The 46951-nt window shown below is 67.6% G+C and carries 46 protein-coding genes and 1 pseudogene (1 of these 47 running past the window's edge); 22 read left to right on the top strand and 25 right to left on the bottom strand.

From position 1 onward, the window contains the following. Nucleotides 1–191: 191 nt before the first annotated feature. Nucleotides 192–1676 carry an aldehyde dehydrogenase family protein gene (locus tag ACT3T9_RS14890; RefSeq protein WP_444606912.1) on the bottom strand — a complete coding sequence of 495 codons (1485 nt, stop codon included), beginning with the start codon at nucleotides 1674–1676 and terminating at the stop codon, nucleotides 192–194. Continuing rightward, nucleotides 1669–3912 (bottom strand): choline BCCT transporter BetT, encoded by a 2244-nt coding sequence (gene betT, locus ACT3T9_RS14885; RefSeq protein ID WP_444606911.1) that lies wholly within the window; start codon nucleotides 3910–3912, stop codon nucleotides 1669–1671. Before betT ends, ACT3T9_RS14890 begins: the two co-directional genes overlap by 8 nt. Before the next feature lie 344 nt (nucleotides 3913–4256). Between betT and ACT3T9_RS14880 the strand changes: the two genes are divergently transcribed. Continuing rightward, nucleotides 4257–4733, top strand: a complete 477-nt coding sequence (locus ACT3T9_RS14880) for a type I restriction enzyme endonuclease domain-containing protein (RefSeq protein ID WP_444606910.1) — start codon at nucleotides 4257–4259, stop codon at nucleotides 4731–4733. Between the two features lie 21 nt (nucleotides 4734–4754). On the opposite strand, the gene ACT3T9_RS14875 is transcribed toward ACT3T9_RS14880, so the two are convergent. Beyond that, the gene (locus ACT3T9_RS14875) at nucleotides 4755–5537 is read right to left on the bottom strand and encodes an IclR family transcriptional regulator (protein ID WP_444606909.1); all 783 of its coding nucleotides are present in this window, start codon (nucleotides 5535–5537) and stop codon (nucleotides 4755–4757) included. Nucleotides 5538–5621: 84 nt separating this feature from the next. Here ACT3T9_RS14875 and ACT3T9_RS14870 point away from each other — a divergent pair, with 84 nt between their 5' ends. The 10 genes from ACT3T9_RS14870 (at nucleotide 5622) to ACT3T9_RS14825 (ending at nucleotide 14988) form a co-directional block, all read left to right on the top strand. After that, a complete protein-coding gene (locus ACT3T9_RS14870) occupies nucleotides 5622–6428 on the top strand; it encodes a 2-keto-4-pentenoate hydratase (RefSeq protein ID WP_444606908.1) in 807 nt (268 codons plus the stop codon). Further along, entirely contained in the window at nucleotides 6425–7321 is an 897-nt protein-coding gene (locus tag ACT3T9_RS14865) for an acetaldehyde dehydrogenase (acetylating) (protein ID WP_444606907.1), read from the top strand. Before ACT3T9_RS14870 ends, ACT3T9_RS14865 begins: the two co-directional genes overlap by 4 nt. Next, nucleotides 7318–8340, top strand: a complete 1023-nt coding sequence (dmpG, locus tag ACT3T9_RS14860; protein WP_444606906.1) for a 4-hydroxy-2-oxovalerate aldolase — start codon at nucleotides 7318–7320, stop codon at nucleotides 8338–8340. Before ACT3T9_RS14865 ends, dmpG begins: the two co-directional genes overlap by 4 nt. Continuing rightward, nucleotides 8337–9149: a 2-keto-4-pentenoate hydratase gene (locus tag ACT3T9_RS14855; RefSeq protein ID WP_444606905.1), complete on the top strand. Its 813-nt coding sequence runs from the start codon at nucleotides 8337–8339 to the stop codon at nucleotides 9147–9149. The genes dmpG and ACT3T9_RS14855 overlap by 4 nt, the downstream gene beginning before the upstream one ends. After that, entirely contained in the window at nucleotides 9146–9967 is an 822-nt protein-coding gene (locus ACT3T9_RS14850; protein WP_444606904.1) for an ABC transporter permease, read from the top strand. The genes ACT3T9_RS14855 and ACT3T9_RS14850 overlap by 4 nt, the downstream gene beginning before the upstream one ends. Before the next feature lie 140 nt (nucleotides 9968–10107). Beyond that, nucleotides 10108–10821, top strand: coding sequence for an ABC transporter permease (locus ACT3T9_RS14845; RefSeq protein ID WP_444606915.1), 714 nt, complete (start codon nucleotides 10108–10110; stop codon nucleotides 10819–10821). Nucleotides 10822–10840: 19 nt separating this feature from the next. Next, nucleotides 10841–11647, top strand: coding sequence for an ABC transporter ATP-binding protein (locus ACT3T9_RS14840; protein WP_444606903.1), 807 nt, complete (start codon nucleotides 10841–10843; stop codon nucleotides 11645–11647). Continuing rightward, nucleotides 11644–12441, top strand: coding sequence for an SDR family NAD(P)-dependent oxidoreductase (locus tag ACT3T9_RS14835; RefSeq protein ID WP_444606902.1), 798 nt, complete (start codon nucleotides 11644–11646; stop codon nucleotides 12439–12441). The genes ACT3T9_RS14840 and ACT3T9_RS14835 overlap by 4 nt, the downstream gene beginning before the upstream one ends. A 43-nt stretch (nucleotides 12442–12484) precedes the next feature. After that, nucleotides 12485–13486: an ABC transporter substrate-binding protein gene (locus tag ACT3T9_RS14830; protein WP_444606901.1), complete on the top strand. Its 1002-nt coding sequence runs from the start codon at nucleotides 12485–12487 to the stop codon at nucleotides 13484–13486. Nucleotides 13487–13545: 59 nt separating this feature from the next. Further along, entirely contained in the window at nucleotides 13546–14988 is a 1443-nt protein-coding gene (locus ACT3T9_RS14825) for an aldehyde dehydrogenase (RefSeq protein WP_444606900.1), read from the top strand. Nucleotides 14989–15100: 112 nt separating this feature from the next. Here ACT3T9_RS14825 and ACT3T9_RS14820 read toward each other — a convergent pair whose 3' ends face one another. The 3 genes from ACT3T9_RS14820 to ACT3T9_RS14810 are packed head-to-tail and all read right to left on the bottom strand — an operon-like array spanning nucleotide 15101 to nucleotide 16916. Continuing rightward, nucleotides 15101–15304, bottom strand: coding sequence for a tautomerase family protein (locus ACT3T9_RS14820; protein WP_444606899.1), 204 nt, complete (start codon nucleotides 15302–15304; stop codon nucleotides 15101–15103). Between the two features lies 1 nt (nucleotide 15305). Then, on the bottom strand, nucleotides 15306–16235 hold the full coding sequence (locus ACT3T9_RS14815) for a VOC family protein (protein WP_444606898.1): 930 nt from the start codon (nucleotides 16233–16235) through the stop codon (nucleotides 15306–15308). A 30-nt stretch (nucleotides 16236–16265) separates the two neighbouring features. Next, nucleotides 16266–16916, bottom strand: coding sequence for a class II aldolase/adducin family protein (locus ACT3T9_RS14810; protein ID WP_444606897.1), 651 nt, complete (start codon nucleotides 16914–16916; stop codon nucleotides 16266–16268). Between the two features lie 92 nt (nucleotides 16917–17008). On the opposite strand from ACT3T9_RS14810, the gene ACT3T9_RS14805 reads away from it, so the two are divergent. Continuing rightward, nucleotides 17009–17578, top strand: coding sequence for a PadR family transcriptional regulator (locus ACT3T9_RS14805; RefSeq protein ID WP_444606896.1), 570 nt, complete (start codon nucleotides 17009–17011; stop codon nucleotides 17576–17578). Between the two features lie 173 nt (nucleotides 17579–17751). On the opposite strand, the pseudogene ACT3T9_RS14800 reads toward ACT3T9_RS14805, so the two are convergent. The 4 genes and pseudogenes from ACT3T9_RS14800 to ACT3T9_RS14785 all read right to left on the bottom strand — a co-directional run. Continuing rightward, nucleotides 17752–17997 (bottom strand): annotated as a pseudogene (locus tag ACT3T9_RS14800) (VOC family protein); the annotation flags it as partial. A gap of 152 nt (nucleotides 17998–18149) precedes the next feature. Continuing rightward, a complete protein-coding gene (locus ACT3T9_RS14795) occupies nucleotides 18150–18392 on the bottom strand; it encodes a VOC family protein (RefSeq protein WP_444606895.1) in 243 nt (80 codons plus the stop codon). A 39-nt stretch (nucleotides 18393–18431) separates the two neighbouring features. After that, nucleotides 18432–18524, bottom strand: coding sequence for a VOC family protein (locus ACT3T9_RS14790; RefSeq protein WP_444606894.1), 93 nt, complete (start codon nucleotides 18522–18524; stop codon nucleotides 18432–18434). A 205-nt stretch (nucleotides 18525–18729) separates the two neighbouring features. Beyond that, nucleotides 18730–20184, bottom strand: a complete 1455-nt coding sequence (locus tag ACT3T9_RS14785; RefSeq protein ID WP_444606893.1) for an MDR family MFS transporter — start codon at nucleotides 20182–20184, stop codon at nucleotides 18730–18732. A 186-nt stretch (nucleotides 20185–20370) separates the two neighbouring features. On the opposite strand from ACT3T9_RS14785, the gene ACT3T9_RS14780 reads away from it, so the two are divergent. From ACT3T9_RS14780 to ACT3T9_RS14770, 3 genes are all read left to right on the top strand, one after another. Next, nucleotides 20371–21435 carry a tellurite resistance/C4-dicarboxylate transporter family protein gene (locus ACT3T9_RS14780; protein ID WP_444606892.1) on the top strand — a complete coding sequence of 355 codons (1065 nt, stop codon included), beginning with the start codon at nucleotides 20371–20373 and terminating at the stop codon, nucleotides 21433–21435. A 203-nt stretch (nucleotides 21436–21638) separates the two neighbouring features. Then, on the top strand, nucleotides 21639–22343 hold the full coding sequence (locus ACT3T9_RS14775) for a dihydrofolate reductase family protein (RefSeq protein WP_444606891.1): 705 nt from the start codon (nucleotides 21639–21641) through the stop codon (nucleotides 22341–22343). Further along, nucleotides 22343–23113 (top strand): DUF899 family protein, encoded by a 771-nt coding sequence (locus tag ACT3T9_RS14770; RefSeq protein ID WP_444606890.1) that lies wholly within the window; start codon nucleotides 22343–22345, stop codon nucleotides 23111–23113. Before ACT3T9_RS14775 ends, ACT3T9_RS14770 begins: the two co-directional genes overlap by 1 nt. A gap of 45 nt (nucleotides 23114–23158) precedes the next feature. Here the strand turns inward: ACT3T9_RS14770 and ACT3T9_RS14765 are convergent, their stop codons facing one another. Both ACT3T9_RS14765 and ACT3T9_RS14760 read right to left on the bottom strand, forming a co-directional pair. Continuing rightward, the gene (locus ACT3T9_RS14765) at nucleotides 23159–23401 is read right to left on the bottom strand and encodes a DUF2249 domain-containing protein (protein WP_444606889.1); all 243 of its coding nucleotides are present in this window, start codon (nucleotides 23399–23401) and stop codon (nucleotides 23159–23161) included. Between the two features lie 16 nt (nucleotides 23402–23417). Next, on the bottom strand, nucleotides 23418–23738 hold the full coding sequence (locus ACT3T9_RS14760) for a putative quinol monooxygenase (RefSeq protein WP_345077463.1): 321 nt from the start codon (nucleotides 23736–23738) through the stop codon (nucleotides 23418–23420). 154 nt (nucleotides 23739–23892) lie between these two features. On the opposite strand from ACT3T9_RS14760, the gene ACT3T9_RS14755 reads away from it, so the two are divergent. From ACT3T9_RS14755 to ACT3T9_RS14745, 3 genes are all read left to right on the top strand, one after another. Continuing rightward, entirely contained in the window at nucleotides 23893–24684 is a 792-nt protein-coding gene (locus tag ACT3T9_RS14755; RefSeq protein ID WP_444606888.1) for an IclR family transcriptional regulator, read from the top strand. A gap of 180 nt (nucleotides 24685–24864) precedes the next feature. Continuing rightward, nucleotides 24865–25497 (top strand): hypothetical protein, encoded by a 633-nt coding sequence (locus ACT3T9_RS14750; protein WP_444606887.1) that lies wholly within the window; start codon nucleotides 24865–24867, stop codon nucleotides 25495–25497. After that, complete coding sequence (locus ACT3T9_RS14745) at nucleotides 25494–27059, top strand: GMC family oxidoreductase (protein ID WP_444606886.1); 1566 nt, start codon at nucleotides 25494–25496, stop codon at nucleotides 27057–27059. Before ACT3T9_RS14750 ends, ACT3T9_RS14745 begins: the two co-directional genes overlap by 4 nt. A 74-nt stretch (nucleotides 27060–27133) precedes the next feature. Here the strand turns inward: ACT3T9_RS14745 and ACT3T9_RS14740 are convergent, their stop codons facing one another. After that, nucleotides 27134–27949 carry a SurA N-terminal domain-containing protein gene (locus ACT3T9_RS14740; RefSeq protein ID WP_441445908.1) on the bottom strand — a complete coding sequence of 272 codons (816 nt, stop codon included), beginning with the start codon at nucleotides 27947–27949 and terminating at the stop codon, nucleotides 27134–27136. A 301-nt stretch (nucleotides 27950–28250) separates the two neighbouring features. Here ACT3T9_RS14740 and ACT3T9_RS14735 point away from each other — a divergent pair, with 301 nt between their 5' ends. Beyond that, nucleotides 28251–28604 carry a hypothetical protein gene (locus ACT3T9_RS14735; RefSeq protein WP_442332321.1) on the top strand — a complete coding sequence of 118 codons (354 nt, stop codon included), beginning with the start codon at nucleotides 28251–28253 and terminating at the stop codon, nucleotides 28602–28604. Nucleotides 28605–28742: 138 nt separating this feature from the next. On the opposite strand, the gene ACT3T9_RS14730 is transcribed toward ACT3T9_RS14735, so the two are convergent. From ACT3T9_RS14730 to ACT3T9_RS14710, 5 genes are all read right to left on the bottom strand, one after another. Further along, entirely contained in the window at nucleotides 28743–29591 is an 849-nt protein-coding gene (locus tag ACT3T9_RS14730; RefSeq protein WP_441445910.1) for a sugar phosphate isomerase/epimerase family protein, read from the bottom strand. Nucleotides 29592–29738: 147 nt separating this feature from the next. Further along, nucleotides 29739–30911, bottom strand: coding sequence for a Gfo/Idh/MocA family protein (locus ACT3T9_RS14725; RefSeq protein ID WP_441445911.1), 1173 nt, complete (start codon nucleotides 30909–30911; stop codon nucleotides 29739–29741). Nucleotides 30912–31089: 178 nt separating this feature from the next. Then, a complete protein-coding gene (locus ACT3T9_RS14720; RefSeq protein ID WP_441445912.1) occupies nucleotides 31090–32565 on the bottom strand; it encodes an MFS transporter in 1476 nt (491 codons plus the stop codon). Nucleotides 32566–33060: 495 nt separating this feature from the next. Beyond that, a complete protein-coding gene (locus ACT3T9_RS14715) occupies nucleotides 33061–34068 on the bottom strand; it encodes a transglycosylase family protein (RefSeq protein ID WP_441444282.1) in 1008 nt (335 codons plus the stop codon). A gap of 311 nt (nucleotides 34069–34379) precedes the next feature. Beyond that, entirely contained in the window at nucleotides 34380–35300 is a 921-nt protein-coding gene (locus ACT3T9_RS14710) for a macrolide 2'-phosphotransferase (protein ID WP_441444283.1), read from the bottom strand. Nucleotides 35301–35416: 116 nt separating this feature from the next. On the opposite strand from ACT3T9_RS14710, the gene ACT3T9_RS14705 reads away from it, so the two are divergent. Continuing rightward, nucleotides 35417–36076, top strand: a complete 660-nt coding sequence (locus tag ACT3T9_RS14705) for a lysoplasmalogenase family protein (protein WP_441444284.1) — start codon at nucleotides 35417–35419, stop codon at nucleotides 36074–36076. A gap of 59 nt (nucleotides 36077–36135) precedes the next feature. Here ACT3T9_RS14705 and ACT3T9_RS14700 read toward each other — a convergent pair whose 3' ends face one another. The 5 genes from ACT3T9_RS14700 to ACT3T9_RS14680 form a co-directional block, all read right to left on the bottom strand. Then, the gene (locus ACT3T9_RS14700) at nucleotides 36136–37527 is read right to left on the bottom strand and encodes a TerC family protein (RefSeq protein WP_444606885.1); all 1392 of its coding nucleotides are present in this window, start codon (nucleotides 37525–37527) and stop codon (nucleotides 36136–36138) included. A gap of 250 nt (nucleotides 37528–37777) precedes the next feature. Further along, a complete protein-coding gene (locus tag ACT3T9_RS14695) occupies nucleotides 37778–38104 on the bottom strand; it encodes a plasmid stabilization protein (protein ID WP_441444286.1) in 327 nt (108 codons plus the stop codon). A 197-nt stretch (nucleotides 38105–38301) separates the two neighbouring features. After that, complete coding sequence (locus ACT3T9_RS14690) at nucleotides 38302–39408, bottom strand: baeRF2 domain-containing protein (RefSeq protein WP_441444287.1); 1107 nt, start codon at nucleotides 39406–39408, stop codon at nucleotides 38302–38304. Between the two features lie 141 nt (nucleotides 39409–39549). Beyond that, on the bottom strand, nucleotides 39550–40908 hold the full coding sequence (locus ACT3T9_RS14685; protein WP_441444288.1) for an NtaA/DmoA family FMN-dependent monooxygenase: 1359 nt from the start codon (nucleotides 40906–40908) through the stop codon (nucleotides 39550–39552). 206 nt (nucleotides 40909–41114) lie between these two features. Next, the gene (locus tag ACT3T9_RS14680) at nucleotides 41115–41765 is read right to left on the bottom strand and encodes a mismatch-specific DNA-glycosylase (protein WP_441444289.1); all 651 of its coding nucleotides are present in this window, start codon (nucleotides 41763–41765) and stop codon (nucleotides 41115–41117) included. Nucleotides 41766–41854: 89 nt separating this feature from the next. Here ACT3T9_RS14680 and ACT3T9_RS14675 point away from each other — a divergent pair, with 89 nt between their 5' ends. Beyond that, nucleotides 41855–42463 carry a thymidine kinase gene (locus ACT3T9_RS14675; protein ID WP_441444290.1) on the top strand — a complete coding sequence of 203 codons (609 nt, stop codon included), beginning with the start codon at nucleotides 41855–41857 and terminating at the stop codon, nucleotides 42461–42463. A gap of 50 nt (nucleotides 42464–42513) precedes the next feature. On the opposite strand, the gene ACT3T9_RS14670 is transcribed toward ACT3T9_RS14675, so the two are convergent. Continuing rightward, a complete protein-coding gene (locus tag ACT3T9_RS14670; protein ID WP_441444291.1) occupies nucleotides 42514–43014 on the bottom strand; it encodes a hypothetical protein in 501 nt (166 codons plus the stop codon). A gap of 132 nt (nucleotides 43015–43146) precedes the next feature. Between ACT3T9_RS14670 and ACT3T9_RS14665 the strand changes: the two genes are divergently transcribed. Further along, nucleotides 43147–46386 (top strand): GH92 family glycosyl hydrolase, encoded by a 3240-nt coding sequence (locus ACT3T9_RS14665; RefSeq protein ID WP_441444292.1) that lies wholly within the window; start codon nucleotides 43147–43149, stop codon nucleotides 46384–46386. Here the strand turns inward: ACT3T9_RS14665 and ACT3T9_RS14660 are convergent. Further along, nucleotides 46320–46951, bottom strand: the 3' portion of a protein-coding gene (locus ACT3T9_RS14660; RefSeq protein ID WP_441444293.1) for a YwaF family protein. The gene runs 223 nt beyond the window's last position; the window shows 632 of its 855 coding nt (coding positions 224–855); its start codon lies beyond the right edge, outside the window; the stop codon is at nucleotides 46320–46322. The two genes, ACT3T9_RS14665 and ACT3T9_RS14660, sit on opposite strands and share 67 nt — an antisense overlap.

Genomic DNA, 46951 nt, shown 5'->3' with positions numbered 1-46951 from the left:
TGAGGCGCGCGGCGAGGGCGGCCCCGGCGGATCCGCCGCCCACGATGACGTAGTCGAACTCGGAGACGGGGTTCTCTGACGGGAGGTCCTGTGCGGGCATGTCTGCTGCTTCCTGTCGATGGAGGGAGTCGGAGGAGGAGGGGGACCGCCTCGACGCGATGCGCGGCGGGGTGGTCCGGGAGTGCGCGGGGTCAGCCCTTGCGGGGGAACCAGCCAGTGACGGCTGGTTCGGTGTTCTCGTAGATGTGCTTGGCCTCGGTGTACTCCTCGAGCCCGGTCGGACCCAGCTCGCGGCCGACGCCCGACATCTTGAACCCGCCCCACTCCGCCTGCGGGAGGTAGGGGTGGTAGTCGTTGATCCAGATGGTGCCGTGGCGCAGCCGCCGCGAGACCCGGTTCGCGACCCCGGAGTTGGAGGTCCACACCGCGCCGGCCAGGCCGTACTCGGTGTCGTTGGCGATCGCGATCGCCTCCTCCTCGGTGGAGAAGGTCTCCACGGTGATCACGGGGCCGAAGCCCTCCTCGACCACTGCGGGGTTGTCGGAGGTGCACTGGTCCAGGATGGTCGGGGCGTAGAAGAAGCCCTGCTCGTGCTCGGGGCCGCCCCAGTGCCCGCCGGTGCGCAGGCGGGCTCCGGCCTCGATCCCACGCTTGACGTAGTCGGTGACCTTGTCGCGATGCTCCTTCGAGACCAGCGGGCCGGTCTCCGCGGCCTCGTCCAGCGGGCCGCCCATGACGATGCCCTCGGCGCGCTCGACGAGATCGTCGACGAACTTCTCGGCGAGGGTGTCCTGCAGGATCAGGCGAGTACCGGCCGAGCACAGCAGACCGGAGTCCATGAAGGCGGCGTTGAGCGCGTTGTCCAGCGCCGCCTCGTAGTCGGCGTCGGCGAACACCACGTTGGGGTTCTTCCCGCCCAGCTCGAGGGCGACCTTCTTGATGCCGTGCGCGGCGGAGGCGGCGATCTTCCGCCCGGTGACCAGGCCACCGGTGAAGGAGACCAGGTCGATCTCCGGGTGGGAGGACAGCGGTGCGCCGACCACGCCGCCGTCACCCAGCACGAGGTTCGCGACCCCGGCGGGCAGGCCGAGCTTGTCCAGCACGTCCACGATCAGGATGGTGGTGTGGGGGGTGAGCTCGGCAGGCTTGATGATGAAGGAGTTGCCGGAGGCGAGGGCGGGGGCGATCTTCCACGAGGCCTGCAGCAGTGGGAAGTTCCAGGGCGTGATCATGCCGCATACCCCGATCGGCTCGTGGACCACGCGAGAGATCACGCTGGCGTCCCCGGCATCGATCAGGCGGCCCGGGTTCTGGCCCGCGATCTTGCCGAAGTAGCGGAAGCAGGCGGTGATGTCGTCCATGTCGCCCTCGGCCTCGACCAGGCGCTTGCCGGTGTCGAAGGCCTCGGCGCGAGCGAACTCGTCCTTGCGCTCCTGGAGGGCATCGGCAACCTGCAGCAGGAAGTCGCCGCGCTCGGTGGCAGGCTTGTCCGCCCACACGCGGGATTCGAAGGCCCGACGGGCTGCGAGGATCGCGCGGTCGACGTCCTCGGCGGTGGCCTCGGAGACGACGCCGACCTCGGTCTGATCGGCGGGGCAGATGACGGTGCGGGTCGCCCCGGAGGACGAGGGGACCCACTGCCCGTCGATGAACAGGGTGGCAGAGGCGTCAGTCATTGTTCTCCTTCTTCCCGATCTCGTCGGAGACGACGGCGGGGTCGATGGCGTGATTGTCGATCTGGTCGGTATCGGCCCAGGTGTCCGGTGCGGTGACGGGGATCGTGCCCGTGGCCGTGCCGATCTCCGTGCTCATGGTCAGGTACATGATGTGTGCATCGTAGGAGTCCAGGACGTCGGCGATGACCTGGTCCTTGGAGTACCCCATGATGTCGCGGCCGCGGGAGCCGAGGGAGGAGAAGATCTCGACCCGGTAGTAGGTCTCGCGCACGGCGGCGAGGTTTGCCGCGAAGCTGGGCGTCGAGTACGCGACCGGGTAGGTCTGGTACTTGAAGTCCTCAGCCTCGGGGAAGGAGACGACGAGGTCCACGAAGGGGAGCCCGCTGTCCGGGTGCGTACCGCGGTGGCAGGCGAGGTTCGCGCCGAGCTTCTTCAGCTCTGCCGCGACCTCCTCGACCGCAGGGGTGGCCACGGTGTCGATGAAGCTCCTCGCCTGCTCGGCGTTGGCGTAGCTCATGCGGTGCTGGAGCCGCTTGCGCCAGGAGCCGCGCTCGGCACCGTCTGCCTCGCGGACCCGGCTGGTCAGCAGGGCCGGCAGGGCGGCCTGGCGGGATTCGAGGTTCATGTGCTCGGTGCGCAGCACCTTCCAGAGGCTGAACACCACCAGATAGACGAGGACCGACAGCGGCAGCCCGACGATCACGGTCGCGGCCTGCAGCGTGTAGACCCCGTCGATGAACAGCATCACCAGCGTCAGGGCACCGGTGATCACGGCCCACACGATGCGCAGCCACGGCGGGCCGTCGGAGTCGGTGGTGGTGGGCTTGGAGGTCATGTTCGCCATCACCAGCGATCCGGAGTCCGCGGAGGTGACGTAGAAGAACAGTCCGGTGATCAGCGCGAGCGAGACGGTGAAGATCGCACCGGGATACTGCTCGAGCAGGTTGAAGAATCCGGATTCGGGCTGGTTGACGGCGAGATCCAGGAACTCCGCGTCCCCGAAGAAGCTCATCGCCGCGTTGCCGAAGATCGAGACCCACAGCAGGATGAAGGCGAAGGGGATCAGCAGCACGCCGACGACGAACTGGCGCAGGGTGCGGCCCCGGGAGATGCGCGCCAGGAACAGGCTCACGAAAGGCGCCCAGGCGATCCACCAGGCCCAGAAGAACAGCGTCCAGTCGGCCATCCACTGATCGGCGGGATAGTCCGCCGCGCCCTCGTTGTAGGCGAAGGTGTTCATCATCATCGAGGGGAAGCGCGAGAAGAAGTCGCCGATGTTCTGGACCAGGGCGTTGAGCAGCTGATGGGTGTTCCCGGAGACCAGCACCCACACCATGAGGACGAGTGCGAGGGCGACGTTGAGCTCGGAGAGCCGGCGGATGCCCTTGTCCACGCCGGAGACCGTGGAGAGAACGGTGATGAACACGGCCAGCGCCATCAGGGCGATCTGCACTGCGAGGGAGTTGGGGATGCCGAACAGCGTCGAGAGCCCGAAGTTCAGGAAGACGACGCCGATGCCGAGAGACACCGAGATGCCGAAGATGGTGCCGATGGTCGCGCCGATCTCAGCGACATGACCCACGGCGCCGTGGATCCGCTTGCCGAAGATCGGTGCGAGCGCGGAGCGGATCGAGAGCGGCAGGTGATAGCGATAGGCGAAGAGGCCGAAGGCCATGCCCATCAGGGCGTACATCGCCCAGCCAGGGATTCCGTAATGGAAGATCGTCCAGAGCGGGGCCATGCGGGCCGCTTCTTCAGACCCGGCCGCGACATCCGGCGGAGTCAGGAAGTTCGTGGCGGGCCCGGAGATTCCGAAGAACATCAGATCCACGCCGATGCCGGCGGCGAACAGCATCGCCGCCCAGGTGAACAGGTTGTACTTGGGCAGCGAATGGTCCGGGCCCATCTTCGTCCCGCCGACCTTGGAGAACGCGACGATCAGCACGAACACCACCACGATCGTGGCGGTCAGGACGTAGTACCAGCCGAAGTGCGTCGCCACCCAGCTCATCGAGCCGAAGATGACCGTCTCCGCCGTGCCCGGCCAGATCGCGGCGAACAGCACGAAGGCGACGATGATCACGGCGGTGCCGATGAACACCGGCCAGTTCACGGGAGAGCTGGAGCGGGGGGGCGCCGCACTGACGGTCGAAGCACGCCACCTGCCATCACCGCCGGGGTCCCTCCCGGTGCTGGAGGAGTCTGCAGGATGAGGAGACGGGGTGGCCTCAGCCATCACGGTCCTTTCGATCGACGTACGAGCGGTGCAGACCTGCTCTCACGGGCGAACGGGCCCAGCGGTGGGAAGGGTGCCTGCGACCGAGAGTGCGTTTGCTGGTCACAGGCCTTTCGACCCTAGGAGCCTTTAGGATGCGAGACCAATGCGGCGCAGGGTAAGTGACCAAGCAGTCACCGAGGGGATCCGGGAGGGACGAGATCGTCGTGTCCCGCGAGGGTGCGTTCAGTGTGACGTGCGCCGCACCGGGTGTCCAGGTGGGGGACGCGGAGGAGGGTGCCGATGTGCAGGGAGGTCACCCGGCTGCACGTCGGCCCCCAGGTGGGCGAGGGCCCGGTGAGTTCATGGAGATCGTCGGCGTTGACCTGCAGGCCCAGCGAGCCGTCCGGCAGCAGGGTGGTCCCCTCGTAGGTGCCGATGTCGTTGAGGATCAGGTCCGGGTAGCTCTCTCCCCAGGTCCAGATCGCGAAGTTGCTCTCGCCGTCATGGGAGAGGGGGACCGGGATGAGGCCGTCGGCGACCTCGTCGACGATCACGATCGCATCGCCGGCAGCCTCGAACGGCGCCTCGCCGTCCCAGCGGGGTGCCTCGCTGACGTGGACAAGGTGCGATCGTCGATCAAGCGGCTGCTGCGCAAGTACAAGTATCCGCCGGACCAGCGGCTTCGGGCGATCGTGAGCGTCATGCCTCAGATGGAGGCGCTCGTGGACGAAATTCGCTCTCATCAAGCGTCAAGCCCTGCTCGACCACCGTCCGAAGGCTGCCGAACCCACGAGATGGGCTTCCGAATCGTCCCACTGTCCGGAACACCTCTATGGTGAGAGGTCTGCGGGGGTGCGACCCTACGGGCGCAACCCGGGTCGTCGTGCTGCTTCGCGGCTGACGGCAAGGGCGGCGGTCTGCACCGCTGGACCGATCCGACGGACGTCGAGGTCGGACTCCCACCCAGCGGCTGAGATGGCGGCAACCGGTTCGCCGGCCGCTCCTCGCACGCATGCCGCGGCGCACGCGATTCCCGGCCCGCTCTCCTCTCGCTCGTAGGAGATGCCGCTTGCCCGGATGCGCCCCAGCTCGCGTTGCAGGCGCCCGGTCTCGGTGATCGTCTTCGGTCCGACTCTCCGGAGGCCGGCGGCGATCAGGTCGTCGACGATGAGCGGGTCGGAGTACGCGAGCAGCGCCTTGCCGACACCGGTGGCGTGTGCCGGCATCCGGCCCCCGACGCGACTCGGCAGGCGGGGAGTGCCGCGCGCCGGCAAGATCTCGATATAGACGACCTCGCCACGCTCGAGGACTGCCAGGTGCACCGTCAGGTTCACGGCGTTCCTGAGGTCCGACATGTAGGCGAGTGCCAGTTTGCGCAGGTCGCGGGGGCGGGTCGCGGCCTCACCCAGCTCGAACACCTTCAGGCCGAGGCGCACGCCGGTCCCGCTGCGTTCGAGGAACTGGTTCTCGACGAGCTCCTGGACGATCCGCGAGGTCGTCGACTTCGCCAGCCCTGTGCGTCGCCCGATCTCGGAGACACCCAGGACAGGTTCATGGGGTGTGAAAACGCTGAGCACCGCTGTCACCCGGCCCACCATCGATGCCGATGGCTCTGCCAGATTGTTCCGCTCAGTGGATCGCATACTTGGAGTATGCCGGTGGGTGCGCGCAGTATTCAACCAACCCCACAGAACGCGGGACCTGAACCGGACGACGATGGAGTCGAGATGGATGAAATGCAGTACGCGGCGCTCGGCGATGCGCTTCTCGACGCTGCAGAGCACCGTGCCCCGATCGCCCCGCTGACGACGGCGCACCCCCGGATGACGGTCGAGGATGCCTACCACGTGCAGCTCCACCAGGCCGCAGCCTGGAAGAGGGCAGGGCGAAAGGTCGTCGGCTTCAAGGTCGGGCTCACGAGCAAGGCGATGCAGCGCGCCCTCGGCGTCGATTCCCCGGACTTCGGGCACCTCTACGACGACATGGTGCTCGACCCGGCCCAGCCGATCGACACCACCAGGTTCGTCGCGCCGCGGGTCGAGCCCGAGATCTCCTTCGTGCTGAAGGAGGAGCTGAGCGGTCCCGGCCTCACGGCCGTGGATGCGATCCGTGCCATCGACTACGCCATCGCCTCCCTCGAGATCATCGACTCGCGCATCGCCGACTGGAAGATCGGCCTCGCCGACACTATCGCCGACAACGCATCGTCCGGGGCACTGCTGCTCGGCACCCGTCCTGTGACACTCGAGCAGTTCGACCTCGGGCTGCTCGGGTGCAACCTGACCAAGAACGGCGAGCTCGCCTCGACGGGCGCCGGTGCGGCCGTCCTAGGCCATCCGCTCAACGGAGTGCTCTGGCTCGCGAACACACTCGGCACCCTCGGCAAAACGCTGCCGGCCGGTTCGCTCGTGATGGCGGGCGCACTCTCCGCCGCTGTTCCCGTCGCACCCGGAGACAGCATCTCAGCGCGTTTCGCCCGACTGGGCTCGGTGCACGCACGCTTCTCTCGCACCACCGACAAGGAGAACTCATGACCCCCTCCGCCGCGATCGTCGGCTCAGGCAACATCGGCACCGACCTGCTCATGAAGCTCATGCGCAGCGACTCCATCGAGGTGCACTCCTTCGTGGGGATCGACGCCGCTTCGCCCGGTCTGTCCCGGGCTGATGCCCTCGGAGTACGCACCAGCGCGGGAGGCGTCGACTGGCTTCTGGCTCAATCCGACAAGCCGGACTTCGTGTTCGAAGCGACCAGCGCCAAGGCGCATCAGGCCAATGCGCCGCGCTATGCAGCGGCCGGCATCGCCGCGATCGACCTGACGCCCGCCGCGGTCGGCCCGTTCGTCTGCCCGGCCGTCAACCTGCACGAGCACTCCTCGGCCCCTAACCTCAACATGATCACCTGCGGTGGTCAGGCCACCGTCCCGATCGTGCAAGCGGTGTCGAGCGTGACCCGTGTGCCGTACGCGGAGATCATCGCCTCGATCTCCTCGCGTTCCGCAGGGCCCGGCACCCGCGCGAACATCGATGAATTCACCGAGACCACGTCACGTGCGCTCGAGACAGTCGGCGGCGCCGAGCGAGGAAAGGCAATCATCATCCTCAATCCCGTGAAGCCGGACATGATGATGCGGGACACGGTCTTCTGCTCGCTCGAGCCGGGGGCCGACCAGGAGGCGATCGCCGCCGCAATCCATCGCCGAGTCGCCGAGGTGCAGCAGTACGTGCCGGGCTACCGGATGCGGAGTGAACCGCAGTTCGACGAACCGAACGAACTCTGGGGCGGAATGGGCCGCGTCGCTGTCTTCCTCGAGGTCACCGGCAATGGCGACTATCTGCCGCCCTGGGCGGGGAATCTCGACATCATGACCGCCGCTGCAGTGCGCGTCGGTGAACTGCTCGCGACGTCTAGGAAGGCACTGGCATGAACGACCAGATCAAGGATCTCGTGCGCATCACGGACACCACGCTTCGCGACGGTTCCCACGCAGTGCGACACCAGTTCACCGAACAGCAGGTGCGTGATGTCGCGGGTGCCCTCGATAAGGCGGGTGTCGAGGTCATCGAAGTCACTCATGGCGATGGCCTCAATGGCTCCTCCTTCAACTACGGCTTCAGCAAGGTGCGCGATATCGATCTCGTCGCCGCCGCAGTCGACGAGGTCGATCGTGCACGCATCGCGGTGCTGATGCTCCCGGGCCTCGGCACCGTTGCAGACCTCCGCGAGGCACGGAGCGCCGGTGCCGACGTCGCTCGAGTGGCGACGCACTGCATAGAAGCGGACGTGTCCATACAGCACTTCCAGGCCGCTCGTGATCTCGGCATGGAGACGGTGGGGTTCCTGATGCTCGCTCATCGGGCCGACCCCGACGATCTCGCCGCGCAAGCGCGAATCATGGCCGACGCCGGATGCCAGTGCGTCTACGTCGTCGACTCCGCCGGCGCTTTGATGCCGCACTCGGCTGCCGCCCGGGTCTCGGCACTCGTGCAGGAGCTGGGCGCGGATGCACAGGTCGGCTTCCACGGCCACCAGAACCTTTCGCTCGGCATCGCGAATTCGATCGCCGCCTACGAAGCCGGCGCCCGCCAGATCGACGGCACCCTCTGCGCACTCGGCGCCGGTGCAGGGAATTCACCGAGCGAGATTCTGACCACCGTGTTCGGCGCCCTCGGAATCCCGACAGGGATCAACGAGGAGCGGATGCTGGCGGCTGCCGAGGAGGTTCTCAAGCCGATCATCACCCGGATGCCTGTTGCCGACCGCGCCTCGATCGTCCAAGGACGCTACGGGGTGTACAACTCCTTCCTCCTGCATGCCGAACGTGCAGCTGAGCGCTACGACGTACCCGCCTACCAGATCCTCAGGAGAGTGGGCGAGGCCGGTTACGTCGGAGGACAGGAAGACATGATCATCGACGTCGCGATCGAACTGGCAGGTGCCCGATGAACACTCCCACCGACTCCACCGTCATCGATGCTGTTGTGACCGAACTGCTCGCTCGGGAGAACGAGCGTCGTGATGGCGGCAAGTTGACCGACCAGTACCCTGAGCTCGATATTCCCACGGCCTACGAAGCCCAGCGGGAGCTGATCGCACGCAAGGTCTCCGCGGGCGAGCGGGTGGTCGGTGTGAAGCTGGGCCTGACCTCACGCGCCAAGCAGCAGAGGATGGGGATCACCTCGCCTCTGACCGCAGTGATCACCGATGCCATGCTCGTCGAGGTCGGCGTACCGCTGGTGACCGGTGAGCTCATCCACCCCCGGGTCGAACCCGAGATCGTCTTCGTCATGGGCGAGCGGCTCGCCGGGCCAGGGGTCACCGCCGCCGGCGCCATGGCCGCCGTGCGCAGTGTGCATGCCGGTCTCGAGGTCATCGACAGCCGTTACACCGACTTCAAGTTCGCTCTGCCGGACGTCGTCGCCGACAACGCGTCGAGCTCACGCTTCGTCGTCAGCTCGATGGGAGTAGACCCGACTGGTCTGGACCTCGCACTCGAAGCCGCGGTCCTCAGCGTCGACGGCGACGTCGTGGACACCGCCACCGGGGCAGCGGTGCAGGGGCACCCCGCCGAGGCCCTGGCCCTCGCGGCGAATGCTCTCGCTGAGCGCGGCGAAGCGATCGAGGCGGGAATGGTCGTCCTCACCGGAGGCCTCACCGACGCTGTGTTCGTCAACCCGGGCGGAGACGTCCAGGTCGAGTTCACGACGCTCGGGTCCGTCACGTTGCCGATCGCGCCGGTCGAGGAGCCCCGATGACCGCCATCGCGGACTCACCACCAAGCCTTCGAGCACCCCAGCTGGGAAAGTCCGGCACTCGGATACTGCGAGGCGTGATCGGCGCGGTGGCACTGCTCGTCATCATGGAAGCGGTCTCCTTGCTGGGCATCGTCCCGGAGAGTCTGCTGCCCTCGGCGTCGCAGGTGATCGCCGCCACCGCATCACTGCTCGTGGATCCGGTGTTCCTCAGCGATGTGGGCGCCACGATCTGGGCATGGGCAGCCGGCTTGAGCATTGCGGCGGCGGTCGGGATCGGCCTCGGCCTCGTCCTCGGGTCCTTCCACATCGCCAACGAAGCAGCTTCTGCCGCCATCGAGTTTCTGCGGCCGGTGCCGTCGGTCGCCCTGATCCCCCTCGCGATCCTGGTTCTCGGACAGGGTGCCGAGATGAAGATCGCCCTCACCGTCTATGCGGCGCTCTGGCCGATCCTCTTCAACACGATCTACGGCGTCCGTGACGTCGACCCGATCGCCAAGGAGACCGCACGAACGTTCCGTCTGAGCCAATTGGGGATCCTCACCCGCGTCAGCCTGCCGTCGGCAGCGCCTTTCGCCGCCACCGGAATCCGCATCTCGGCCTCCATCGCTCTGATCGTCACGATCAGTGCTGAGCTCCTCGCCGGTTCGGCGCAGGGGATCGGTGCCTACATCCTGCGCACCAGCTCGGGCGGTGGTGACACCGCACTCGTGTTCGGCGGCACCGTCATCGCGGGCCTGCTGGGCGTACTGGTCAACATGCTGCTGGTCGGCGCGGAACGACTTGTCTTCCGTTGGAAGACGGACGGAGTCCCCTTATGACCGATGCAGTTCGCATTCGACCCACGATCACTTCGAGGACCATGCCGACCAAGCGCCCGATCGTCGCCCGTCCAGGTTTCCGGATGGCGTCTCGCTGGATCGTTCTCATCGCCCTGCTGCTCCTCTGGCAGGTGGCGACGATGCTCGCGGCGTCTCCGTTCTTCCCTCAACCCCTTCTCATCTTCGAGCGGGCCGCGGCCCTGTGGTTCCCGAACGAGACCGGACTGCTCAACGAGAACGTCCGCGCTGACGTCATCCCCAGCATCGGCCGCATGCTGAGCGGCTATGCCATCTCGGTGGTCGCCGGAGTCATCCTCGGCGTCTCCATTGGTCTGAGCCGGCGGCTCGCGGACTACATCGATCCGATCGTGCAGTTCATGCGCGCCGTACCGCCCCCGGCACTCATCCCGGTGTTCCTCGTGCTGTTCGGCACCGGAGATTCGATGCGGATCCTGCTGATCACCTTCGGGACCGCATGGCCGATCCTTCTGAACACGATCGAGGGAGTCCGTGGGATCGATCGCCTCAAATACGACACGGCCACCGTCTTCCGTATCGGTGTCACCGATCGGCTCGCACGCATCGTTCTTCCAGGTGCTGCGCCGAAGATCCTGGCCGGCGTGCGCACGAGCCTCGCGATCGCTCTGATCCTGATGGTGATCAGCGAGATGGTCGCCTCGTCCAACGGAATCGGCTTCTCTATCGTGCAGGCGCAACGAGGATTCGGCTACCTCGATATGTGGGCAGGAATCGTTCTTCTCGGAATCATCGGATACCTCTTCAACCTTGTACTCACTCTCATCGAACGTCGCATTCTGCACTGGCAACGTGTCGGCGGCCGTGAGACGGCGTGAAACAGAAAGGGACCAGAACATGACTATGCTCACTGTGGAGCAGCTCGCTCATACGTATGGAACCGGACCGAAGGCGGTGACGGCGCTCAAGGACATCACCTTCAGCGTCAATCCCGGGGAGCTGGTCTCGATCGTCGGTCCGTCCGGGTGCGGCAAGACCACCCTGCTGCGGGCGATGGCGGGCCTGATGGAGCCCACGGGCGGCACCGTCGCACTCGAAGGAGATCGGATCACCGAGGCTCCGGAGGGCTTGGCGATGGTGTTCCAGGACTATCGCGGTTCGCTGTTCCCATGGCTGACCGTCGAGAAGAACGTGCGCTTCCCCCTCAAGGGTCACGGCCTGCCGAAGGACGAGATCGATTCGCGAGTCGCCGATTCACTGGTTGCCGTGGGGCTGAAGGGCTTCGAGGAGAGCTTCCCATCGCAGCTCTCCGGTGGCATGCAGCAGCGTGTCGCGATCGCTCGAGCTCTCGCGTACCGCCCGAAGATCCTGCTGATGGATGAGCCCTTCGCCTCCGTCGATGCCCAGACCCGTGAAGAGCTCGAGGACCTGGTGCTCGTCGTCAAGCAGCGATTCGACATGACCATCCTGTTCGTCACCCATGACATCGATGAGAGCGTGTATCTCGCGGATCGGGTGGTCGTCCTCTCCAAGCGGCCAACCTTCGTCCAGACGGTTCTCGAGGTCCACCTGCCGGCCGAGCGGGACCAGATCACGACCAAGGAAGATCCTGAGTTCATACGACTTCGCGGCGAGGCTGCCCGGCTCATCCGGTCCGCTCCGAGCGGTTCGGACGCCGCGATCACCGATCGTCACGCTGCATGAAGCTTGGCATCGCGGGTCGCGTCGCCCTCCTCACCGGGGCAGCCGGTGGAATCGGTGAGGCGACACTTCTCCAGTTCCGAGAGGAGGGAGCTCTCGTGGTCGCGGTGGAGAGATCGGCCGAGAAATGCGCGCGCCTGCGAGCGTTCGATGACGACGGAATCGCCGTTCTCCAACGGGACGTCACCGATCCGGAGGCTGCTGATTCGGCTGTGGCCCTCGCCGTCGACGCGTTCGGAGCGCTCGACATCCTCATCAACAATGCGGGAGCCGCACCTGTACGAGAAGGTTTCCTCGAGACCGACATGGACGACTGGCGCGCAACGCTCGATCTGAACCTGCTCGCTCCAGCGAGCTTCTGCAAGGCTGCGCTCCCCGCTCTGCAGTCCTCCGGAGGGGTCATCGTCAACGTCGCATCGACCTCGGGCCGTCACCCGGAGCCGATGCTCGTCGACTACGCCGCCTCCAAGGCGGCACTCCTCTCACTCACCGGAGCACTCGCCACGGAGTTCGGTCCTCTTGGCGTCCGAGTTCTGGCGGTGGCGCCCGGACCGACCCGGACACCGATGTGGGACGCCGAAGGTGGGTTCATCGACGGCATCTCCGAACGGTACGGCCGAGAACGGGAGGACGCCGTTCTCCACCACATCCGTGATGTCCGTGGAATCGCGCTAGGGCGGCCCGGAACCGCTGAAGAGGTGGCGCGCACGATCGTCTTCGCCGCCTCGGAGGCGTCGTCCCATACCTCTGGCACCACGATCGCCGTCCACGGTGCGATGACAACGCATCTCATGTGACCCCCCGACCTGAACCATCCATCTGCACGTTCAAGGAGGAACTATGCACAATCACTTCACCACCACCACCCGCCGGCGCTGGCTGGCCGGAGCCGCCGCACTCGGGGTCGGCTCCACTCTGGGACTCTCGGCCTGCTCCAGCGGGGACAGTGCGACAGGAGCCGCCGACGGCGACCTAGAGACGATCGAGCTGCTCGTCGGGATCGTCCCGGTCATCGACCATGCTGCGGTGTTCCTGGCCATCGAGGACGGCTTCTTCGCAGAAGAGGGTCTCGAAGTCTCGGCCCAGCCCGCACAGGGAGGCGCCGCGGCCGTCCCCGCCATGATCGCCGGTGAGATGCAGGCCGCCTTCGCGACCTATCCGTCGTTCCTCCTCGCCGAGGCCAGCGGAGTCGGGATCAGCATCGTCTCCCTCGGCATCGACGGCACCGAGGAGACTGCCGGCGTCTACGTCGCAGAGGGCTCGGACATCGCCACGATCGAGGACCTCGAAGGCGTGACTATCGCCGTCAACACCCTGAACAACACCGGTGATCTGACCATCAAGACGCACCTCAAGGATGCCGGGATCGATCCGAACTCGGTCGAGTTCATCGAGCTGGCCTTTCCCGACATGGGCCCCACACTCGCGTCGGGCGGCGTCGATGCCGTCTGGGTGGTGGAACCCTTCCTCACCGGGCTCGAAGGCTCCGGCGCTCAGAAGATCTTCGCGACCTACGCCGGGCCGACAGCCGAGATCCCCGTCTCGGGAGTCGGTATGACGAGGGAGTTCACCGACGCCAACCCGAACACGGTCGAAGCCTTCCAGCGTGCCCTCGAGCGTGCGAACTCTGAGCTTGCGGCAAATCCTGATCGTGCGCGCGAGCTGGTCACGACGTACAGCGAGACGTCTCCGGAGGTCGCTGCTGAACTGAACGCGCCGACGTGGGTGGAAGGCCCGGTCACTGCGGACGCGCTCTCGATCTGGAACGACCTCATGGTTGATCTCGAATCATTGTCCGATCCGGTCGACCTCGAGTCGATGATCATCGATTCGTCCCAGTGAACAATGTCGCGAGCGCTACCCCAGCGCCACTGATCGACACCTCGCAGGAAAGGAACAGCATGGAGACCTTCGGTCACATCATCGGCGGTGAGGAAGTGCAATCCGAGGGCGGGCGCGTCTTCCCGAGTATCGATCCCTTCACCCGGGAACCGTGGGCGGAGATCGCGCTCGGCACCCACGTGGAGGCGGATCGAGCGGTGCAGGCTGCACGCCGCGCGTTCGATGAGGGGCCCTGGCCGCGGATGAGCGCAGGTGAACGGCGCAAGCTCATCCATCGGTTCGCGGACCTCATCGAGGAGCACGGCGATGAGCTCGCGATGGCCGATACCCGCGACATGGGCAAGCCGATCACTCAGAGTCGCGGTAACGATGTCCCGCGCACCGCGATGAACTTCCGATTCTTCGCAGATCACGCAGCGCTCTCACCGGGGGAGGTGTTGCCGATGGACTCGGGGCACCACACCTACACGCGGTACGACGCTGCCGGTGTCGTCGTCGCGATCGCTCCCTGGAACTTCCCGATGATGCTGGAGAGCTGGAAGGTCGCTCCCGCGCTCGCATGGGGGAACACGGTGGTGCTCAAACCCGCCGAGGACTCACCGGCCTCCGCCACGATCATGGCTCGGCTGGCCCTTCAAGCGGGCATCCCGCCCGGCGTCTTCAATGTGGTGCACGGATACGGTCCGGATTCGGTCGGTTCGGCACTGACCGAGAATCCTGACGTTGATCGGATCACCTTCACAGGTGAGTCGAGCACAGGAAAGGTGATCGCCCGGGCAGCCGCCGCGAATCTGGTCCCGGTGAGTCTCGAACTGGGCGGCAAGGGTGCCAACGTGGTGTTCGCCGATGCTGATCTGGACAATGCCGTCGAGTGGTCGATCAAGGCGATCTTCACGAACGCGGGCCAGGTCTGCCTCGCCGGCAGCCGGATCTATGTCGAGCGGTCCATCATGGATGAGTTCGTCGAACGCTTCTCGGAAGCGGCGAATGCGATGGTGGTCGGTGACCCGAAGGAGTCAACGACACAGGTGGGACCGTTGGCGAGCGGGGTCCACTACACCAAGGTGCGCGGCTACTTCGATACGATCCCTCAATCGAACGGCACGCAGATCTCGGGTGGGCTCGGCGACGGCTGGTTCATCAGACCGACGATCATCGTGGAACCAGATCGGGAGTCGACGCATCAGCGTGAGGAGATCTTCGGCCCGATTGTGACCATCACGCCATTCGACTCGGAAGAGGAAGTCGTCGGGGAGGTCAATGACAGCCCCTACGGCCTGAATGCCATGGTGTTCACCGAGAATTTGGTCAAGGCACATCGAGTCTCCGCCGCACTCGTCGTGGGGACGGTCTGGGTCAACTGCTTCTTCATCCGCGACCTCCGGGCCCCCTTCGGCGGTGCGAAGCAATCCGGGGTCGGACGTGAGGGCGGGACCTTCAGCCGCGAGTTCTTCACGGAGCCCAAGGCAGTCGTGATGCAGATGGAACGCTCCAGCCACTAGTCAGGCCGTGAAGCCGGGGTACGAGCAGCAGCTCGTACCCCGGCTTCGTCGTACCAGCTCGCCAAATGCAGGAGCGCCGCACATCCACTGATGCGCGGCGCTCCCGGGTTAGTCACCGATTGGAGGACGCAGCCTTCTCGGCAAGGGTGGCTCCGCCCGACAGCCAGTGGTCCCCGGGGACCTCGTTGACGAGGACGCGGACGCTTGCGGGCGGCGCATCGACAGCACGGACGATCGCGTCGTGCACTTCTGCCATCAGGGATCGGAGCTGCTCGGGGCTGCGCCCCTCGGCGATCGAGATCTGGACCAGGGGCATGTCAGGCTCCCTGCTTGTGGTGCTCGGCATCCGACGCGTCCGCGACGTCACCGAGGGGCCGACGGACCTGATACTGGGTCTGGGCGCGCTGGGTCTGCCCGCCCCACATGTCGATCGACATCGGGTGCTGTGGGTCGAAGTAGCGCGGAGTCCACTCCTCGTCGTCCTCGATGCGGCGGACACCGTAGGAGTATTCGTAGGTGAGCCCCTCCGGTCCCTTGAAGTAGATGAAGATCGCTGTCGACTGCGGGTGGCGCCCGGGCCCCTGTTCGATCTCGACCCCCCGTTCCTTCAGGAAGTTCCAGCTGCGCATGATGTCGTCGAGGCTCTCCACCTGGAAGTTGATATGGCAGAGACCGGGCTTGTCGCCTTTGAAGACGGCCAGCTTGTGATGGACCGGGTCGAAGCGCATCAATGCAGCGGAGTCGCCGATCCAGTCGCTGATCTTGATATTGAAGTGCGTGTTCCACCACTTGTAAGCGGCTCGGACGTCCGGTGCGTCGACGCAGAGGTGGCCGAACTCCGTGATGCCGGCGTGGCGGTTGAACTGCACCTTGTTGGCATCCTGGAACTGGTCGACGACCAGATCGAATCGATTGCCCCAGGGGTCATCGAAACTGATGTATTCGCGAACCCGCCGCGAGCGTGCCTCATCGTCGGAGCCGCGGATCGTGGGGATGCCGGCGAGGTTCAGTTCGACCTCCGCCTGTGCAAGCGCAGCGCTGTCGGCCACGATGAGCCCGGAGCTGAGCACCCCGGATTGTCCCTCGACGTACGCGAGGCAGTGGTGCCGACCATCGGCGCGAAGATAGTGCACACCGTCGTCCTCGCCCTGGTACTCCATGCCGACGATCTCGGTCGCGAACCGCACGGCCTCCCGGGCATCACTGGTGCCGGACCGCACGTAGGCAATATCTGTGAGTTCGATCATCGTTGATCCTTTCTCTCTTTCTATTTCTTGTCAGTCCTCGTGCGACCGCGCGAGAAAATCAAACATTCGGGGGAGCAGCTCATCGCCGCGCTCGCGCCACCATTCCTGTTCATCAGTAGGCAAGCTCGGCGCATCGGGCGATGCTGCCAGGGCGAGTTCGGCGCTGCGTTCGAGCAGCCACATACGTGCGACGGCGCTAGCGAGATCCGGTCCGCGGGTGACGGCTCCGTTGCCCCGCAGGACGACAGCCGGCGCATCACCGAGCGTGTGAGCGACTGCCATGCCGGCGTCGACGTCGCGAACAAGTCGGGAATCGTCGTAGATGGGGACCACGGGGCCGAGGAGCGCTCCGTGCCCGTCGAGCGCTCGGATCGGCTTCCCTGCGGCGATCGCCTTGGCGACCGCTCGCGGTTGGGCACGGCAGATCGCACCGGTGGAGTGATCCCCACGTGCGATCGCGATATGAATCCAGGCTTCTTTCGGGGTGCCGGGCGGGAGCTCGGTGGTATCCAACGGCAGGACTGATGAATCCTCGGGACGTTGGAAGGCAAGGGGGAGCGGGGCGGTGACCAGCAGTGACTGTGCGTCACGAAGAGTGATGTGGCCGAATGCATCGGTCAGCCCCGCGTTCGCCACGGTGCGTGCCGCATGGGCCAAGCGGGATCGGGCGTCTTCGCTCATCAGATTCCTCCGTCGATGGAGTTGCTTCTTCGGAGCATACCTGTATGAATAGAAATGTCAACGCATGGATGTTGATGGCTATGATCGCCGGCATGTCCCTGCCCCATGCAATTCTCGGTGTGCTCGAGGCTCGACCGATGTCGGGCTACGAGCTCACAAGATTTTTCGACTCCACTGCTCGCTGGGTATGGACGGCTCCACAGAGCCAGATCTACCCGCTCCTGCGCAAGCTCGAGGCGGATGGATGGATCGTAGGCGAAGAGCAGGTTCGCGGGGAACGTCTCCGCCGCACGAGCTACTCACTGACCTCAGCCGGCTTGGACGAGCTCGGCCGCTGGCTGACCGAGACCTACGCCGAGCCGAACGTGCGCGACGGGTTGCTCCTCAAGGCCCTGTTCTTCGATCTGGCGGATGCTGAGGGGGCCAGCTCGGTGCTGGCTGAACACGTGCTGGAACTCGAGGAACGGGTATCGCAGTGGTCCGCGCACCGCGTTGCGCTGGTGGCGCGCGATACGCCGCTGCTGCGAGAGCGACTCGACCATCGCCCCGAGTCGGAGCATGAACGAATCGCTCTCCTGAAAGCCCACGTCTTCGAGTACCTGATCGACCAGGCTGAACTTCGGATTCGCTGGTGCCGAGACACGATGACGATGCTCGGCTGATCAGCTGGCAGCTCCTCTCGTCGGAACCCGCAGATCCGCACTTGCTGGATCCCTACGATCTTGCGATCTCCAAGCTCGGAACGGCGAGGGCGAAGGATCTCGACTTCGTGGACGCACTCATCACGGCTCGCCTGCTCGGCACGAGGACGCACAGCATGTTTGAAGGCTGCTGATCACCCCTCCGGAACGGACTCGCTCATCGCGCTGATCTGGAAGGTGGCGCCGTCGGGATCCTCGATCGTCGCGATCCGCCCGAAGGGGGAGTCGACCGGACCGTCGAGGACCTTCCCGCCGAGCTCGAGGACCTTCGCGAGCGCACTGTCGCTCGAGTCGACGCCGAAGTAGATCCGCCAGCCGGCGCGCCCAGGCCCCAGCTGGCGATCTCGCTCGGGCCGTTGGTGGCGTAGCGGAACGAATCGTCCTCCATCGGTTCGGTCATCGCCACGAGCTGGGCGTCGAACACTGCGGTGTAGAACGCGGCGGCGTCGTCATAGCGGTGGGTCGTCAGTTCGAACCACACCGGGGAGCCGGGGGCGCCGGTGAACTCGTATCCCTCGAACTCCTTGGCCTGTCACATCTCGATGGAGGCGCCGGTGGGGTCCTGCGGCATCACGTTCCGGCCGTCGGTGCCGATATCCATGATCGGGGTGAGGGCGGTGGCTCCCTTCGCGAGAGCGGTGGCGAGGCGGGCCTTCGCATCGTCGACGGTGAGGTAGACATCCCAGCCGGTGGGCAGCGCTGTCCCGTCGGGCCCCGTCATCCCCGCGACCGACAGGGCGCCGCCCACGGAGGCGCCATCGCTGTTGGAGATCATCGCGTAGTGGCCGAACTCCTCGCCGAGATCGCGGAAGGTTCAGCCGAAGAGCCTCGAATAGAAGGTCTTGGCGGCATCGAGGTCCTGGACGGACAGGTCGGTCCAGGTACTGGTTCCGGTAGTCCTGCTCATGATCTCTCCTCAGACGAGCGGCGCGGAGGCTGCGTGGAGGCCGAACGCCGCGGGGACCGCAGCACTGTGAGCGCAGTCACATCGACGAGTCTACGAAGCCTGCCGCCACGCACAAGGGGTGCGGGGCGCCGCGCAGAGCGAGACGGCAGGATTCAGGGGGAGCGCCGGGCTGCGCTCGGGGCATGCCGGGCGGCGTCCCGAAGGCTCAGCGCTCGTCCGGCACCTCGCCCGGGACCTCGCGGGTCGGCTTCGAGCCACGCAGGAAGCACGCGCCGATCAGCCCGACCGCCGAGATCCCACCGGCCACGAGGAAGGCCACGTTCACGCCGTGGATGGGACCGGCCATGCCGTACTCCAGCGGGTCCCGTGCGGCGGTCGTCATCACCGTCACCAGCACGCCGCTGCCGATCGACGCTGCGACCTGACGCATGGTGTTGTTCACCGCGGCGCCGTGCGGGATGAGCCGCTGCGGGAGCTGGTTCAACGCCGCCGTGGTCACCGGCATCATCACCATCGCGGTGCCGAACATCCGCACCGCATTGACGATCGCGATGTACGCGAAGGTGGTGTCGACGGTCAGCCGGGCCAGCAGGACGCTGGTGACCGTGAGGATCGCGAAGCCGGTGATCGCAAGGGCGGAGGCACCGAAGCGATCGAAGACCCGCCCGGTCACGGGGGACATGACACCCATGATCACCGCTCCGGGCAGCAGCACCATCCCGGATTCCATCGCGCTGAAGTCGCTCATGTTCTGCATATACAGCGGGATCATCAGCATCCCGCCGATCATCGCCATGAACACCAGCATCCCCAGCACCGTGCCGAGCGTGAACATGCGGTTGCTCAGCACCCGCAGCTCGAGCAGCGGCTCTTCCAGCCGCAGCTGACGGCGCACGAACCACACCAGCGTGAGGGCGCCGACGATCAGCGGGATGAGCACCCCCAGGCTCAGCCAGCCGGCAGTGCCCGCATTGCTGAAGCCGAACAGCAACCCGCCGAAGGCGAAGGAGGACAGGATCAGCGAGAGCACATCCAGATGAGGATCGGTCTGTTCGGTGACGTTCTTCAGGGTGAAGCGCGCGAAGATCAGCGCCCCGAGCGCGATCGGCAGCATCATCACGAACAGCCACCGCCAGGACCAGTGGTCCACGATGAATCCCGAGAGGGTGGGCCCGATCGCGGGGGCGAAGGAGATCACCAACCCGAAGGTGCCCATGGCGGTGCCGCGCTTGTGGATCGGGAAGAGCGCGAACAGGATCGTCTGCATCAGCGGCATGATCATTCCGCCGCTGGCGGCCTGCACCACCCGTCCCAGCAGCAACACCGGGTACACCGGGGCGATGGCGCAGATGATCGTCCCCATGATGAAGATGGCCATCGCGGCGGAGAACATCGTGCGCGTGGTGAACTTCTGGATCAGGAACGCCGTGGCCGGGATCATGATCCCGTTGACCAGCATGAACAGCGTGGTCACCCACTGGGCGGCGTTCGCGGTGATATCGAATTCGACCATGAACGCCGGCAGCGCTGTGTTGAGCAGAGTCTGGTTGAGGATGATGACGAAGGCTCCTGCGAGCAGGACCGCCATCACGACATTCGGGTTCGCCGCTGCCGGAGCGGAGCCCTTACCGCTGTTGGTCCCACCGTTGTGCTGCCCCATGCTTGGAACGTCTCCTGTCGTGATCCTCATCGGGCTGCTGTCCCGCTCGTCGGGCGGCATTCGTCGCCCTGCTCGAGGTTAGGGGTGAAGTTGCACTGGGTGCAAGGTCCCGCGGGTGGGATGAGTGTCTCTGTTGATCGAGGTCACGATTGTCGCGGCGCGGGGACCCCGGCGCACAATGGTCCCGTGTCCACCTCCCCCGCGGCGTTCCCTCCTCTTGCAGTGCGCGCCGAACAGGCGCTCGCGGGGCTCGCGCCGGGATATTTCGCGCTGGTGATGGGTACCGGAATCGTTTCGATGGGGCTGCGGATGGTCGGGGCCGACGAAGCAGCGCTTGTCCTCCTCATCCTCGCCGCGCTGGCCGGGGCGGTGCTGGCCGCGCTGTACGTGCTGCGCTGGCTGCGCCACCGTGATCGGATGCGGGCGGACGCGAAGAATCCCGAGACCGCCTTCGGCTACTTCACGATCGTCGCCGCGGCCAGCGTCGTGGCGGTCGGTCTGCAGCAGATAGGGCTCCCCACTGCTTCCGCAGTGCTGCTCGGGGTCGGCGCTGCGATCTGGATCGTACTGGGATATGTGCTGCCCTGGCAGGTGCTGATGACCCGGGACGGCGAGCCGATCCTCGCGCGCACCAACGGCAGCTGGTTCATCTGGTCCGTCGCCTCGCAGTCTCTCGCCGTCGGCTTCTCCGGCCTGAAGCCCGCGACCCACGCCTATGCAGACCTGCTGGGCCTGCTCACCGTGCTGGCCTGGTCGGTGGGGACGATCCTGTACGTCGGGATCGCAGTGCTGGTGATCCTGCGGATCGTGCACTTCGGAATCACACCGCGACAGTTCGAGCCCACCTACTGGGTCGCGATGGGCGCGCTCGCGATCGCGGTGGTCGCCGGGGCCGGGATCTTCGCCATGGACTCGGTGCCGATGGTCGACGCCGCCCGCGGGCTGATCGGCGGGACCGTCGTGGTCTTCTGGTGCTTCGCGCTGTGGCTGATTCCGCTGCTGGCCGGAGCGGGCCTGTGGCGGCACCTGATCCACCGGGTTCCGCTGCGGTACACGCCCTCGCTGTGGTCGATCGTGTTCCCCCTGGGGATGTTTGCCGTCGCCTCACTGCGGCTGGGGCGGGTCGAGCACCTGCCGCTGGTCGAGGGGGTCGGCGATGTGGGACTGGTGGTGGCGGTGCTTGCCTGGGTCGCGGTCGCGGTCGGCCTGCTGATGACACTGCTGCGAGGTCTGCGCGGTGCGAAGGGCTGAGCCGGAGCCGGGGCGCTCCCCTCGAGACTCGCTCGGGGGCCCGCCGGGTGCGTGATCCGCTGGTGCGCGCGCTGGCGATGCGGTGCCCGCCGCTGCAAGAACTGATCGCTGCGGCCCATGGACGGGAGCCTCATCAAGTGCTTGGGTGGAGGGGAACGAGCGCCGGTGCATGCCGGGGCCGAACTCTCCGAGGAGCGGTCGCGATGAGCGATGCGAGCACCAGCAAGACGAGCAGCACCAGCAGCACGAGCAGGACCAGCGGGGCACGTGGCGCGTCCGCGCCCGGTGCCGAAGCGGGGGAGCTGGTGGTCGACTTCATCCTCTCCGTGGACGGCTGCGCCGCCGGGGAGGGCTGGCCGGGCTGGTGGGGGCTCGAGAGCCCGGAATATCTCGCCTGGCTCGGTGAGCAGCCGGATTCGGTGACCCTGATGGGCGCCACCACCTACCGACTGATGGCGAGGATGGCTGAACAGGCCCAACGGATCGATGTCTCCGAAGAGGAGAGGGCCAGCTTCGCCCAGATGGCGCAGCTCCCGAAGATCGTCTTCTCCGCCACCCTCGAAGAGCCCCTGGCCTGGCCGAACACCACCTTGATCAGCACTGATGCGGTCGAGGCGGTCCGGGAGCTCAAACGCAACGCCACCTCGCCGTTGACCACCACCGGCAGTATCCGCCTCAGCCACTCGCTGCTGAAGGCCGGGCTTGTGGACCGCTTCCGCATCATCCTGTTCCCGGTCATCACCGGGCGCACCGGGCTCGAGCGGATCTGGGAGCAGTTCGAGGACTTCTCCCTCGACCTCGTCACCGCACGCACCTTCGAGGGTGGCCTCCAGCTGCTCGAATACGTACCGACCTACCTGTCAGAGCCTCCCGGCTCGGCCTGGGATCGCACCGGGGGCGCCGAGTGATGGGCTTGTCGTCGGGGCGGCCTGCCGGCCGGCCGCCGGTCGTGGACATGGAGTCCTGGCAGTCCGCTCGGGACGAGCTGCTGGTGCGGGAGAAGGCGCATACCCGCGAGGGGGATGCGATCGCTGCCGCAAGGCGCCGGCTGCCGATGGTGGAGATCGACGGGAGTGCCGAGGTGACCGGTCCTGTCGGCTCAGTGCCCTTCCTCTCCCTGTTCGAAGGCCGTGACCGGCTCGTGGTGTACCAGCACATGTGGCATGACGGAGCCCCGCACCAGGGGCAGTGCGAAGGCTGCACCACCACTGCATGGCACCTTCACGACGCGACCTACCTGAACGCCCACGGCGTCTCGCTCGCGATCCTCACCACCGGAAGCTGGGAGGAGGTGCACCCTTTCATCGCCTTCATGGAATACCGGCGCGTGCCCTGGTATTCGGCGCGGGAAGCTCCCGCCCCGATCGGCGGCGACATGGGCTATCTCGCGAGCTTCCTGCGCGCAGGGGACCGGGTGTTCCTCACCTATCGCACCACCGGGCGCGGCAACGAGCGGGTGAACTTCTCGATGGGCCTGCTGGACCTGACGCCCTACGGCCGCGGTGAGGACTGGGAGGACGTCCCGGACGGCTGGCCCGGGAGCCGTCACGCCTGCTGGTCCTGGCGCACTGATGCGCAGGGCGCGCCCACCTGGGGCGAGACCAGCCGGCCGCTGCCTCAATGGGCAAGGCCAGGGGCGGCTCCGGTGACGACGCTGGGCCGGCGCGAGCGGCACTGAGCTGCTCCGCCGGCCCGTCGGCTGGCCGGTCGTGGCGCGGTGGGCTCAGGCCGCGCGACGGATCAGGATGCGCCAGCGCTCGGGACCCTTATCGAGGTACTCGGTCGCGTAGGTGTCCCCGTGCTTGGCCTGCAGCTGCATCAGCAGCGGCACCGGGTCGTGGGTGGCAGAGATGATCATGCCCCCGTTCTGCACGAGCGATTCGATCGCCCCGAAGATCGAGGCTCTGATCCACTCGACATTCTCTACTTGATCCTGTGGAGAATATGGTCCTAGGTCCCGCAGCACGGGCGGCGCGGACAGATCACTCGACGGTGATCTCTCCCATCGGGCCCCAGCCCTCGCTGTCGATCTGGTGGGAGACGATCTGCGGAGTCGCCTCGAGATACTGCGGGAACTCCTCCTGCATCTTCTTGAAGTGGGGAGAGTTCACATGCGGGCCGGCGCCCTCATCGGTGAACGCTTCGATCAGCACATAGGTGTTGGGCTCCTTCACGCTGCGCGACCATTCGAACCACAGGTTCCCCGGCTCGGCCAGGGTGGTTTCGGTGAACTCGCTCGAGAGCTCGGGCCACTGGTCGGCGAACTCGGGCTTCACTGGGAACTTGACGTTGATCAGGATCATCGTGGGGTCCTTTCAGAGAGGGGTGCGGAGCCAGCCTGCCTGCCGGCCGGCCGTCGCGGTAGCCCCATTCTCGCAACACAAGAATCGGGCTCCGACTTACGGCGTCTGCGGCACAATGAACCCAGCGGCCGAGAGTGCCGGAGAAGAGGACGGGATGAGCATCGAGCAGGAGCGGGGCGAAGACGCCCCGACCGGGCAGATCGCCCGTGCGCTGGCAGTGCTCGAAGCGGTCGCCGAGCACGGCAGCAGCACTGCCCGCGGAATCGCGGAAGTCACCGGCATCCCGCTGCCCACCGTCTATCGCATCGCCCAGGAGCTTCTCCGCGCCGACTACCTGGTCCATCTGCGCGACGAGCAGCGCTTCGCGCTCGGGTACAAGCTGCACCGCCTGGCCGTCGGCCTCCACGAGCACCTCGGAGTCCCCCGCGCTGTGCGCGAGGAGGTCCACGCCCTGCACCGCGATCTGGGGATGGCCGCCTATCTTTCGATCCACCGCGGTGCCGACTTCGTGGTAGTGCACGTCTCCGATTCCCCGCAGGCGCCGCGCCTGTCCCCGCTGAGCTTCGGATTCCATGAGAGCCCGCACGCCACCGCTTTCGGGAAGGTGGGGCTCGCTTCGCTGCCGGCCGAAGAACGGGAGGCCTACCTCGCCGACACCCCGCTGCGCGCCCACACCAACCGCACCCTCACCGATCCCGCTCAGCTGCGCGAGCAGCTCGCGGAGATCGCCACTCGCGGCATCGCCTGGGAGCACCAGGAGTTCGTGCCCGGCACCGACTGCCTGGCCGCCACCATCAAGGCCGACGACGGCATGCTCATCGGCACCGTCGCGCTCTCCGCCCCGGTCGCCGCCTATGCGGGCCGTGTGCGCCACGTCGAGGACCGCCTGCGGGCCTGCGCCTCGCGGGCGGGCCGTGCCTACCGCCTTGGCGCGGACCACGCCTGAGCCGAAGGGGCCGTCTCCCCCTCAACCCCGGTTCCCCGGCGGCGCCGCGGGCAGGTCGCTGCGCGAGACGCTGTACCCGTCGGCCACTTCTCACTCGGCGATAACGGCGATTGCCGTCACCACGAACCCTCTCTAGCGTGTGTCCCACATCACTGCCGATGACGCCAGGGAGGGCATGCCATGAGTGCACCGCAGACGGGGGACACCGTCAACGACATCGAGGGGAGCGAGGACGCCGCCCGGACGCTCCTCGCCCTCATCCGGGCCGCATTCCCGCACGACGGCGTGCCAGGGACCGCCTACGAGCGGGCCGCGGCCACCGTGCAGGCGGCCGCCGAGGACACCACCTGGATGCGGGTCAAGCTCGCCCAGGGGCTCGACTCCCTGCAGGCGCTCGCCAGCGGCCGCTTCACCGAGCTCACCGCGCAGGAGGCGCTGCCGCTGCTGCTGCGCGTCCAGCACACGACCTTCTTCGGTTTCGTGCGGCAGACGGTCGTGGTCAGCCTCTATGAGGACGAGGAGGTGTGGGAGGCGCTCGGCTACGAGGGCCCCTCCTTCGACAAGGGCGGCTATATCGACCGCGGCTTCGACGATCTCGACTGGCTGCCGGACCCCCGGATCGAAGAGTACGACGGGGACCCGCTGGTGGACATCGTCTCGGACCTGCCCCGCGCGGCGACCACCGCCAGTGTCAGGGGTGCCGCAGTGCCCGCCGGGCAGAGCAGGGTGAGAGCCGGAGGCACAGGCCGCCGAGCGAGCAGCACGAGCGGCACAAGGAGCAGCAGCAACGGGAGCAAGGGAGCTACCTCATGAGCACGATCGACCATTCCACCGAGGCCGTCGTCATCATCGGCTCCGGGGCCGGCGGCGGCACCCTCGCCTACGAGCTCACCAAGCAGGGCATCGAGTGCGTGCTCCTCGAAGCGGGCCCCTACCTGCGGGGCGAGGACTACATGAACCTCGAGTGGGAGGCCTTCAATCAGATGGCCTGGACCGATACGCGCACCACCTCCGGCAGTTGGCGGGTGGCGAAGGACTTCCCGAACCTCCCCGCCTGGATCGTGAAGGCTGTCGGCGGCACCACCACCCACTGGTCCGGGGCGACCCCGCGCTTCAAGCCTCACGAGTTCAAGGCCCGCTCCACCTACGGGCGGGTCGATGGGGCGCACCTGCTGGACTGGCCGCTCACCTACGACGAGCTCGAGCCGTACTACACCCGGGCCGAGGACGCGATCGGCTCCACCCACCGCGGCGGCCGCCCGCCGCTGCCGGCGAACAACAACTACAAGGTGCTCGCCGCGGGTGCGGAGAAGCTCGGCTATCACCACTACGCCACCGGCCCCTATGGCACCAACGCCGAGCCCTACGACGGCCGCCCCGCCTCGGTGCAGGACGGCTTCAACTTCCAGGGCGACAAGAACGGCTCGAAGTGGTCGACGATGGTGCGGGAGATCCCTCGCGCTCTCGAGACCGGCAAGCTGGACCTGCGACCGAACAGCCACGTCGCCCAGATCCTCCACGACCGCACCGGGCGCGTGGACGCCGTGCTGTACCTCGACCAGGACGGAACCCTGCATCGCCAGGCCGCGAGGCTGGTGTGCGTGGCCGGGAACTCGATCGAGACCCCACGCCTGCTGCACCTCAGCTCCTCCTCGCTGTTCCCCGACGGGCTCGCGAACTCCTCCGGGCAGGTGGGCCGCAACTACATGCGCCACATGACCGGCAGCGTGTACGCACAGTTCGACAAACCGGTGCGGATGTACCGCGGCGAGACGATGGCCGGGAACATCGCAGACGAGTCCGTGCACGACCCCACCCGCGGCTTCGCCGGCGGCTACTACATCCAGACCATCTCGCTGGGTCCGGCGTTCATGGCCAGCTTCGTCGAACCCGGCGCCTGGGGACCGGACTTCACCCGGCTGCTGGACGCCTACGAGAACACCGCCGGCTGCTGGCTGGTGGGGGAGGACATGCCGCAGGAGTCCAACGCGATCACGCTCGACTCCACCGTCACCGATCAGCACGGCCTGCCGGTCGCCCACGTCCACTTCGATGATCACGCCAACGACCTGGCGATGCGGGAGCATGCCTTCACCCAGGCGCAGAAGCTCTACACCGCCGTCGGCGCGGTCAGCACCCACCGCACCACCCCCTACCCCTCCACGCACAACCTCGGCACCTGCCGCATGAGCGAGCGGCCCGAGGACGGCGTGGTCGACAAGTGGGGCCGGGCGCACGACGTGCCGAACCTGTTCATCTCCGACGGCTCGCAGTTCACCACCGGCGCCGCCGCGAACCCCACCCTGACGATCGTGGCGCTGGCGATCCGGCAGGCCGAGCACATCGCCGACGCGCTCAAGAAGGGGGAGGTCTGAGCCGTCCCGCAGTGCACGAGAAGCGGCCGGGTCAGCTCACAGGAGCGGCCCGGCCGTCAACGTGGTGAGGGCGCTCAGACGTTCACCGTCACGTCTCCGGCCTCGCGCAGCTCGGCGGCGATGGTGGTGGCCGCCTCGTTCCGCTGTTGGGCGATCGCCTGCTGGGCGAGCTGCTCCTTGGCCTCCTCGAAGGGCGGCACCTGTGCGGTGTCGCCACCGGCCTGCTCCTGCTGCTCGACGAGCTGGTCGTACTGCGTCTTCAGCTCCTCGTCGGTGGGCTCTTCGATGCCCGCCTCCTGCTCGATGTAGGTGGTGAGCATGAACTGCGACGAGGCGTCCTTGCGCACATCCTCCTTGCTCATGCCCTGCTGCTCGAGCGCGGCTACGACCTCGTCCGCTGAACCGAGTCCGTTCTGCTGGGCGATCTCCTCGAGGGTCGCGTCGATATCCGCATCTGTCGGCTCGATACCGGCCTCGGACGCGCCCTGCAGCAGCAGCCGATTGTCGACCAGCTGATTCGCGACCTGGGTCTTCAGCGCCGCCTGGTCGACCTCTCCACCGGCGCTCTGCTGCTGCTGCATCGCCGCCTGCTGGAACTGGCCCTCGTAGATGGCGGTGAACTCGTCCTTGGTGATGTCCTCACCGTTGACGGTGGCGACGACATCCGGGACGTCGGAGACATCGGCTTCCGGCATCTGCGGCTGCTCGCCGCCCTGGCCGCCGGCGAGGGGCGAGCCGCCGCCGTCGCTGGCCGCAGGCGCCTGCCCGCCCTGATCGCTGCCGCCCGAAGGTGCAGCCTGGTCGCCGCTGCAGCCGGTCAGTGCGACCGCTGCGGTGAGTGTGAGTGCGGCGAGAGTGCGCCGGAGTGCCCGCTGGCTGGGAACCTTCACTGTGCCTCCTGAGGTGGGGGAGCGGGCGACGTTACGCCCTGAACCCTGGAACCGCGTTGCAGGTTCGCCCAGGTGGCGGTCAGGACATCGAATTCTCTGCCTGAGATGGGTCTGGAAACGGCGATGCTGTGCGGAGGCCTGACTCACACCGGCGGCGCCCATCGACCCTGACCTCTCCGGAGCCCGCCCGAGCTGCGCTCCGGAGACGGAGCGGCCTCGCCGGGCCAGCGGCGTCGCCGGTGCAATGGCCGATGGTCTGAGGGCGTGGCGTGCGGCGCCGAGCACCTCTAGGGTGTCAGCCATGGAGATGACGATTCCCGCAGACTGTGGCAACTCCCCGCGCATGACGATCGTCGCGGAGATCGCTTCGGCCTGGGCGGCGGGGGAGGAGGCGACGGTACGCGCATGGCTGCGCGAGGACGCCACCTGGTTCCTCGTCGGTGAGGACAGTCCTGTGCCCGGCGGCTTCGCAGGGCCGCCCTTCGCCGCAGAGCGAGGGGAGATCCTCATGGTGCTGAACCATGGCCGCCTCGCCGCCTGCGAGGGCTACCTGGTGCGCGGCGACGAGCGGGTCGACTTCTGCCACATGATCCGCTTCGCCGGAGCCACGAAGACGGCGCAGATTCGGGAGATCCGCACCTACCTGCAGCGCTGAGGCACCGCCGGGAACCGCAGGAACGGCAGATCGGGCGGTTCCGAGCCAGGATCCGGTCAGGATCGGCTCAGAATCGCCCGATCTGCGCTGCACGCCCGATCTGCGCTGAGAGGAGTCCCGCCGAGCGGCGGGATCGGGTCAGTAGCCGATGGACTTCAGATACTCGCGGGACTCGCGGATGCAGTCGATCGGGTCGCGGCCGAAGGTGTCGTCCTGCTCGATGAGGAAGTACTCGGCGCCGGCCTTCTCTGCGGCGGGGAGCAGCGCGGGCCAGTTCATGTTGCCCTGGCCCACCTCGGCGAACTGGCCGAGCGACAGGAAGGCTCCGTAGAACTCCTTCATGTCGATCTCCTTCGCCTCGAACTTGTCGACGATCTCCTGGGGCAGGGGAGCGACCCGGAAGTCCTTGACGTGGATCAGCTTGCAGGCGCCGCTGTAGGCCTCGAGCATCTCCAGGGGTGCCATGCCGCCGCGCTGGACCCAGTGGAGGTCCACCTCGAACAGGAGCGACGGCGCCACGCGGCGCACGATGTCGAAGATCCGCTCGCCGTCGAACTTGATGAGGTCGACGTGGTGGTTGTGGTAGCAAAGCGTGATGCCCTGCTCGGCGAGGCGGGCGGCGTAGGGCTCGACGGAGGCGGCCCACTCCTCGGTGGCGGTCTTCGAGGTCATCGCCGAGAAGGGCATCATGCCGATGCGCAGGAAGCGGGAGCCGGTCTTCTCGCAGGCCTCAACGGCGCGGTCGAACTCGGTCGAGAGGGCGAAGCCGTTGCCGCCGGGCTCGATCGAGGCGCTCATCGCGGCGGTCTCGACGTTGAAGTCCGCCTTGCCGCGCACGAGATCGTCGATCAGCTCGTCGGTCATCTCCACCTGGGAGACCTCGACGGCGTCGATGTCGAGCTCGCGCACCTGGCGCAGCACCTCGTACATCCCCTTCTCGTTGATCTGGTCCTTGAGCATCATGAGCTGGAGTCCGAGGACGGGCATGGTGAGTCTCCTTCGAGTCGTGAGGGCGGCGCCGCGCGGCACCGGAGGAACGTGATGGTGCGTGGTGCGTGGTGCGTGGTGCGTGATGCGAGATGACGGAAGCGGCCGGGTCGGTGCCTGGAGGCACCGGCCCGACCGCTCAGCGGCTCAGGCGCGGGCGGGGAACTTGCCCTCATCCTCGATGCGCTTGTTGAGCTCGGCGAGGTACTCCTCGGCCGGGTAGTCCACCAGATCGATCTCGCGACCGGTCCAGGCCGACAGCTGCATGCCGGAGGCCAGGCGCACGCCGTTGATGCCCTCGGCGCCGTCCGCGATCAGCGGGGTGCCGTCGTTGACGTTCGCCGCGAAGTTGGTCAGGACGTCGATGTGCTGCTGGCCCCAGACCGACTCGTACTCCTTGACCTCGGTCTCGTACAGCTCGGAGGTGTCGATCATGCCCTTGAACAGGCGGCCGACGTCCTCCGCCGACATGCCGTCGCTGAGGCTGCGCTCGTCCTGCTTGAGGCGGGTGATGGTGACCTTCTTGGAGCCGTCCACGACGACCTTTCCCTTGTCGAACAGCATCTCCAGGCGGTCGGTGCCGACGATGTCGTTCGTGGAGGTGATGAAGCTGCCGGTCGCGCCGTCGCCGAAGTCGACGACCGCGTTGACCTCGTCCTCGGTGGCGATGTCGCGCTGGAAGCCGAAGGAGAGCTTCGCGAAGACCTTCTTCGGGGTGCCGCACAGCCACTGCCAGAGGTCCAGCTGGTGGGGTGCCTGGTTGACCAGCACGCCGCCGCCCTCGCCGCCCCAGGTCGCGCGCCATGCCGACTGGTCGTAGTACGCCTGCGGGCGCCACCAGGTGGTGATGATCCACGAGGTGTGGCGCAGCTTGCCGAGCTCACCGGAGGCGATGAGCTCCTTGAGGTCCGTGTAGACGGGGTTGGTGCGCTGGTTGAACATGATCGCGAAGGTGGTCTCGGGGTGCTCCGCCGCGAAGGCGTTCATCTCCTCGACCTGCTTGGTGTAGATGCCGGCCGGCTTCTCGGTGAGGGTGTGGATGCCCTTGCCGAGAGCGGTGATGGTCATCTCCGCGTGGTCGAAGTGGGGCACGGTGGTGACCACCGCGTCGATGTCACCGGAGTCCAGCATCGCGAGGTAGTCGTCGTAGAAGGGGACGTCCGGGTGCTTCTCGGCGGCGACCTCTTTCTTGGCGGGATCGTTGTCCGCGATGGCGCCGAGAGTCATGCCCGCGACCTTGCCGTCGGCGATCACGCCGGCGTACATGCCGCCCTGAGCTCCGAGGCCGATGATTCCGAGGCGGACGTTCTTCTCCGACATGGTGTCTCCGTTTCTGTGGTGGATCCCTGCGCTCCGTGAAGCGGTCGCGCGGTGAAAAGTAAGTCTGACGTGGGGTGAGGTGAGACGAGGTGGGGGAAGGGCCGGTGGGGAAAGCTCTCTCCCCACCGACCCTACTGCGGTCGACGGACCCTCGGGAGGGACCGTCGACCAGCGTGGATCAGCTCTCGGCAGCAGCCGCGGCGGCCTCGGCGTGGCGCTGCTCGAGGAGGGCGACGTTCGCGTCGACGCGCTTCTTGGACAGCGGGTACCAGAAGATCAGGGCGAGGAGCGAGACGCCCAGCAGCAGGGCCGGCACGAGGGTGGACAGGTTGTAGATGCCATCCAGCACTTCCTGGGTCTGCACGACGGTCCCGCCGGTCCCGGACTCGTATCCGATCCATCCCAGGGCCCAGCCGGTCAGGCCACCTGCGATGGCCTGGCCCAGCTTGCGGGCCCAGGAGTACATGCCGTAGACGGTGGCATCGTTGCGCTCACCGGACTGGATCTCCTGGAGGTCGATCGCATCGGTGATGAATGCCCAGATCAGGATGTTCAGGCAGGAGACGCCGAGCATGAGCACGGCGTAGCCGACCATGAACACGTAGGGGCTGTCGGTGCGGAGGACGAACAGGATCAGTGCGGCGATGACGGCCAGCGACATGCCGACCACGCCGACCTCCTTCTTGCCGAAGGTCTTGGCGAGCTTCGAGGCGAAGGGGACCAGCAGCAGGGTCGGGGCGAGGCCCACGAAGTTCACGAGGCTCAGCAGCTGGCCGTTGTTGAAGTACTCGTTGAGCATGTAGGGCATCATGCCGCCGAGCAGCATGAAGGCGATGAGCATGAACAGCGAGGTGGCGATCAGTCCGGTCAGTCCCCGGTTCTTCGCCATGGCGCCGAGGGTCTGCCCGAGGCTCGCGCGCTGCTCCTTGGCCTTCGCAGGTGTCGCGATGCGCTCCTCGACGTTGATGAAGCACAGCAGGTAGCAGACCACTGCGAGGATGCCGCAGCCGAGTGCGGCCCACATCATGTTGGTTCCGGAGAGCTCGGACTGGCCGTTGATCTGGACGAAGACGACGAGCGGCAGGACCACGGAGATGGCGAGGTTCGCGAGGGTGGCACCGAGGGAGCGGAACACCGACAGCGAGGCGCGCTCACCGGGCTGGTTGGAGATGACCGAGGCCATGGAGCCGTAGGGGATGTTGATCAGGGTGTAGAAGACCGAGCCCCACAGGACGTAGGTGGCGATCATCCAGCCGAGACGGGCGCCGTAGCTGCCGTCCTGCAGGAAGGGAGAGAACATGAGGAACGACGCGGTGGCGACGGGGATCATGATGCGCAGCAGCCAGGGCTTGAACCGGCCGGACCTGCCGGGCTTCAGGGTGTCGATCAGGCGTCCTGCACCGACGTCGGTGAAGGCGTCCAGGATGCGCGCGGCGAACAGCAGGGTGCCGACGTGGGCGGCGTTGATGCCCATGACGTTGGTGTAGAAGATCATGAAGAACGCGGACTGCAGGAGGAACGTGAAGTCGTTCCCGAAGTCGCCGAACATGTAGCCGATCTTGTCTCGGAAGCTGAACGGGCGCTTGGCCGTCGAGCTCGGCGAACTGGACGGGGCCATGCGGCCCTGCCCCGGGTGTGCGCTGGTGGTGCTCATCGTTGTGCTCCTTCTGGCTCATCCTTGAGTAGCTGGAGCGACCAGGCGCGGTGTGTCGCTGGTGGCTCCGGTGTGCCGAGGGTGCCGCGAGAAGCGGTGTCGGCTATGGCCCGAGTCTTGCCAGAGCGCTGAACGATTGGCCATTGTTGCCAGAGGTTGCAGTGTGGTTGCCGGGAGGTCGAATCTTGTACTACTTGGTAACGGGGCTGCTGCCAGCACTTTTGCTTCGTGTCGAGAGGAGGGGTCTCTGTCACGTTGGAGGATGGAGGCCGGCGCGCCCTGGAAATTGCCGTGGGTTGCCGCGCTCCGGGTCCGGGGTCCTGCGGACTCGCACCCATTGCGCGCTGCGCACGCGCGCGGTGCACGCGCGCGGTGCACTCGCCGAACGGCGGACGGCCGGGCCCCCGGGGTGGGGGGCCCCGCCGTGCCGGGAGCTGCGGCGGTGCCGCGCGGTGGCTGCGGCCCACAGGGTGGGATCGCAGCTGCCGGGAGGGATCAGTAGAGGTTCAGGAAGGTCTGCAGGACCTCGGTGGTGTCCTCGTCGATCTCGTCGGAGCCGTTCTGGGCGGCGCCGACCTCGTGCTGGAGGCCGGCCACGGTCTTCTCGCCGATCACGCCGTCCTGACCGGTCTCGGCCCAGCCCTGGAGCGCCAGGGTGGTCGCCTCGTCCATCTCGCCGGTCTGCTCGACGTTCAGCCAGTCCTGGAGGGCCGTGATGGTCTCCGGGCCGATCTTCCCGTCCACCTCGAGGGTGCCCGCGACCGAGAGGTCGCCGCTGGCCTTGGAGCCGGGCTCGCCTGCGGACTTCTCCGGGGCAGGAGCGGACTCCTGCTGAGCCTTCGGGGCAGGATCCTGCTGTGCCTTCTCGGAGGGCTCCTGCTCGGGCTGCTGCTTCTTCTCGGTCTCCTTGGCGAAGCCGTTCTCGTCGCAGTTGTCGGCGATGCCGTCGCCGTCGCAGCTCCAGTCACCCTGGGGCTCGGTGCTCTCGCGCTCCGTTGAGCGGTTCGCCTGCTGCTCGGACTCGCGGCTCGGGGTGGAGTCCTGCTGCTTCTGCTCGGGCGCTTCTTCCTTCGGGGCCTCGTCCTGCTCGGACGGCGCTGGGGCGTCGCTGGTGCTGGCACCGCCGCTCAGGGCGGAGCCGCAGTTGGGCCAGGCGCCAGCGCCCTGCTCGGCGAGGACGCGCTCGGCCACCGCGATCTGCTGGCCCTTGGAGGCCTGGTCGGCGCTCGAGGCGTACTGCGTTCCGCCGAAGCCCTCCCAGGTCTGCTGGGAGAACTGCAGGCCGCCGTAGTAGCCGTTGCCGGTGTTGATCGACCAGTCACCGCCGGACTCGCAGGCGGCGACCTCGTCCCATCCGGTCGCGGCGTTCGCCGCGGTGCCGGTGGCGAGCATGCCGGTGGCGACGACGGCGCCTCCGGCGAGGGTCACTGCGGTGCGGGCCAGGCCTCTGCGCAGGGCAGAGGCTCGGGGGGTCGTGGTGGCGTGCGTGCTGTGCTTGGACATGAACACGTCCTCTCGCTGGTCGTGCGGGTCTTGCTGGTCTCGCGGATCCGCAGGGGCGGAGCTCGCGTCTCGAACGACCGCCACCGTACGGGGAGAGGGGGGCCCCGGATCAAGGACCCCCGAGGGTGCTGACGGAGATTTGACCTGAGGGGAACGTGCCGATGAACCGGCAGAGCGCCCGTTACCTGTCCGTGACCTGCCGGGACGGGGCGCCCTGGGGCTCACGTCGCGCGCGGATGTGAGTCCGCTCCCGCTCTGTGACCCCGGCCACTGGGTGATCGGCGCGCCGAGGCATGGGACGACCTCGAGAGTCAGGACTCGGCAGGAGGGTTCAGCGCCGCTGCGGCGGCCTCTCGATGCGCTGCCTCCCCGGTGGTCAGCGCGAACAGCCCATAGGCGATCGGTCCGGCTGAGAACATCTCGGTGCAGTGCTCCGCGAGTCGCGGCCACGTGTGCCCGCCGCCTGCCGTGTATGCCTGGAGGGCTGTCTCGAAGGCGTCTGCCGGCGCGCTCACCTGGTGGAACATCAGATCTTTGGCGGGATCGCCGATCGCGGCGGTGGTCCAGTCGAGGATCGCGGTGATCTGGTCGTCCTCGACCAGGGTGTGGCCCGGATAGATCTCGCCGTGGGTGAGCACCGAGTGCTGCGGCCAGAAGCTGTCCTCCGCGATCCAGGCGGTCCAGCGCTCCCGCAGCGTCGCCGAGATCTCGAATTCTGCGGCGACCTGCTCGAGATCCCGCTGCCAGCCCTCACGCACCTGCCTGGGTGAGCGCACCTCGATACCGGTGGCAGCGGCCGCCTCGGTACCCACCGCATGCAGCTGGGATACGGCGGTTCCGAGCGAGGTGGCGTAGACGGGAGAAGACATGTCGACGTGCCAGATCACTGTGCCATCCCGCTCGACGCTGAGGCCGGGGGCGCCGGGCAGCAGCGGGTAGGCGATCAGCTCGGAGGTGCTGATCTGCCAGTCTGGGACCGCGATCCCCAGGTGCGGGCCGACCATCTTCAGGAGCCTCCCCTCGACCGCAGCGCGCTCGAGCACGTCGGGGCGGCGGGGTATGCGCAGCACCCAGTGCTTGCCGTCGGCGGCGCGGGCGATCGCCACCCGGAAGTCGAGTCCGATCTCCTCGGTGTGCAGGGTGGAGCCGTCGAGGTCGAGACCATGGGCGGAGCCGAGCTCCAGCAACGCGTCCAGGTCAGCGGGTGGGACGGCGGCGGTGGCAGGAGGCATCCCTGCATGGTGCCACCGCCCTCCCTCGGCGACCAGTGCTTTTGCTCTGCCGAGGCGGAACGTACTCTCGTCCTATGCGAGCAGGCACCGGCGGGACCGCTGGCGGAGGGACATCGATGCGAGCTCTGATGGGCGTCCTGGTCATGATCGGCATCATTCATCTGGCGGCGCAGTGGTTCGAGATCGGGCTGGTCGCCGAGCTTACCCAGGTGCTGCTGATGCCGCTGCTCGCCGCAGCCCTCTGGGCGGGCACGGCAGCGCCTCGTCGGCCCCTCGTGCGCCTCACCCTGATCGCCCTCGGCTTCTCCTGGCTCGGAGACACGATCCCTCGCTTCGTGGGTGGAGAGCCCGGGTTCCTCGGCATGCTGGGCAGCTTCCTGATCGCACAGCTGGTCTATGCGGTCGCCTTCTGGCCATGGCGGCATGCCTCGTTGCTGCGCCGGCCTCGCGCGGTGTGGATCTACCTGCTCGTGGCGGTGGTCGTCGTCGTGCTCTCGGCCCCCGGAGCCGGTGCGCTGCTGCCTGCAGTCATGGTCTACGCGACGGCGATCTGTGCGATGGCTCTGCTGGCCACCGGCCTGGGGCGGCTCGGGGCGATCGGTGGTGCGGTGTTCGTGGTCTCGGACTCCCTGATCGCGCTGGACGCCTTCGGAGTGCTCACGCTCCCGGCGCACAACGTCTGGGTGATGGCCACCTACCTCGTGGCACAGGTGCTGGTCGTGGTCGCGGTGCGCCGGGCGGCCAGCGGAGCGCCCGCACCTTCCCGACGTCCCTGACGGAGAACGGGCGCCCCTCGGGGAGTCCGAAGGACGCCCGCTCACCGGACTGTTGCAGCTCAGCGCCTGCGCGCTGCGACGTGGTCGTCCCGGGCCTGCTCGCGCTCGCGGCGCTTGGCCTCCTTCGTCGCGCGGGCCGCCTGCTCCTCTGCGACCGTGATGACGTTGCCGCTGGGATCCGTCGCAACCGAGCCGTCGGCACGGGTGACCACCAGGTCCCCGGGCTGCTCGTCGGAGCCCTCGCCGCGTTCTTCCTGCTCGGCCCGGTGCTCATGGATCCGGTGGGCGTCCGCCAGGAGCTCCCGCACGTTCTTCTCCGCCACGACCATGGCCTCATACTTCACGGGCAGGGCGTCGATCCTCTTCTCGTGCGCGATCATCTGGTCGTAGATCCCCTGGCGCCGTTCCTCGAAGGACGTATAGGACATCTCGATGTACGCCTTCGCCTCCTGGTGGGCATTGTTCACGGCCGCCTGCGCCCGGCCCTTGGGTGACAGCAGGGAGGCGAGCACCGTGACGGTGAGAACACCGAGGATGACGCTGAGGGAGAACCCGGTCGTGATCTCCGGGACGCCATGGAACGGCTCACCGCCGTTGACGAAGGGCAGTTCGTTCTCGTGCAGGGCGTGGAAGACGAGCTTCACGCCGATGAACGCGAGGATGATCGAGAGGCCGTAGGAGAGGTACACCAGGCGGTCCAGGAGACCGTCGATGAGGAAGTACAGCTGGCGCAGGCCCAGCAGCGAGAACACGGTCGCGGTGAACACGATGTAGGTGTTCTGGGTGAGGCCGAAGATCGCCGGGATCGAGTCGAGCGCGAACAGCAGGTCGGTGGCGCCGATGGCGATCATCACCAGCAGCATCGGGGTGAGCACCCGCTTGCCGTTCTCGATCGTGAAGAGCTTGTCGCCGTCGAACTCGTCCGTCGCGGGGAGGAACTTCTTGATCACGCGGACGAAGAAGCTCTCCTTCTCCTCCTCGCCGGAGTCGTCCTTCAGCTCATCGACGATCATCTTCACCGCGGTGATCAGCAGGATCGCGCCGAAGGCGTAGAACACCCAGGAGAACGCGTCGATCGCGGCGGCACCGATCGCGATCATGCCGGAGCGGGCGATGATCGCGAAGGTGATGCCGAACAACAATACCTTCTGCTGGTCCTCGCGCGGGACCGCGAAGGCGCCCATGATCACGAGGAACACGAAGAGGTTGTCCACCGAGAGCGCCTTCTCGGTGACATAGCCGGCGAAGTACTCGCCGCCCATCGTGCCGCCGCCGACGAGGAGCACCCCGACACCGAACAGCAGCGCGATCCCTACGTAGATGGAGGACCAGATCGCGGCTTCGCGCAGAGTGGGGATGTGCGCCTTGCGCACATGGAAGAAGTAGTCGAAGGCCAGCAGGCCGAGGACCGCCACGATCGTGAGGATCCAGACGAGCGGGGAGACAGTCATAGGAGAGCTTTCCTGGGTCGAGTTCTGACCCGAGTCTCTCCACCCGTCGATCTGCTCGACGGGCCGCTGCGCCCGGAGGTCCGATGACGGTCCTCGTGATGACGTCCGCAGCGTGGCGGATACTCCCCCGTTGCCATCTCGCACCGTACTGCTGGTTCCTGGGCGGGGAGTGGGAGCGGCGCCGACATCGGCTGCCGGACGTCAGCGGCGAGAACAGCGGACGTGCTGCGACCCGGGCGTGGCATCAACCTCACCGATCCTCGACGGCGTCCTTCAGCTCGTCCTTGTCCATGGTCGAGCGTCCTTCGACTCCCTGACGCTTTGCATCGGCGTAGAGCTGCTCCTTGGTGCGCCCCTGCGCCCCGGAGTGGGAGCGCTGGCCGCCCCGTTCGGAGGGGGACTTGTCCTGCGTGGAGGTTCGGCTCGCCTCCTCGGACTCGCCCTCTTGGGCACGAGTCTTGTTCACGGTGCGAGCAGCGATCTCCTCCGCCTCATCCTCGGAGCTGCCGCTCTCGATCTGACTGTCCTTGATGTGCTCGTACTGGCGTTCACGCTTCGAGCTCCAGGCCTTGGGCATGGTCACTCCTGCTCTCATCGTCGCTGTGCTGTGCTTTCAGCGGGCGGGCTGCCCGCGGGCCCCCATCCTCACGCAGTCCGCGTACGAGGGCGAGGCTGGGAACCGAACGGTCGACATCCCCGGGGCAGGAGCGGCCCGCCGACCGACGGCCGGTGCGCAGGCGCCCCGACCGTCGGTGGACCGTTCCTCGGCCGCGATCACTCGCGGCGAGCATCTCCGGACATGGACCCGATGCTGTTGGACGGGGTGGTCTCATCGCGCCAGCGCAGCAGCGCCCCGACACCCTCGGGGATCCCGTCGGCATCCTCCGGGAGCGCGGAGATGGCCGCATCGGTGGCGAGCGCACCGCGCAGAAGCTCCTCGATACCCGCCGGCTCGTGGCCGGCGACGAACAGGAGCTCCTCGACCTGTCCGCGGGAGAGGGCCTGCCAGACCTCCGCCGCACCGCCGACCGAGGCGCCGTCGCGGGCCTGGCTCTCCCGGAAACGGGCCGCGAGCTCCCGTTGGCGGGCCGCGATGAACTCGTCGGTGACCAGGCGCAGCTCCTCGCGGAACGGGCCGCGGTCCAGCGCGACGCCGCGGCTTGCGCCTTGGACCTCCACCAGGCGCTCCCGGGTCTCCCGGCCCAGTGCCTCGCGCAGCAGACCGATCGCACGGACATCACCGCTGACCATCACCATGTCGACCTGGCGCTCGCGCAGGATCTTCTCGACCGAGCCGGCGACGGCGTCGGCGTTGCGCTCCCAGGAGTCCTCGACACGAGCCTCGTAGTTGTCCGCTCGCCAGCCGTGCTGGGCCCCGCCTCCGAGGCTCGCCTTGTGGAGCACGTCGTGGCCGCCCTCGACCGTCGAGTCCTCGCCCAGCCCATTGGTCCCATGGCTGATCGAGGGATTCTCCGGGGAGCGCAGGTGCAGGTCCGCCCCTGCGCGGTCCACCACGATCAGCAGCTGGCTGACCGCGAACGGGATCAGCCGGAGCAGGGGGAGCAGCGTGGGGAACTCCCCGCGGTGGGCGGATTCCTGCAGCGGCGGCACGGGCAGCACCCGGTCCACCAGGATCTCGGTGTCCGAGGCGAAGAGCGAGCGCCCATGGCGACCGCCCAGTGGTGAAGGGCTGAGGACGGAGTCCTCGATCTGGGTGAGCAGGACCTGCGGGGCGCCCTCCGCACCGAGCCGGGAACGCAGCTGTGCCCACCTCGCCTCGAGCTCGCCGGCGGCCTGCGGATCGGTCCGCGTGGTGTCGAGATGGACCGAGATCAGGGGACCGGTCTGGTCCAGGACAGGAGTGAGCCAAGGCAGTTTCACAGGTGACCTCCAACATGCTCTACGTGCGGGGGAGCGAGCACCCTTGCTCGGCCTCGTCGCCCCGCCTGGGTCCGCTCAACACTTCCACGCGCGCCCGGTCGCCGCAAGCAAACGGCCGGATCCGGCCCCGCCCATCGCCACTCAGACCCCGTGATCCGTGAAGGCGCCCCGGAACTGCGCGGCAGGATGCTCCGCCGGGAGCCGGTCGCTCCCGCTCAGCCGACGGCGCAGAGTGCCCTCCAGCTCGGGCAGGCGGCCGCGCTCCCGCAGGATCGGGGAGACCAGCTCCGCGAAGTCGCGCACGGTGTCGAAGGAGTGGTACTGACGCAGGTTGATCCCGTCGATGCCCTCCACATCGAGCCAGTGCTCGATCGCATCCGCGACCACCTCCGGCGTGCCGGCCACGAAGAACCTGTCCTGCCAGGCCTCGTCGACGGCGTCCAGCAGCTCGCCGACGGTGGAGGAGAGACCGCGCCGGCCCACCGGGGTGTCCGCCGGCAGGCCCTCGGCCTCGAGCGCCTCGGCGATGGTCCGCTCCCGCGGGTGCTCGAGCGCCCGGATCGGCACCGACTGATGCACGAGCATGCCCTCGATCGAGCGGTGCTCCCGGTAGAGGGCGAGCTTCGCGTCGACCTCCTCCTGGGTGCTGGCCGTGATCACCGCCGCCTGCACCACGAACTTCGGAGCTGCGGGATCGCGGCCGGCCTCCGCAGCGGCGGCGCGCACGGCCGGGACGGTGCGCTCGAGCAACGGGCCGTGGGTGAAGACCAGCTCGGCATGGCGTCCGGCGCGCAGGGCACCCGCGGGGGACGCAGTGGCGAGGATCAGAGTCGGGGTGCGCTGCGGGGAGGGCTCGGAGAGATGCGGGCCGGCGACGGAGAAGTTCTCGCCGACATGGTCGATGCGGTGGACCTTGGTCGGGTCCGCGTAGGTACCGGCCTCGGCGTCACGCACCACGGCGTCCTCCTCCCACGAGCCCTCCCAGAGCTTGTACACCACCTCGAGGTACTCGTCGGCGATCTCGTAGCGGTGATCGTGCTCGATCTCGTCGGCGAGCCCGAAGTTGCGCGCAGCGTTGGGCAGGTAGGAGGTGACGATGTTCCACCCGACCCGTCCATCGGTGAGGTGGTCCAGGGTGGACATGCGCCGGGCGAAGGCGAAGGGCGGCTCGTAGCTCGTGGAGAAGGTGATGCCGAAGCCGAGGCGTTCGGTGACCGCGGCCATCGCGGGGACCACCAGCATCGGATCGTTGTTGGGGATCTGCAGCCCCTCCCGCAGGGCGGTCTCGGCGGAGCCTCCGTAGGTGTCATAGGCACCCACCACATCGGCGAGGAAGATCGCGGTGAAGCCGCCGGATTCGGCGATCTGTGCGAGCTCGGTCCAGTACTCGAGGTCGGTGTAGCGATGGCGGTTGTTGCCGGGCAGCCGCCACAGCCCGTGGGTGATATGGCCGACGCAGTTCATCTCGAACAGGTTCAGGATGAGGGGCTTGGGGGACACGAGGGCTCCATTCGTCGGTCAGGGATGCTGCCCTGCACGATCCGCCCTGCGGCCCCGCCGCGCACGTCCTGTGAACGACGGTGACCGGGGAATTCGACGGCGCCCTCTACGTCGACGCACTCGTTCCTGCGGCGTCATGATTCACCGGGGCCACGGGAGCGACGCATCCCGGGACCCTCGGGGATCGCCCGGCCTGCTGAGGGTGATCAGCTCTCGTCGTGGTGCTGGACGCCGGCGCTGCGGGCGACCTCGCGCCAGTTGTCGGCGAGCGATGCCACGGAAGCATGGGCGTTCAGCCCGCTCGGCTGCGGCACCACCCACAGCGCGACGCTCGCAGGCCAGCCGGCGACCGTGGCGGGGTCCTGGAGCCCGAGCCGGGCCTTGGGCAGCGAGTAGGCGGAGCGGAATGCGGTGATGCCCGCGATCGCGACGGCCTGCGGTCGCAGCTGCTCGAGCCGTGCGATCAGCTGCGTCCCGGACCGTTGCAGCTCTTCACGCCCCAGCTCGTCGGCGCGCACCGTGGCGCGACCGATCAGATTCGTGATGCCGATGCCGCGTCGGTGGAGATCCTGCTCGTCCTCGGGAGCCAACCCGCGGGAGGCATCGACCAGGCGGGAGGTGAGACCGGCCCTGTGCAACGAGGGCCAGAACCGGTTGCCGGGCCGGGCGAAGGGAGCGTTGACCGCTGCGGTCCAGAGACCGGGATTGATGCCGACGATCAGCAGCCGCAGCGGCGGGTCCAGCGCCGGATCGGGCAGCACATCGTCGATCGAGTCCGGATCCGGGGTGGCGAAGGCGGCGAGGTCCTGCTTGGTCGGCTTCCGGCCCGCGAGGGGGGAGGGGCGCCGTGTGCTCATCCCGGCACTGTACTGCGGAGCGCGGGCGCGATGCACTGCGGAGCGCGCGCTCTGGGTGGGGCTCTGCGGGCCGCGCGTACGCTGAGGACATGCGCCCCATGGAGGCAGGACGACTGCACGTGATCGCGGGTCCGATGTTCGCTGGCAAGACCGAGGAGCTGCTGCGGAGGGTCCATCGGGCCCGGTTGGCCGGGCTGCGGGTGGAGGTGGTCGGCCACCTTCTGGATGAACGTGGCGGCGCGGACCGGCTGAGCTCCCACGCCGGGCGCTCGCTCCCCGCGCGCATGCTCGAGCATGCCGAGGAGCTGCAGGTGCCGACCGGTGAGGACAGACCCCACATGGTCGCGATCGATGAGGCCCAGTTCTTCGGCCCGTCGATCGTGCCGGTGATCGAGAGGCTGCTCGACGCCGGGATCCAGGTGGAGGTCGCCGGGCTGTGCATCACCTACGACGGTGAGCCCTTCGCCCCGCTGCCCACGCTGATGGCGCTCGCCGAGGAGGTGGTGAAGCTGACTGCGGTGTGCACCGTCTGCGGCGCGGATGCGGCCTTCCACACCCGGCTCGTCGATGACGGCTCCGATGCTCAGCGGATCACCACCTTGCAGGTCGGTGGCGCCGAGTCCTATCAGGCGCGCTGCCGCAGCCATCGCTGGAGCACTGCCCAGCCGCTCGGGGGGAACGCCACGCCGCTCGGGTGACACGCCTGCCGCGCGGAGGAACCGTCATGCCGTTCCGAGGAACGGCCCGCTCAGGTGATCGGCTCGGCGCCCGGCTCGACGACTTCGATGCCGTCCAGGTCCCACTGCCCGTCGATGCGCCGCACGTAGTAGCGCAGCTGGACCTCGGCGTCGTCCCCATTCGAGGAGAACGACTCGGTGACCTCGAAGATCGCGTATCCCTGCCGGTTGATGCGCTCATCGACCTGATAGTCGATCGAGGTGATCCCGCCCAGCGCCTCCTCGAAGATCGAGCAGCTCGTCAACCCGGTCGCGTCGCGGTACTCCTCCGTGGTGGAGTCCATGAACAGCTCGCAGTCCGTGGTCTCCAGCGAGGTGTAGAAATCCTCGAGAGTCGACTGCGGGTTACCGCGGGTGAGCACCTGGAAGGCGATGAAGATCGCGAAGGCCGCGATCACCAGCAGACCGACGGCGGCGACGCCGGCGACCAGCAGCCAATGCCACATCGGGCGCTTGGGCCGACCGGGTCCCGAGGACAGCGGGCGCCCCTGCTGCGGCTGTGCGTAGACCATGACTTCTCCCCGGGTTCGTGTGGCGTCTCCGGTCAGTATCCCGTACTCGGCACTGCCGTGCGATGGGGAGGACTCCCCACTCCCGGGCCTGCCTGGCCCGCGAGAGGACGGGCAGTCGATAGCCTGGCGTGCATGATCGTCACCGCAGACCAGGGACCCGTGGGATCACCGACCAGCAAGGACGGCGCCGGGCTGCGGGCACCGTCCGCCCTGCGGTACGCAGGGAGCGCCGGTGAGGGCGCCGAAGCCGTGGCACCTGTCCTCCCGGGTCTTCGGGAGCTGACGGGCCGCACCATCGCCCCCGGTGATGTCCTGCGCTGGTTCGTGCACCCTGCGCTGGATGCGGCCCAGACCTGGGGGGCGACCTATGTGGCTCTCGATCTGGTGCTCGACGATGGCAGCCGGCTCTCGGACATCGCGCCCCGCGACCAGTACGGGACCCTCGCCACCGCCCGCGGACTCGGCGACGGGAAGATCCTCTACGCGGACCAGTGGAATGACGTGCAGTTGAGCCTGGAGGATCTCGTCGGCCGCACGATCACCGAGGTGCTGATGGTGCTCGACGCCCCGGCGGATCCCGAAGGTGACCTGCTCGAGGAGATCGGCGGGCCGGATGCTTCGCGGGTCGCCGACGGCGCGATGCTCACCGGCTGGATCGACGGCCCGTACCTGGGGGCTCCGCGCGCGGATCCGCCCCTCGAGGACCCGGTGGCCTGGGTCGACACCCGGCGCGGCAGCCATGCCTCGAGCGAGTTCTCCCGCGGGAACACTCTGCCGCTGACCGCACTGCCCAACGGCTTCGCTCTCTTCACTCCGGCGACCGACGCGCGCACCCGGCGGTGGGCGTACGAATACCACCGCGCCAACGGTCCGGACAACCGCCCCCGGCTCCAGGGCATGGCGCTGTCCCACCAGCCCAGCCCTTGGATGGGGGACCGTCACCAGCTGATGATGATGCCGCTGCTCGGCGCGACGCCGGATGCGAGCCCAGCGGCCCGGGCCCGGGCCTTCGACCATGACCGGGAGACTGCCCGGCCGGACCTGTACGAGGTCGCCCTGGACGGCGGCATCACGCTGCGCCTGGCACCGACAGACCACGGCGCGATCTGTGAGATCGACCTGCCGGAGCAGAGCGAGGCGCCGCACCTGCTGGTCGAGGGAGTCGACCAGCACTCGCGGGTCGATGCGGCGGGATCCGTCTTCGACGGCCGCCTGCACGCATGGGTCGACTCCTCCCCGGCACTGGGTCAGGTCCGCACCGAGGGCGCCACCCGCATGTACCTGCTGGGGCAGGTGGATCCCGCGCCGGTCTCCGTGGACCAGGCTCGGGGTGAGAGCCGGGGCAGCGTGCTGACCTTCGCTCCCGGCACCCGTCGGGTCACGGTCCGGCTGGTCACCAGCTATCTCGGTCTCGAGCAGTGCCGGCGCACGTTCGGCCAGGAGCTCGCCGAGCGCAGCTTCGAGGAGGTCCGTGCGGCCGCCCACGCGGCCTGGTCCGAGCGGCTGCAGGTGATCGACGCCCCGGATGCCGCTCCGGCTCAGCGCCGCACCCTGTACGGCAACCTCTATCGGCTGAACCTCTATCCCACCTCGCATGGGGAGAACGCGGGCAGCCTCGAACGTCCTGAGCCGGTCCACGCGAGTCCGGTGCTGCCGGTGAAGGGCGCCCCCACCGCGACCCGCACAAACGCGCAGGTGCTTCCGGGGAAGATGTACGTCAACCACGGTTTCTGGGACACCTATCGGACGTCCTGGCCGGCCTATGCGCTGCTCTATCCGCAGCTCGCCGCCGAGCTCGCGGACGGCTTCGTCCAGCAGTACCGCGAGGGCGGTTGGATCGCCCGCTGGTCTGCGCCGGGATATGCGGACTGCATGACCGGCACCAGCAGCGATATCGCCTTCGCGGACCTCCACGTCAAAGGGGTCCCGCTGCCGGACCTGCTCTCCGCCTACGAGTCAGGGCTGCGCAACGCCACCGTGGCCCCGCCCTTCCCCGAGGTGGGGCGCAAGGGCAACGAGCGGGCGGTGTTCACCGGCTATGTCGACACGGATACCGAGGAGTCCGTGTCCTGGGCGCTCGAGGCGCACATCAACGACGCGGGACTCGCCGCCCAGGCGGAGCTGCTCGCGCAGCGCGCCGAGGCCGACGGCGAGGCGGTGGCGGCCGGGCAGCTGCGCGAGGAGGCGCGCTATCTTGCGGCGCGCAGCCTGAACTACCCGTTGCTGTTCGACCCCGCGATCGAATTCTTCCAGGGCCGCCACGCCGACGGCGCCTTCGCGCAGAGCCCCGAGGAGTATGACCCTCGCGTCTGGGGCGGGGACTACACCGAGACCGACGGCTGGAACTTCGCCTTCCACGTCCCGCATGACGGGGAGGGGCTGGCCACCCTGTACGGCGGCCGCGAGATGCTGCGTGGACGGCTCGAGGAATTCTTCGACACCCCGGAGCGGGCAGACCGACCGGGCAGCTACGACACGGTCATCCACGAGATGGTCGAGGCGCGCGCAGTGCGGATGGGCCAGTTCGGGATGTCGAACCAGCCCTCGCACCACATCCCCTTCCTCTTCCACCACGTCGGAGCACCCGAGGAGGCGTCCCGGATCGTGCGAGAGGTGCACCGCCGGCTCTTCGTCGGCGAGCAGATCGGCCAGGGCTACCCGGGTGATGAGGACAACGGCGAGATGAGCGCCTGGTGGCTGCTCACAGCGCTGGGCCTGTACCCCCTGCAGCTCGGAACCGGCCGCTACCACCTGGTGGCGCCGCTGTTCCCCCGCGCCACCGTGCATCCCCTGGGCGGGACCCCGTTCTCCATCACCACCCAGGCGGAGGATCCGCAGGACACCTGCATCACCGGCATGACCGTGGACGGCCGGGAGCACCGCGACTCCTGGATCGACCACGCGGACCTGCGCGGCCGCCTGCACCTGCGCCTCGCCGCGGAACCCGCGGACTGGGGAGGGATCCCCCCGTCCCCGAGCACGCCGGGGGAGCGGCCGCAGCCGCTGCGCGATCTGTTCGCCGCCGACCCCTCGGACCCGCTGCACGATGACGACTCCCGCACCGAGCGCGCCTTCGGAACTGCGAGCGCGGTGATCGAGCTGCCGGAGCTGGGCGAGCCGCAGCAGGCCCGATTCCTCACCCTGACCTCCTCTGCGCAGACCGGCGGGGACCCGATCGCCTGGCGCCTCGAGGGATCGGACGACGGGCGCGACTGGACGGTGCTCGACGCCCGTTCCGCGCAGAGCTTCCGCTGGCGCCGACAGACCCGCCCCTTCGAGATCGCGAACCCCCGGCCCTGCCTCCATCACCGCCTGGTGGTGACGGTCTCTGAGGGGCTGCTCCGGCTGGCGGAGATCGAGCTGCTGGCCTGAGGAGCCTGAGACGCGAGCGGGCGCCTGAGGACACCGCCACGGCCGGAGAGCGGGATGCCTGAACGCCGGTCGCGCAGCGCCCACGGCCAGGTCATCAGCGCCCAGACCGCCGCGATCAGCACCGCTTCGACCAGCAGGTACTGCGGCCATGGGCCGAGCAGGTCCAGGATCGAGGGCCCTGCGGGAGCCCGGTTGAGGTAGCCGTAGTTCGCGCCGGTCAGAGCATTGCCGGTGAAGGCGATCACCGCCCACGCCGCCGTCACCGCGTAGGCGAGTCCGTAGCCCCGCCAGGTGGGCCGATAGCCGAGCCCCCAGATCAGCACCAGAGGTGCCAGCAGTCCCGCCCCATGCGCGATCCAGTACTGCGTGAACTCCAACGGGATCCACACGAAGTAGTTCACATCCGGCGTGAGCACGGACTGCAGGTTCAACGTCAGGCCCCAGAACCAGCTGACCACGATCGCCCACCGGGCCTGTGTGATCAGGGCCAGTGGCACGAGGAACCGCAGCGCGTCGGAATAGTGCAGCGGCAGGGATTCATGGAGGTTCCAGGCCCAGGGCATGA

Origin of the sequence: Brachybacterium sp. AOP29-B2-41, assembly GCF_052378395.1 — a bacterium.
Classification (GTDB): domain Bacteria; phylum Actinomycetota; class Actinomycetes; order Actinomycetales; family Dermabacteraceae; genus Brachybacterium.
Note: the sequence above shows the minus strand (reverse complement) of the source record. Positions and strands in the feature narration are given on the sequence as shown.

Bases quoted from the DNA above. Each gene is read 5' to 3' on its own strand.
- ACT3T9_RS14810 (WP_444606897.1), bottom strand. From the start codon at position 16,916: ATGAGCGAAGACGCCCGATCCCGCTTGGCCCATGCGGCACGCACCGTG.
- ACT3T9_RS14705 (WP_441444284.1), top strand. From the start codon at position 35,417: ATGCGAGCTCTGATGGGCGTCCTGGTCATGATCGGCATCATTCATCTG.
- ACT3T9_RS14735 (WP_442332321.1), top strand. From the start codon at position 28,251: ATGGAGATGACGATTCCCGCAGACTGTGGCAACTCCCCGCGCATGACG.
- ACT3T9_RS14870 (WP_444606908.1), top strand. From the start codon at position 5,622: ATGGATGAAATGCAGTACGCGGCGCTCGGCGATGCGCTTCTCGACGCT.
- ACT3T9_RS14790 (WP_444606894.1), bottom strand. From the start codon at position 18,524: ATGAGCAGGACTACCGGAACCAGTACCTGGACCGACCTGTCCGTCCAG.
- ACT3T9_RS14875 (WP_444606909.1), bottom strand. From the start codon at position 5,537: ATGCGATCCACTGAGCGGAACAATCTGGCAGAGCCATCGGCATCGATG.
- ACT3T9_RS14680 (WP_441444289.1), bottom strand. From the start codon at position 41,765: ATGAGCACACGGCGCCCCTCCCCCCTCGCGGGCCGGAAGCCGACCAAG.
- ACT3T9_RS14880 (WP_444606910.1), top strand. From the start codon at position 4,257: ATGGAGATCGTCGGCGTTGACCTGCAGGCCCAGCGAGCCGTCCGGCAG.
- ACT3T9_RS14755 (WP_444606888.1), top strand. From the start codon at position 23,893: ATGAGCATCGAGCAGGAGCGGGGCGAAGACGCCCCGACCGGGCAGATC.
- ACT3T9_RS14725 (WP_441445911.1), bottom strand. From the start codon at position 30,911: ATGTCGGAGAAGAACGTCCGCCTCGGAATCATCGGCCTCGGAGCTCAG.
- ACT3T9_RS14675 (WP_441444290.1), top strand. From the start codon at position 41,855: ATGCGCCCCATGGAGGCAGGACGACTGCACGTGATCGCGGGTCCGATG.
- betT (WP_444606911.1), bottom strand. From the start codon at position 3,912: ATGGCTGAGGCCACCCCGTCTCCTCATCCTGCAGACTCCTCCAGCACC.
- ACT3T9_RS14850 (WP_444606904.1), top strand. From the start codon at position 9,146: ATGACCGCCATCGCGGACTCACCACCAAGCCTTCGAGCACCCCAGCTG.
- ACT3T9_RS14750 (WP_444606887.1), top strand. From the start codon at position 24,865: ATGAGTGCACCGCAGACGGGGGACACCGTCAACGACATCGAGGGGAGC.
- ACT3T9_RS14720 (WP_441445912.1), bottom strand. From the start codon at position 32,565: ATGAGCACCACCAGCGCACACCCGGGGCAGGGCCGCATGGCCCCGTCC.
- ACT3T9_RS14840 (WP_444606903.1), top strand. From the start codon at position 10,841: ATGACTATGCTCACTGTGGAGCAGCTCGCTCATACGTATGGAACCGGA.
- dmpG (WP_444606906.1), top strand. From the start codon at position 7,318: ATGAACGACCAGATCAAGGATCTCGTGCGCATCACGGACACCACGCTT.
- ACT3T9_RS14865 (WP_444606907.1), top strand. From the start codon at position 6,425: ATGACCCCCTCCGCCGCGATCGTCGGCTCAGGCAACATCGGCACCGAC.
- ACT3T9_RS14820 (WP_444606899.1), bottom strand. From the start codon at position 15,304: ATGCCCCTGGTCCAGATCTCGATCGCCGAGGGGCGCAGCCCCGAGCAG.
- ACT3T9_RS14760 (WP_345077463.1), bottom strand. From the start codon at position 23,738: ATGATCCTGATCAACGTCAAGTTCCCAGTGAAGCCCGAGTTCGCCGAC.
- ACT3T9_RS14695 (WP_441444286.1), bottom strand. From the start codon at position 38,104: ATGCCCAAGGCCTGGAGCTCGAAGCGTGAACGCCAGTACGAGCACATC.
- ACT3T9_RS14825 (WP_444606900.1), top strand. From the start codon at position 13,546: ATGGAGACCTTCGGTCACATCATCGGCGGTGAGGAAGTGCAATCCGAG.
- ACT3T9_RS14830 (WP_444606901.1), top strand. From the start codon at position 12,485: ATGCACAATCACTTCACCACCACCACCCGCCGGCGCTGGCTGGCCGGA.
- ACT3T9_RS14745 (WP_444606886.1), top strand. From the start codon at position 25,494: ATGAGCACGATCGACCATTCCACCGAGGCCGTCGTCATCATCGGCTCC.
- ACT3T9_RS14730 (WP_441445910.1), bottom strand. From the start codon at position 29,591: ATGCCCGTCCTCGGACTCCAGCTCATGATGCTCAAGGACCAGATCAAC.
- ACT3T9_RS14795 (WP_444606895.1), bottom strand. From the start codon at position 18,392: ATGATCTCCAACAGCGATGGCGCCTCCGTGGGCGGCGCCCTGTCGGTC.
- ACT3T9_RS14670 (WP_441444291.1), bottom strand. From the start codon at position 43,014: ATGGTCTACGCACAGCCGCAGCAGGGGCGCCCGCTGTCCTCGGGACCC.
- ACT3T9_RS14700 (WP_444606885.1), bottom strand. From the start codon at position 37,527: ATGACTGTCTCCCCGCTCGTCTGGATCCTCACGATCGTGGCGGTCCTC.
- ACT3T9_RS14715 (WP_441444282.1), bottom strand. From the start codon at position 34,068: ATGTCCAAGCACAGCACGCACGCCACCACGACCCCCCGAGCCTCTGCC.
- ACT3T9_RS14890 (WP_444606912.1), bottom strand. From the start codon at position 1,676: ATGACTGACGCCTCTGCCACCCTGTTCATCGACGGGCAGTGGGTCCCC.
- ACT3T9_RS14710 (WP_441444283.1), bottom strand. From the start codon at position 35,300: ATGCCTCCTGCCACCGCCGCCGTCCCACCCGCTGACCTGGACGCGTTG.
- ACT3T9_RS14770 (WP_444606890.1), top strand. From the start codon at position 22,343: ATGGGCTTGTCGTCGGGGCGGCCTGCCGGCCGGCCGCCGGTCGTGGAC.
- ACT3T9_RS14815 (WP_444606898.1), bottom strand. From the start codon at position 16,235: ATGATCGAACTCACAGATATTGCCTACGTGCGGTCCGGCACCAGTGAT.
- ACT3T9_RS14805 (WP_444606896.1), top strand. From the start codon at position 17,009: ATGTCCCTGCCCCATGCAATTCTCGGTGTGCTCGAGGCTCGACCGATG.
- ACT3T9_RS14785 (WP_444606893.1), bottom strand. From the start codon at position 20,184: ATGGGGCAGCACAACGGTGGGACCAACAGCGGTAAGGGCTCCGCTCCG.
- ACT3T9_RS14835 (WP_444606902.1), top strand. From the start codon at position 11,644: ATGAAGCTTGGCATCGCGGGTCGCGTCGCCCTCCTCACCGGGGCAGCC.
- ACT3T9_RS14845 (WP_444606915.1), top strand. From the start codon at position 10,108: ATGCTCGCGGCGTCTCCGTTCTTCCCTCAACCCCTTCTCATCTTCGAG.
- ACT3T9_RS14855 (WP_444606905.1), top strand. From the start codon at position 8,337: ATGAACACTCCCACCGACTCCACCGTCATCGATGCTGTTGTGACCGAA.
- ACT3T9_RS14775 (WP_444606891.1), top strand. From the start codon at position 21,639: ATGAGCGATGCGAGCACCAGCAAGACGAGCAGCACCAGCAGCACGAGC.
- ACT3T9_RS14665 (WP_441444292.1), top strand. From the start codon at position 43,147: ATGATCGTCACCGCAGACCAGGGACCCGTGGGATCACCGACCAGCAAG.